Genomic DNA, 57,671 nt, shown 5'->3' on the forward strand with positions numbered 1-57,671 from the left:
CCAACGCCCGGGAGGGTCAGCCCACGTAGCCGGGCGGCATGAGTACGGACTTGGTCTCGCAGAAGGCTTCGAGGCCCTCAGGTCCGTTCTCGCGCCCGATACCGGAGTTCTTGTAACCACCGAACGGTGATCCGGGATCGAAGGCGTACCAGTTGATCGCGTAGGTACCCGTGCGGATCTGCGCGGCAACTTCGAGTCCGTGATCGATGTCGGTGGTCCACACCGATCCGGCGAGGCCGTAATCCGAATCGTTGGCGATCTTGATGGCCTCGTCCTCGGAGTCGTACGGGATCACCGAGAGAACGGGTCCGAAGATCTCCTCGCGTGCGATGGTCATCGAGTTGTCCACGTCGGCGAAGATCGTCGGCTCGACGTACCAGCCCTTGTCCAGGCCGGCGGGACGTCCACCACCGAGTACGACGCGCGCGCCTTCTTCCTTACCCTTGGCGATGTAACCCTCGACGCGCTCGCGCTGCTTCTCGGAGATCAGCGGGCCGAGTTGTGCTGCGGGATCGGACGGATCGCCGACGGTCATGAAGCCTGCGGCGGTCTTCATTCCCTCGATGACCTCGTCGTAACGCGAACGGGGAGCGAGGATTCGGGTCTGAGCGACACAGGCCTGACCGGTGTTCATCAGGCCGGACATGACGAGCATCGGCATTCCGGCGGCGATGTCGGCGTCCTCGAGGATGATCGCGGCGGACTTGCCACCCAGTTCGAGGGAGCAGCGCTTGAGGTTCTGTGCGGCGATGGCACCGATCTTGCGGCCGACGGCACTGGATCCGGTGAACGTGATCTTGTCGATGCCCGCGTGAGAGACCAGGTATTCGCCGGTCTCGGCTCCGCCGGGGAGCACGGAGATGACGCCTTCGGGAACGCCTGCCTCGGTGAAGATCTCGGCGATCACGTGGACGGAGAGAGGGGATTCGGGTGCGGGCTTGAGCAGTACGGTGCAGCCGGCGAGCAGCGCGGGGGCCAGCTTGTTGATCGCCAGGAACAGCGGGACGTTCCAGGCCAGCACGGCGGCGACGACGCCGACGGGCTCACGGGTCACCTTGGTCTGCCCGAATGCGCCGGTGCGCTTCTCTTCCCACGCGAACTTGTCGGCCAGCTCGGCGTAGTAGCCCAGCGTCGCCATCGACGGGGTCTGCTGCATCATGCCGACCATGGCGGGCGGCTGGCCCATCTCGTTGGAGATGAGCTGGTTGATTTCCGCGCTGCGCTCTTCGATCAGCTTGGCGGCCTTGGCGAGGATCGCGCCGCGCTCGGCGGGGGTGGTGCGTGACCACGGTCCCTCGAACGCCGCGCGGGCTGCGGACACGGCCGCGTCGATGTCTGCCGGTGCTGCGATGGGACAGCTGCCGACGCGCTCCTCCGTTGCGGGAGAGAACACTTCGAGTACCTGGTCGGTGGCCGGGGCCACCCATGCTCCACCGATGTAGAGCTTGTCGTAGTCAGTCATCAATTCATTCCTCGGTGTTGTCGGTCGCCGCGAGGGCATACGCGTCGTCTGCCTGTGCGGTGTCGGTGAAACTGGTGAATCCGTATTTCTCGTGCGGTCCGATGGCGGCTACCTCGAAAAGACCGGTGCCGGTGTTGGTGTTCGTGCCTTCGGTGAGCGTGAAGGACGCGAGGTTGTCGACGGGGGAGAACATGCGTTGGAACGGTTCGATCTCGTGGACCTTGTGGCGGAGCCCTTGTACGACGAGTTCGCCCTGCCACATTCCGTGACGCCAGTCCTGTTCGAGCCCGTAGCCGGTGCCGATTCCGATGTAGTTGGCCAGCAGCAGTTCGCAGGCGACGGTGAGGACTTCACCGCCTGGCCGGTGGAAGGTGATGGTCGCTCCGGTGACGTCGCGGGTGTCGGGGCAGAACGTCAGTTCGTGTTCGGGCCGGCCGAGCCATTCGTTGTCCCTGGCTTCGTCCGGCCACACTCGCATGGCTTCTTCGACGATGCGCCTGCCCTGCTCGTCTTCCTGCATGATCACCGAGATCGTGAACTCGTCGAACTGCATGACCGCGTAGATCCAGAAGAAGTTCTGGATTCCGTCGACGGCGCGTCTGCCTTGCGGTTCGGCTTCACCGACCGGACGCACACCCCACGAGCGGTCGCGGTTCCCCCGCCACGTGTTCGGGTCGATCGCGAAATCCTCCCCGTCGACGGTGAGCGATCCGGTCCAGGTTCCGGTCTGCAGGAAGCGTGAGGTGTCGAACGTGACTCGTTCGAGTTGACGGCGAAAGTGCTTGGGCTCGAGCGCCGCCGGGATGGTGGCGTCGAAGGCGATGTCGAAGGAGAGATCGTATTCGCTGCCTGGTTCTAGGACGACGCGGAGCTTCTGCAGTCCTTCCAGCACTTCGATGCGCAAAGGTCCGACGGTGGTGTCGGTACGGTCGGCGCCCAGTGCCTTCGACATACGGGCAACGATGTGGTCGTCACCGCGGCGCAGTACCGCGAAGGCGTCCATGACGCCGAGGTTGGGGTACTGGCCGAGTCCGACGATGAGGAACACGTCGGGGGATTCGGTGGGGTAGCAGTTGAAGTAGTAGCGGTCGTAGAAGTTTCGATCCGAGGTGGCTACGTGACGGATCGGTTCGGCGATCTGGTGAACGGGGTAGTCGTCCATCGGTGACAGCATGTCAGGCCAACCTCTCCCAGTAGGTACCGTCGAGCATCGCGGCGAGCGAAGCGCGGTGCATGATCATGTCGTCGGGGTCTTCGGGTCGCTGCGACTGGCCGAAGGCTATGGCGCGGGCCTGAATTCGCCACATGATCACCGCCTGACGCAGTGCGGCATAGGTAACGTAGAACTCCAGATCGTGTGGGGTGTGGCCGGTGATCTCGGCGTAGGTCTGCGCGAGATCCGGCAGTCTCAGGAAGTCGGGAAGACCGGGTAGGTTCGCCAGTCCGGCGATGTCCTCGAAGAACCTGTGCAGGAACGCCATCCAGCCCAGATCCATCTCCCGCGGGCCGAGAGTTGCCATTTCCCAGTCGAGTACGGCTACCGGCGCGAAGTCCTGGTACATGACGTTACCGATGCGCGAGTCGCCCCAACAGAGCACCGCCGGCGAATCGTCCGCGGGATTGTTCTCCTCGATCCAGTCGAGGGCACGTTCGATGAGTGGTGATCTGATGCCGTCGGAGACCACCCACTCGTAGTACGCGCGCTGCTCGGCGATGTGTGCCGTGAATGCTTCTCGTGCAGTCGTTCCCGAATTGGGGAGTCGGAGGAAGTCGAAACGCACACAAGGCTTGTCGATGGCATGCAATTGAGCCAGGACGTCGACCGAGCTGCGCTGGAGGGTCTTTCGTTGCTCGGGGGACGCTTCGGTGACCCACGATCCGAAGTTGTACGGCATGACGTCAGGTGGCACGTCGCCGGAGATGCGTTCCATCACGAAGAACGGCGCACCCAACGCGTCCGGGTCGGATTCGGACCAGTACACGGCAGGTACGGGCACCGCCGAGTGCTCGCGCACCTGAGCCATGGTGTGGAACTGGGATTCGAGGTCGTAGGTCGGAAACACCGGCATGGTCGATTCCGTCGGTGCCACCCGAGCGACCAAGGGATGATGTTCGCCGTCCCAGGTGGCGTCGAAGAGGATGGTTTCGCTGGACATGCCGTTGGCTGCGGGCAAGGTGACGTCGGCGACGGTCACAGTGGATCCGCTCGGCACCTTGCCGGCCATCCACCGTTCCAGGCGCTCACGGAGGTCTTCGGTGTCGCGGAGGGAATCGCTCGGTCGGGCGACCTGGGCGTGATGCTCGGTTTCATCGGTCGAAGAAGCAGTCGAGACAACGTCAGATGAGGAAGCGTCTGGGCTCACGGTCACCTCCTTCCCGTAGGCGTCACGTGCGATGCCCGTAACGGTGTGAGTCAGAACACTAAAACACGTTACAGAAATTGGGAACAGGTGGCACCCGTTTAGTGGGACTCCCTGCGGATTTATCGGGGAAGAACGCGTGTCAGATAACGGCGGTGAGCGCGAGCAAGCCCGCACCGGTCAGAGTTCCGGCGCCACCCAGCTCGGCGGGAACGATCCGGAGCCCGGCGACGAACGACAAACGGGCATGTCGGGCAGCCGCGTCGAGCATCGGTTCCCACAGCGGTGTACCCGACTGGGCGAAACCGCCGCCGATCACCGCGAGGTCCACGTCCAGGAGGGCAGCCGCCGAGGCGATGGCACCACCGAGCGCCGTGCCTGCACGGTGAAGCGCGTCCACGGCGATCGCGTCGCCGCTGCGTGCACCCTCGGCTAGTTCACGGCCGGTGTTCCCCGACCAGCCCTGGCTACGAGCCCATCGCACCGCGGACGGTCCACTTGCCACCGTCTCGAGGCAGCCGACGCCCCCGCAGCTGCACGGTTCGGCAGATCCTGGAACGACGAGGTGGCCGATGTGACCGGCGTTCCCCGTGCGACCCCGAGCAATCTCACCGCCGAGAACGATTCCTCCGCCGATTCCCGTCGAGACGACCAGGCTCAGGAGGTTCGGGGTGCCGCGTCCGGCGCCGTGGTGGAACTCCGCCAATGCCGCTGCGGCTCCGTCCATGGCGAGGGCGGTTCCGGCATCGGGAAAGAGGCTGCGGACGCCCGCTACGAGCTCGAATCCTTGTGCCCACTCGGTGATGTTGATGGGAGCGACGACGCCGGCGACGGTGTCCACCGGCCCGGCGCACGCGATGCCGACACCGTCGACCTCTCGGCCGTCTGAGACTCGTTCGAGCAGCGCCGCACACGCTCTCCACGGGTCGGTCTGCGGCGTCGGCACGCTGTCGAACACGGGAACGCGGCCGTCCTCGGACACGACCCCGGCAGCCATCTTGGTACCACCGATGTCGACTGCGAGGCGCATGTCGCTATCGCTTTTCGAGAACCACGACGAGGTTGCTCACCAGGAACTCCCGCAGACCGGGGACTCGGACCATCCACCACGCCCACGACGGGTGGTAGCGCGGGATCGCGGCGAGCAACGTGCCCTGGCTGGTTCCACGGGCCCAGCGTAAGCCGTCCGTGGCGCCGACTTTGAACAACGACACCCCGAATCTGTTCTTCGGTTCGCGTCCGGTCTTGCGTAGGTACCGCTTGGCTGCGTACTCGCCGCCCAGCGCGTGCCACGGTCCGGTTTCGTGGCCGCCGAACGGACCCCACCACAGGGTGTACGAGAGAACCATCAAGCCGCCGGGCTTGGTCACGCGCAGCATTTCCTCGGCCATCAGCCAGGGCTCGCTGACGTGTTCGGCCACGTTGGAGGAGAAGCAGATGTCCACGGACGAGTCCAGGAACGGCAGTGCCAAACCGGATCCGCGCACCGCGCCGCCCACCGTCAGACCTGCTGCGTGCATCTCCGACGGATCGGGTTCGACGGGAATGTAGCGGGCACCTGCGGCCTGGAAGACCTCCGCGAAATAGCCCGGACCGCCGCCCACGTCGAGGACGGTGAGACCGTCGAGGGATCGCCCGGTGTGACCTTCGTGCAGGTCCGAGATCAATTCGACGGAGTCGCGCGCGAGCGCGCCGTAGAAGATGTCGGGCGCGGACTGCTCGTGGCGGAAGTCGCTGAGCAGGCCGAACGAGCGTTTCAGAGTTGCCCGTCGGCCGAAAATGCGGGTCACTGCGGGCTTGGTCACGGGTAGCAACTTTAGCCACTGGGGCACCCGGTCCACGAACACCGTCAGGAGCGCGGCAATACGGACGCTCGAACAGTTAGGGTGTTCGGCAGGGTTACCGGCCGGTCAGGCGGGGCATCCCGCAGGATCGCCCGAACCGGGGTGGCCACCGACCAACTCAGGGAGTAACGCACGTGCGCGAGGTTCTGTTGCTCTGCTGGCGCGATACCGGGCATCCCCAGGGCGGTGGAAGCGAGCGTTACCTCGAGCAGGTCGGATCCCAGTTGGCCGAGCGCGGTATCAAGGTGACGCTGCGGACGGCGTCGTATCCCGGGGCGCCCGCGTCGGAGGTTCGCGACGGCATCACCATCAGCCGAGCAGGTGGACGCTTCAGCGTGTATCCCCGCGCTCTGGCTGCCATTGCCGCTGGGCGTCTGGGTTTCGGATCGCTGAAGGGCATTCGACCCGACGCGGTGATCGACACCCAGAACGGCATCCCCTTCTTCTCGAAGACCGTGGCGGGCGCACCGGTCACGCTTCTCGTCCATCACTGCCATCGTGAACAGTGGCCGGTGGCAGGCAAGCTCGTCGGTCGGATCGGCTGGTGGGTCGAATCGCGATTGTCGCCGCGCACCCATCGGCGTAGTCAGTACCTGACGGTGTCGCTTCCCTCGGCGGAAGAATTGGTGGATCTCGGTGTCGAGCGCGAACGAATTGCCGTGGTGCGCAACGGTGCCGATCGGCTTCCCGTCGGCGTCGACGCGGGCGGATCCATCACCAGGGCCGAGCGTCCCACCATTTCGGTTCTCTCACGGCTGGTGCCGCACAAGCAGATCGAGGACGCACTCGAAGCGGTTGCGGCGCTGCGGCCGACGCTTCCTGGCATCCATCTCGACGTCATCGGTGGTGGTTGGTGGGAGCAGAACCTGCGTGATCGTGCCGCCGAGTTGGGGATCGGTGACGCCGTCTCGTTCTACGGTCACGTCGACGAGGCTCGTAAACATGAACTACTGGCGCAGTCGTGGATTCATCTCATGCCTTCGCGAAAAGAAGGATGGGGTCTTGCAGTCATCGAGGCTGCGCAGCACGGTGTTCCGACGATCGGCTACCGCAGTTCGAAGGGTCTGACCGATTCGATCGTCGACGGAGTGACGGGCCTTCTGGTCGGGGGCGAGAACGCCGCCGACGGCGACATCGCCGATCTGACGCAGGCTGCCGGCACTCTGCTCCGCGACCACGAACTTCGCATGGTGCTCGGTGAGAAAGCTCGCGTGTGGTCCGGTGAGTTCTCCTGGGAACAGACCGGCACCGGAGTGCTCGAGGTGCTGACCGCGCACAAGGACGGTCGGTGGGTCTCAGGACTGGCCGCGCCTCGCGAGTCGAATTCGGTTCTGGTTCAGTCCGACTGAGATCAGCGCGATCGCACCCATCAGTATCCAGGCGAGATGCGCAGCGATGACGGCAGTTCGGGCACTGGTCGAGGCTTCCTGCGCGGCAACATCTCCCGGTACTCGGAATAGCGCGAGATCGTCGTCGGCGAAGACCTGTTCCAAGCCGTCGAGCGTGGTTGCCGAGTTGCCGAGTTGACCTGGTGTCCCGCGCTCGATCAGTACCCATCCGACTCCGAGATCGGCCAACTGCGTAGGACTTCCGCCGGCCAGCAGTAGGTCCTCGACCCGAGTTGCCCGAGTCCCCTCGCCGCCGACAGCACCACCGGCAACCACCAGTTGGCCGGTCTGCAGCACGTCGAGGGGTAGGAAGCGTGGTGCTGGATCGAGTACCGGCGCATCACCGCTGTAGGGGAAGGCGCGGAACATCCCGGCGGGAAGCACTGCAACGTCACCGGTTTCGTCTCGTAGTTGCTCGGCCACCACGGTCCAGGACCCGGGATAGTGCACGGGCTTCAACGCGCCGCCGACGCCCCACACCAGATCCGGTAGCGCCACGATTGTCACCACGACGGCGGCACCCGAGAATGCCGGGCGGGGGAGGGAGAACCGATTGCCCGCCCACATCACCGCGGCGGCCGCAGCAAGTGCGTAGAACGGGACGGCCAGCGCGACCCACTTCTGCGCGTCACGCAGTAGACCGGCGCCGGTGAACACCTCGACCGACCATCGGCCGGCGTCGAGACCCCACGGGGTAGCGCCCATGGTCGGAGCCAGCACCGCGAACAGGGCCAGTAGTCCGAGTCCACTGACAACAGGATTCCGGCGTCGGCGCCACAGAGCGGGCATACCGGCGAACACCACGACAAGCAGAAGAACTGTTCCGACCAATGCGAAGAGTGTTGTGCGCGTGGACGGTACCGCTGCCGAGTTCCAGATACCGCCGAGCCCGGCGAGGCTGCCGAGCGTCGCGAGTCCCGGTTCTGCTCGGGCGGCAAAGGCGGCGACTCCCGCTGGATCGGAACCGTCGCCTGCTGCTCCGGATACGAAGGTGGCGACCAACCACGGCGAGGCGGCGACGAGGAACAGCCCGATAGCGCCGCAGACACGCCGCATGGCCGAGGTTCGGCCTCCGGGGGTGGCTACCACCACCAGCGCGGCTGTCAGAGCGAGCAGAGCGCCGGTAGGTGTCAGACCCGCGAATGCCAGTGACGCGGCCAACGCCCACCAGGACCCGGGCGTGGCTCGGCGAACTCCGATTCCGGCACACACGATCCACGGCAGTGCGGCATAACCGGTCAGCAGGCTCCAATGTCCTTGTAACAGGCGCTCGGCCACGTAGGGGTTCCAGAGCATCACCGTCGACGCGACGAGTTGTGGACCGACACCGGCCGTCGGCAGCAGGACGGCGACCATGCGTGCCGCACCCCAACCGGCGAGCCAGAGCGCCACGAGCAGGATGAACTTGACCACCAGTCCGCCGTCGATCACGGTGCTCAACGCTGCGATCAGCGCGTCCTGGGGAACGGCGCGGGCCGCGGCATCGGTGAGTCCGAGAGCGGAGTCGGTCAGGTACGAGCGCGGCGTGCTGACGGCGTCGCGCAGCAGGAGGTAGCCGGGGCCGAGCAGCGGTCCGAGGATCAACAGTGCCAGCGCCAGGCTGTACGCCGCAGGCAGGTAACGGCGGTATCCGGCTTGCACTGTCATGACGCGCACGATACGTGGTGCATCATTACTGCCATGCCTCGCCAACCACTCGATCGCGCCGCCGCGGCCGGGGTCGGCATGGTTTTGGTGGGATCGATGACCGCTAACGTCGCGTCGTACCTGTTGGCATGGTTGGCCAGCCGATGGTTGGGTCCGGTCGGCTACGGAGAGTTCGCGAGTCTGCTTGCCGCCCAGTTGGTACTTGCGGTTCCGGCTTTGGCGTTGCAGACGGTGGTCGCCCGCGAGGCGGTGCGCGGCAAGAGCACAGATGCGTTGCGGTCGTTGGGGTATCGATGCACCGCGATCGTCGCCGTTCTCGCGGTGGCGCTCGCTCCGGCGATGGCATGGCTACTCGACACCGGAATCGTGGCGGCGTTCTCGGCCTTGGTGACTGCGCCCATGTTGGTTCTGCTGGCCACGGAGCAGGGTTTGTTGCAGGGGCACGGCCGATTCGGCACTCTCAGCGCCGTACTGGCCGGGGCCGGGGTGATGAAAGTCCTTCCGGCAGTAGTCGTTCTGGCATTCGGCGGCGGAGCAGGCGCGGCCTTGGTCGCGGGCGCTGCCGGAACTGCGTTGCTGGTGGTGATAGTTCGTGTGGTCGACCGAACCGTCTCGGTGAGCGAGGACCGTCCGGTGCGGATCGGGGTTGTCTCCGTGCTCGCGGCGTCGCAGGTTCAGCTCGCGCTGATCGCGTTGTCTTCGCTGGATCTGCTGATCGTCCGCGTCGTCCTCAGCGAATACGACGCCGGTGTCTACGCACTCGGCGCCGTCGCGACGAAGGTGGCGTTCTGGCTTCCACAGGCAGTGGGCGTCGTGCTGTACCCGAAGATGGCGAATCCGGCGCACTCGGCGCAGGCGGTTCGCTCGGCGTTGGCAGTGCTCGTCGGTATCGGCGCCGTGTTGGTTCTGGGAGCGGCGGTTGCCGGCCCGCTGGTGCCGATGCTCGTGGGCGAGGCATACGCCGCCGTGGCTCCGATGCTGTGGGCCTTCGCCCTGCACGGTGCAGCGCTGGCGGTACTCCAGGGTGCCTTGCTGTCCGCAATCGCGTCAGAGCGCACGCGAGTGGCCCTTCTGGCGTGGGCAGGACTGGCCGTGGAGGCGACGGTCATGCTCGTGTGGGCGAAGACGCCGGGAGAGTTGATCGGCGTCGCCGTCGTGGTTGCGTCGACGACGGCGTTGGCGGTGTCCGTCGCCGCGGTGCGAAGTGCCGACCGCGCCGGGCCGGCACCTCACAGCGGCGTCAGTTCTCCAGACGCGTGAACAAATCGTCGAAGTAGTCGAGCGTACGCATCGCGGTGTAGACGGATCCGTAGTTGATGTTTCCACCCGTGTAGACGACGTTGTCGCCTTGTACTGCGCGGATACGGTTCCACATCGCACGGTCGTCACTGACGGGATCCACACCGGGCGCGGTGGTGACGATCATTCCGTCGGCAGAGTCGAGGGCAGTCACGAGGTTTTCGGTGGAGATCTCCTTCTGTCCCTCGACCGGCCACTGGAGTCGCACGCCGAGGTCCTCGGCCACCTGCGTGGAGATGCCCTTACGGTTGACGCCGTTGACCTTCTGATTCACGTAGTTCAGCAGCACGATCTGCTTGCTCGCCAAGCTCTGGGCGTGGCGTTCCTTCAGTCCGGCTGCCTTGTCCTCGTACGCTCCGATGACCTGACGGACCTCAGGGTTCTCAGTGCGATTCAGCCAACTCGCCAACTGGTCGATGTTCTCGCGCCATGGACGCGTGAAGTCCATCGGAAGCACTGGAGCCGTCTGGCTCAACTGCTGCAGCGGCCACATGTCGGAGGCCTCACCGATGTCGGTGCAGATGATCAGGTCCGGTTCCAGCGCGAGAATTGCCTCGACGTTGACCGGTGCCTCGAACACCTGCGCCGTGGGATCGGCCGGAACCCACGGTTCGGCGGCGTCGAAGCTGTACGCGATGACCGGCAGGCCCATCGCGACGGCCGGTTCGAGGTCGAGTCGGGAGTCGATGGCGACGACGCGCTTCGGGGTCACCGGAATGTCGTAGGTTCCGAGCGAGGTCGTGACCGTGCGCATCCCGGCTGCATCGCCCTCGGTACCGGCAGATCGTGCGCAACCGGCGGCGAACAGCCCGGAGAATGCAGCACTGCCGACAACAAATCTCCGTCGCGTCAGATCGCTGACACAGATGTGCGAACCCAGAACTGTTGATGCGGGCATGTGGCTCCTCGTGTTCGGGGGTGGTCTGGACTTCCAGAAAACGCTAAGCCCGCGACCACGCGGAGGGAACGACCCGTTGCGCCAATCCGTACGCCGATCCGGCAACAAAGTCCCGAAACGCAGCAGAGCGCCCCTTCCGTGTGGAAGGGGCGCTCTGCTTACTGCCTGAATCAGTCCTTGCGCAGATCCGGACGCGGGATCACCTGGGTGTCGTCCGAGGTCCAGTCGTGCTCACCCGGAGCCGGCTCGGGCGAGCCCTGGCCGCTGGGATTCTGGTTCGTTCCGCCGTGTGCAGCGCGGGCCGGGGTTCCGCCCTTGCCGCTGCGAATCCCGAGGAAGATACCGGCGATCAGTGCGATGACACCGAGGACACCTGCCACGATCGGGACGGTGCGGCCGAACAGCGAGAGCTTGTCCATGCCGTCACGGGCCTGCTGGACCTGGTACTCGATGGTGGCTTCGTCGAAGGGCAGCGTGACCTTGAGAACCTCGACGTCGACGGCATCCTTGTTGCGTCCGTAGTACTGGTGCAACTGTTCCTGGCCCTTGACGACAACGCCGGTCTTGGGCTCGACCCACAGGTCACGGACGTTGGTGTACCAACGCGTCATCGTGATCGGAGTAGCGCCACCGGGAACGCCCCAGGTGTCGGCGGGCAGGCTCAGCTTGTTGGTGGGGGAGTTGACGACCTTCGACAGGTCGACGGGATCGATCGTCTGCTGGAAGTGGTACACCTTCAGACCGTTGATCTCGGTCTCTTCGACGAAGTCGATGTCCTTCGTGGCGCGAGCGTTCAGGTCGAAGTAGGGGTAGCTCTTCTGTTCCGTGTTGAACGGGAACTTGTACTGCAGACCGTCGCGGGAAACTTCTTCGGCGGGCTGGTCGCTGGAGGTCTGGACGGTTCCGACCGGATCGTTGGTCGGCATCGAGCTGACGCGATCGAGTGTGACGCGGTCCAGGGTTGCGGTCAGCAGTCCGGTATCGCCCTGCTTGTCGGTACGACGGACCGTCTGGCCGGCTTCGACGGTGATGATGTCGGCGTCCGACGGGTCCTGCGTGGTGACGTAGCGCTGAGCGACGATCGGCACGTTGTTGTCGACCTGTGCCTTACCGGCGAGGAGGGCCGCCGAGTTGAGGACGCTACCGGTGCCTGTGGCGACGGTGGTCACCTCGAGGTCGAGTGGCGTCTTCTCCAGCTTGCCTACCGTGTAGGTAGGAATGAGGATGGCGATGGCCAAAAGGAAGGCACCGAGGCCCACCAGAATGCAAGGAAGTATCCGGCTCGGCCCTGAGCGTTCCGCCATGCTGTGACTCCTAACCCGTTAAGTCTTTCGAGGTTCCCCAACCGGCACAATATGAGCTGCGCAGATCGCATGGGGCCCCCGATGGACACCATGTGTGGCAGAACACTAACAGTCCACCGGCCCGGTTTGTCGCATGAGGGCATGAATTGGCCAGGCATTTTGTTGTGAGTCCCTGGTGGTTTCCCTCAATCGGCCTGGGGTGCACACTTATCCGTGATGATCAGTTCCACGAATTCCTCTCAGACGGTCCCGCCACAGGCTCGGGGCTTCGTTCCGGCTTTGGACGGTATGCGTGGATTGGCGGCGCTCGGCGTCCTCGTCACCCATGTCGCGTTCCAGACCGGTGAAGCGCAGTCCGGCGCGATCGGGCGAGCTTTTGGCCGTCTCGACCTCGCCGTAGCGGTGTTCTTTGCTTTGTCCGGATTTCTGCTGTGGCGTCCGCACGCGGCAAAGGCCCGCGGAATCGGGCAGCCGCAGCCGACGGTCCGGTACTGGATCTCCCGCGCGACGCGCATCCTGCCGGCGTACTGGGTGGCGGTGGTCCTGATCCTGCTGTTCCTGCCCGGCGCCGGTGGGGGCTACCAGGTGTGGCTCGCGAATCTCGGGTTGGTACAGGTCTTCGTGCCGTTGACGCTCACCGAGGGGCTCACGCAGATGTGGAGCCTGTCGGTCGAGGTGGCGTTCTACGTTCTGTTGCCACTGTTCGCGTATCTGATGGTGCGGTTGCGCGGCGGCACTGCCCGGTACCGGCTACCGCTTCTGCTCGGAGTGTCGGTGCTGGCCCTGGCGTGGGCATTCATTCCGATTCCGACGCTGGACGCCATCCATCACGACAACTGGTTGCCGGGCTACCTGCCGTGGTTCGGCGCCGGCATGGTGCTGGCCGAGCTGGCAGTGGGCCCGTCGACATGGGTGCATCGCCTCGCGCACCGTCGGGTACTCCTGACCCTCATTGCCTTTGTCGCCTTCGTTCTCTCGTGCACCGATCTGGCCGGGCCCGAAGGTCTGGTGCGGCCGGAGCCGTGGCAGTACGCGATCAAGATTGCACTCGGTGCGATCATCAGCTTCTCGTTGATCGCGCCACTGGTTCTGCGCGATCAATCGCAGCATCGGTTCCTGGCCAGTCCTTTGGCGCTGGCAATCGGACGCTGGTCCTACGGCCTGTTCATCTGGCACCTGGCCGTATTGAACGCTGTGTTCCCCGTATTCGGCATAGTTCCGTTCTCGGGCAGCTTCTTCTACGTCCTGGCCCTCACAGTCGTCCTGAGCGTCGCTGTGGCCTCGGCCAGTTACGCCTTGGTGGAGGAACCGGCGCGCGTCGCGGTGACGCGGTGGGAGAAGCGTCGCCACATCGGTGAACCGGCAAAGGGCAACGCGGCCAACCCGGTCACGACCAAGGCCACCAACATCGAGAACTGAATCGCGAACGAATCGCCCACATAGCCGCCCGGTGCCCGCCACGGTCCGGTCGAGAGCAGCGTGATGCCGATCATCGCGGCCACGCCGGCGGTGCCGACGAGAATGCGTGCGGTCCGAGCCGGGCCGAAGATTCGCAGCGCGGCAAGTCCGAGGATCGAGCACACGACCGCGATCGCCGCTCCCACTCCGCCACCGATGACGGTGGCCGCCGCGAACACGCCCACCCATCCTGCCGCGACGCTGCGCCACGGGCGGGGCGGTATGTGCGGCTTGGGTTCTCGGCGGGTGGGGACAAGAGCTGCGAACAGCAGCGGGATCAGCAACACGAGCCCACCGAAGATGCCGAGACGGTACCAACGGTCGCTGGGGAAGTCGATGGTGACGGTTCCCGCGGTGCCTGCCGGCACGATCCAGCCCTGCTGCCAACCGTTCACGACCACCGGCGTCAGCTCGGAACCGTCCGGCGCCGTGGCGATCCAGCCGATGCTGGTGCTCTCGGGATTGACGATCAACTGATCGGTGGACGAGTTCGTGACGGTGAGTTCCCGGTGATTCGCCGTCCACGCGGTCGATTCGAGCGGTGTATTCCGTTGCGCGGCTGAAGGGCCGACAGCCGTCAGGTTCAGATTGTCGACCGAGAATGCGGGGCCCGGTTCGACGACTACTTCAGGCTGTCCCGCCGGCAAAGTTGCCGGCGCGTCCGGGTCGCACACACGCGCCTCGACCGGTGCGCCGGTGCGAAGTTGGGCCGCCGTCGTAGTGATCGAGGTGGGGAACTGCTGTCCGGCAACCGAAATGGTCGGGCCGTCGCCACAGGGGACGGTGACGGTGCGGTTGTCGAATGAGTCTGTGCCCTGCACGCCGGAACCGGCGATCGGTGTCCCGTCTGCGCCGACGACGCCGACCTCGGCGAGGCCGGTGGGCTGCGCCTGGGCGAAGCCGAGTGCCGTCTGATCGAGGACCGGTTCCCAATCGGTGACGCTGAGGACGATCTTGTCGGTGACGTAGGGGGAGAGGGTAACTCGACTGGTTCGAGGCGTTTCGTCTTCGAGGTCGGGCAGCTCTCGAACCTGCGGTCCGTTGCCGAGGTTCACCGCGACGCTGGTCGGCAGCGATGGCAGGGTGCCAAGTCCTCGTGTGATGTCCAGGCCGGTGACCAGGGTGGGCTCGGGAAGATTGAGAGTCAGAGTCGGTTTCGGGCCGCCCGGTTCGGTGGTGCTCTGCGGCGCCGACCACGTGGTGCGTGGGTCGCCGTCGGTGGCAGCGAAGGCAGATCCGCGTGTGTCGCCGATGTCGCTCGAACCCGAAGCCGTGATTCGGTCTGGGGCGGCAAGCAGGTCTTCGAGGGCGTTGCCCTGACGCGCTCGGACGGTCAGTGTCGGTGCAACGACTGTGTTTTCGGGCACCGTGAGCGTGCGCTGGAAACGGCTCGGCTCTTCGGGTATGGCCATGAATGCATTGCTGCACCGCACGCGGTCCGTCGAGTCGGCACACGCGTTGCGGCCGGGGAACTCCTGGCTCAGGTTCCAAGCGTTCACGGATGCGTCCGCCGGCGTACTCGGCAGGACTGTGTCGAAACGGATCGGGACGGACTTCGGTGCGTTGCGGTCGGAGAAGTCTTCGACGGAGAGTTCGCTGATGCCGAACTGTGTTCCAGGCGATCCGTTTTCGGTGTGAGTCGCCGTGATGCGTACCCACGGAGTATTGCCGCCCGGGATCGAGACCGTGATGGGCTCACCGGGACGTTCCACCTTCACCGCCGTGCTGCCGTTCGGTGTCGAGACCTCGAGCCATTTGACCGGAGCGCCGATCGCCGCGGCGCTGGTGGTCAGATGGAGCAGGCCACTGGAAATCGGTGTGTCGAAGTCGATCTGCAACCACTGGCCCAGTGCACGCTCGATTCCGTTGCTGAACCAGCCGGTGGCCGGATCGCCGTCGACCGTCGATGCCGGACTGCTCGACGGTGAGGTGCCGCCCAGCTGGGTGGCGTCGGAGGCTGCGCTGGAAACGGTGATCGAGGCGCCACTCCAGCGGCCTTCCACGAGAGGCGTGTTCGCAACCGGGTAGTCGGGCACCAGATTGTAGGTACGACGAGCGTCGTCAGGGGTGCGTAGGGCGGAACTGTGGTTGTCGACCTGACCGAAATCGGTTTCCCGATCGCGTGGGGTGTCGGTGACGGTGACCGAATCGACCGGCAGTCCGGCAGCTTCGGCGTCGGCGGCGAGAATCATCGGGCCGGTCCCCGGGATCAGCCCGCTTTCGTGAAGGCGCACAGCAGATTCCGGCCCGCCTTGAACGCGCGGAACCTGGTTCAGGTCGACGGAGTACGGTCCACTGACCGCCGGGGTGCCGTCAGGCGCGGTGACCTCGAAGATCTCGATGGCCGGGTAACCGGGACGCAGGTCGCTGTCCGCGACCAGCCCTTCGATCGGTTCGGGGCTGTCGTCTTCACCGAAATGCGCGACGCGCTCGATCCCCGGCGAGCCTTCGACCGCCTGGTGCACGAGTATCGGCCTGGCCGAGCGCGACGTTTCGCCGTCGAGGTCGTTGCGCATCACCAGATAGTGGATGCCCTGACCCAGCAAGGTCTGCGCGAGGCCGTCCGACGGACGTCCGTCGGCGATCAGACGTTGGACCGAATCGAGCGCTCGGATGGCGCCGGGCGGGGTCAGCGGGACCGAGTCACGCACCGCCCACGGCGTACTCGCCAACGCCTGAAGCGGTTCGTCACGCGTCAGGCCCCAGACCTGGCTGCCGAAGGGCGCTCCCGGGACGACCAGGGCACGTTCGGCTTCCGATCCGGGGGAGGTGTTGTCCTCGAGCCACTGTGCTGCTTCGTTCCAGTACGAGGGGACGTCCGGATACGCTCCGCGGGGAGCGAGCTTTCCCGTCCAGGCCAAGGCCGTCGAGAGGGTGAGGGCGACGAGGATCAGGCTGGTCAGTGCGACCATCGGTTCGCGCTCGGGATGGGCGAACGCACGCCGCCATCGGGCGAGTGGAACCGATCCCGGCAGCGGCACTTTGGCCAGCAGGTGTGCGAGTCCCAGCACCAGCGGTAGACGGACCAACGGCTCGAGCTTGTGGACGTTGCGCAGCGGCGCGCCCGCCGAGTCGAGGAACAGACGCACTGACTCCGATACCGGCGAGCTGAGTTCACCTACGTACCCCGCGGCCAGACCGGTGATACCGACGAACAGGATGAGCGTCAGCCGGCCGCGAGCGGGCATGGACCGCATGCAGAGTCCGGCGAGGCCGGCAGCGGCAACCAGACCGGTGGCGACAACTGCTGCGGGCTGGGTGACCAGAACGGCGCCGGCAATGCGTTCGGGGGAGACGAACGGGGTCCAACTGTCCGTGCCGCGCAGTATCTCGGCGAGCGACGCCCATTGAGTGGTGACACCGGCGGACTCGATGTAGTCCAGGAACGGTGGGCTGATCTTGCCGAGCAGCAGTAGCGGCACGATCCACCAGAGAGTGCCGAGTGCGACGAACAGCGCCCACCATGCGGTGAACGTCAGCCACGTTCGGTTGGGTTTGTGCGAGAGCCACCAGATGATCGCGACCAGGCAGGCTGCGGCGGTGGCGACGGCATTGATCGAACCCATGAGGGCGACGGCAAGCGCGGATTGTGCGGCCAACCGCCTCAACCCCCGTGAGCGGTTAGGGAGTTCAGGGACTCCTTTTCCACGCACAGGGCCGAAGGCCAGAACCACCGGCAACAACACCCACGGCGCCAACATCATCGGCAGGGTTTCCGAGGAAATCGAACCGAGAGTGGTCAGCACGCGGGGAGAAAGAACAAAGGCAACCGCTGCGATGACGCGCGAACTACGACTGCCGATACCGAGAGCCTCGGCAACTCGGATGATTCCCCAGAAACCTGCGATCAGAAGCAGCGCCCACCAGACGCGCTGAGTGATCCACGGCGGAACGTTCGCCAACTCGCCGAGCGCGAAGAACGGCCCGTGCGGAAAGAAATATCCGTAGGCCTGGTTCTGAACCTGGCCGAGCGGGGCCTGACTACTCCACTGATGCGACGCGCGTTCGAGAAAACCGAACGGATTCTGCGTCAGGTCGTACTTGGTGTCAGCGGTGATCAGACCCGGCGATTGCAGAAAAGTGAGAAGAAACGCTACGACGGAGGCGCCGAACAGCCACCGCTTCGACAGGGGCTCTGCCGACGGGGCGGTGTCTACCGAAGACACCGCTGCGTCGGCGGAAGAACGGGAACTCGCGAGGCCTGCGCTCTCAGCGGCTGCCGTACTCAACCTGGTTCAGCACGGAAGAATCTGCGTTTCCGCTGCGGTCGATCTCGGGACGAGTGTTGTCCGACGCGGCGGCCGTGACACCGAAGATGACGCCGGCACCCAGAACGGCACCGATGACAGCGCTGGCCACACCGGGGACAAGGAACTTCGTCATCGCGGATCTCCCAATTGGTCGTTAGTCGGTCGTTCACGGTCGGACGGACTTACCGGCCCGTACGAACTGCTCGGGTCAAGGTATCACCCGCACTCGAGAATCCGGACGATTACCCTCGTGACGTGCTGGTCAGTCGAGGGTTTCGGCACCGAGCGCGGTCAACAGGGTGCGCAGTTTCGTGGACGTCTCGTCGAGTTCGTCCTGCGGATCCGATTCGGCGACAATTCCGCCACCCGCGCTGGCCCAGGCACTGAGGCCGTCTGCACTGATCTCGGCGCAGCGGATGGCAACCACCCAATCACCGTCGCCGGCCTCGTCGCACCATCCCACGGCGCCGCCGTAGAAACGCCGCGGTTCCTCGGTCTCGCGGATCACCTTCAGTGCCACGTCGGTGGGTGTTCCGCACAGCGCGGGCGTCGGATGCAGAGCGATGGCGAGGTCGAGCGCAGTGGTGTCGTTTCGCAGGGTGCCGCGGATCGGGCTGGCCAAGTGCCAGACCTCGTGAGTGTTGGTCAGTTCGGGAGTTGCCGGTACCGACAGATCACTGCACATCGGTTGCAGGACCTCGCGGATCCACGCCGTCACGAAGGCGTGCTCGGCCAGATTCTTCGTCGAACGCAGAAGGCTCTCGCCGGCCTCGCGGTCTTGTTCGGAGTCGGCGGATCGCTTTGTGGTCCCGGCCAACGGGCGACACGTCACGACGCGCCCGCGTCGACTGACCAATACCTCGGGCGTTGCGCCGACCAGGCTGTGGCCCTCGAATTCGGCTCCCGCAGCAGATAGGTCGACGGCAAAGGTGTTGGCGACGGGATTGAGCGCCGTCATGCGAGCGGCGAGCGCGGTCGGGGAGATCGGAGTCTGCGTCCGAAGTTCCACGGTGCGAGCCGCGACAACCTTGTCGATCTCTCCGCTGCGGAGGCGTCCGATCAACTTTTCCACCCGGCGAAGATGCTCCGACGACGACGGGATCTCCCGGTCAACCCGGGTCGTGGGCAGGGCCTGGGGATCGCGCGGTTGCCATGGCCGCGACGCGATCGTCGCCTCGGCAGGTTCGTACAACGCCGTTGCGGCAGCCGGGTCGAAGGGCAGCGCTCCGACGATCAGCTTTGTCGTACCTGCCGACAAAGCGTGGGTGGCCGCGTCGGAGCTGCCGAAGCTGCGTCGTACGCCGCGGGTGACCACGCTGTGATCGGGGCGAGAGAGAACAAAACCGTCCATGGTGCTTTCGACACTAGTCGGCCCCGGATCAGGAATGCGCGAAGGTCACTTCCCCGGAGGGACGATCAACACCGGCCGATGACTGTGACGCAGAACATGATCCGCGACGCTGCTCTGCAGTAGCGACCGCAAACCCGTAGTGCCTCGGGTGCCGGTCACGATGATGTCGACGTCCAATTCGTCTGCGGTTTCGCAGATTGCAGACCAGATCGCGGAGCGGCACTCGGCGCTTCTACCTTCGACGGTCAGGCCCGCGGCCTCGGCCAGTGCGACACCCTCGGCGAGGGTGACTTTGGCGTCGGTGTACGCGATGTCCTCGACGTCGTCGTCGGGAACCCACTCCGGTTGCATCACCCCGGACAGGCCGGACATGCGAGCGGCCTGGCGAACCATCGGCTCCCAGGCCGTGACGAGAACAGCGCGATTGGCGGAGAGGAAACGCCCCGCGTAGTCGACTGCACGCTTGGCGTTGTCGGAACCGTCGTACGCGATGAGCATCAGACCTTGTGGCATCACGACCTCCTCGTCAGCGGGGGAATCGGTTCTCTTCCAGGCTACCGTCCCGATGTGCCCGTGAGGGAGTGTATGGGTACCGGGTCCGTTACGGTCGAGGTATGCGGATCAAGTTTCTGAAGGCTGCGACGACCATTGCATTGTGCGGAGGGTTGGTTGCGGGATGCTCGGGCGAAAACGGGACCGCCGATCCGGTTTCGAGCGCCCCGACCAGCACCACCTCCGAGATCACGTCGACGCCTGCGGCGTCCAGCTCCGCACCCGTCGCCGCGTCGTGCGGTAGTGACCTTCTAGCCTCGCTGTCCTTGCGTCAGAAACTTGCCCAGCTGCTCAACGTCGGCGTCACCGGGACCGACGACGCGTTGTCGATAGTGCAGAACGAGGAGATCGGCGGCATCTTCGTCGGAAGTTGGACCGATCAGTCGATGCTCACCAATCGCGAAGTGCCGCAGGTTGCTTCGGCGTCGAAGTTGCCGTTGATGGTGACGATCGACGAAGAAGGTGGACGGGTTTCGCGCGTCGCGGACATCCTCGGGCCCGATCCGTCGGCCAGGGAAACGGCGCAGACCATGACAGTGGAACAGACGTACCAGATGGCACTCGAGCGTGGACGCGGTTTGAAGGATCTCGGGATCACCGTCAACTACGCCCCCGACGTCGACGTCAGCAGCCAACCCGACGACTCCGTGATCGGGGACCGCTCGTACTCCGACGACCCCCAGACCGTGGTTGCCTACGCCGGTGCGTACGCGCAGGGCATGCGCGATGCCGGAATCTTCCCGGTGATCAAGCACTTTCCCGGGCATGGCAGCGCGTCGGGTGACTCGCACCGGGGTGAGGTGACAACGCCGCCGCTACAGGATCTGATCGCGTCGGACCTGATTCCCTTCCGCGAGCTGTCGGGAACCGGAGTCGGCGTCATGATGGGTCACCTCGAGGTTCCCGGTCTGACCGAGCCCGGTACCCCTGCCAGCATCAGCCCCGCCGCCGTCGCGTTGCTTCGCGACGGAGTGGGTTACGGCGCAGCGCCGTTCACTGGTCCGGTGTTCACCGACGACCTCAGCGGCATGCAGGCGATCACCGACCGATACGATATTGCCGACGCGGTTCAGGCTGCGCTGGTGGCTGGAGTCGATCAGGCATTGTGGCTGACCACCGACGACGTTCCGCGGGTTCTCGACCATCTCGAGCAGGCCGTCGCGTCGGGTGAGCTTCCGCAGACGCGGGTCGATCAGGCCGTGGTCACAGTTGCCGCTACCAAAGGTGCCGTGACCTGCTGAGTCGAAGTCAGGATTCGACGCGCAATCTTACCGTAGAGTAAGATCGTCATTTACCCTGTGGTTGGAGGAAGCATGGCCGGCGGTACCAAGCGACTGCCACGCGCAGTGCGTGAGCAGCAGATGCTCGACGCGGCTGTGGACGTGTTCTCCGACAGGGGATTTCACGAAACTTCGATGGACACCATCGCGGCCAAGGCCGAGATCTCGAAGCCGATGCTGTACCTGTACTACGGCTCGAAGGAAGAGCTGTTCGCGGCGTGCATTCATCGTGAAGGACTCCGCTTCCTTGAGGCCCTCGCCCCGGCCGGCGCGCCGAACCTGACTCCGCGTGAACAATTGCGCGCCGCTCTCGAGGGCTTCCTCGGGTTCGTGGGCGCAAACCGCAAGTCGTGGATGGTGCTCTACCGTCAGGCCGTCGGGCAGCAGGCTTTTGCGGGCACCGTGCAGTCCAGTCGCGATCGGTTGATCGAGTTGACCGCGCATCTGCTCGAGTCCAGCACCAAGGATCCTGATGCCGCGCACGATTACGGGATCATCGCCATCGCGCTCGTCGGCGCCGGTGAGGCAGTAGCCGACCGAGTCGCGGGTGGGGAAATCGAAGTGGATGCCGCAGCGGATCTACTCGAATCCCTCGCGTGGCGCGGTCTGTCGGGCAAGAAGAAGTCCGAATAGCCACCCAGTCACATCGCGTGAACGTATCGCTCCCCTTGTTGAACAGGGGGAGCGATACGTTCACACTGTCGGGGCGGGGTCGGAAACGCACCAGCCCAACCCAGTTCAGTCCTAGGTCAGCGCAGCGTCGCAGTGACGTGCGGGTAACCCTTCTTCGGGTGACGCAGCGACAGATCCCAGCCGTCGTCGGTGCGATCAGCGTAGGCATTCAGCGTCGCCGGTAGCAGAATCGGCTTCCCGAAACGCACGCTGTACGTGACCTTGTCCGCGACGGACCCCTCGACGGTCCGCAGAACTGCCGCGGCACTCCACATTCCGTGAGCAATGGTCTTCGGGAAACCGAAAGCCTTCGCGCCCAGAGACGAGACGTGAATCGGATTACGGTCGCCGGAGACAGCGGCGTACTTGCTGATCGTGGTCTGGTCGACGCGGATGGTGCTCATCGGCATCGGGGGGACCTCGTCGGCCTTGGGCTCCGGACCGGGCTGGCCGGACAGGGAGGTCTTCTGCTGGTTCAGGAAGCTCGAGGTCTGTCGCCAGACCAGTTCCCGTCCCACCCGAATTTCGGTGATCACGTCGATCAGCAGGCCCTTGCGGTGCTCACGCAGGTTCTCGGCATGCACCGAGAGGTCAAGCGGTTCGCTGACGGAGATGGGCCGCAGTGATTCGATGACGTTCTCGGCGTGAACGGAGCCGACGGCGGCGAAGGGGAAGTCCTTCGACACCATCAGCTTCATCACGGTCGGGAAGGCCAAGGTGAAGGGGTAGGTGATCGGCAGAGTGTCGCCGAACCGCAGTCCGGTCACGCGGCAGTACGCCGCCAGATTGTCGGTGTCGACCTTCAGTCCGGTGAGGGTGAAGGTCTGCTGTGGCACCGAGCGCGAGTTGGACTTGTTCCACGGCAACAATCCCAGTACCGCGCGGGAGTAGATGTCGAGGGTCTTCGGCTGCTCGGTGAGCGCGACGGTCTTTGTTGCCATCATGCGCCCAGGAGGCTCTGGCCGCAGACGCGAACGACCTGTCCCGTAACGGCATTGGAGGCCGGGCTGGCGAAGTATGCGACGGTCTCGGCGACGTCGACGGTCTCGCCGCCCTGCAGGAGCGAGCTCATGCGGCGGCCGGCTTCGCGGGTGGCGAAGGGGATGGCTGCGGTCATGGCGGTCTCGATGAAGCCCGGTGCGACGGCGTTGATGGTGATGTTCTTCTTCGCCAGGACGGGAGCTTCGGCGTGTACGAGGCCGATGACGCCGGCCTTGGAGGTGCCGTAGTTGGTCTGGCCGCGGTTGCCCGCGATGCCGGCGATGGAGGAGACGTCGACGACGCGGCCGCCTTCCTTGAGAGCGCCCTTCTCGACGAGGTGCTCGGTGATCTTCTGCGGTGCAAGAAGATTGACGTTCATGACCATGTTCCAGCGGCCCTCGTCCATGTTGGCGAGGGTCTTGTCGCGGGTGATGCCGGCGTTGTGGACGATGATGTCCGCTCCACCGTGACGCTCGAGGAGGTGAGCTGCGAGGACCTCGGCTGCGTCGGCTGCCGTGACGTCGAGGGCGAGGGACGTGCCGCCGACCTTGTTCGCGGTCTCGGACAGCGCTTCGCCGGCGGCCGGGATGTCAGCGCAGACGACGTGCGCGCCGTCGCGGGCCAGGACCTCGGCGATGGTGGCGCCGATACCGCGGGCTGCGCCGGTGACGACGGCAACCTTGCCTTCGAGCGGCTTGTCCCAGCTTGCGGGCGCGACGGAATCTTCAGCGCCGACGACGATGACCTGGCCGTCGACGAAGGCGGACTTTGCCGAAAGGAGAAAGCGCAGAGTCGATTCCACGCCGGAGAGTCCGGTGGATGCCTTGGGGGAGACGTAGACCAGCTGAGCGGTGGAGCCGCGCTTGATCTCCTTGCCGACGCTGCGGGTGAAGCCTTCCAGAGCGCGCTGCGCGACATGCTCGTCGACGCTCGACGTTTCTTCCGGCGTCGTGCCGAGAACGACGACGCGAGCCGACGGTGCGAGGTTGCGGATTACGGGCTGGAAGAACTCGAACAGCTGCTCGAGCTCGCTGACCTGAGTGATTCCGGTGGCGTCGAACACGAGTCCACCGAAGCTGCTGTCGTGTGCCTGAGCCGCCGGGTAGTCGGAGAGCAGTACGCGAAGTGGTTCTGCGAGTCGACCCTTGCCGCCGATGAGGACAGGTCCGGCGAGTGCGGGTTCCCCTGCTTTGTAGCGACGCAGGTTCTCGGGCCTGGGCAGGCCGGCCTTCGACGCGATGAATGCGCCGGGGGCGGACGAGAGGAACTGTGAATAGAGGTCGGGAGCTCCCTTGCTGGCTGCCACGGTCCTACCTTCTGTTGTGTTTCGGGTTGTCTCTCACCGGGCAATCGAAAGAATGCGGCGATAGACAAGTAACTTACTACTGAGTAAGAATAGTCTTCAACAGGTAATCGCACCATCCTTGGAGACGCAAGTGACAAGCAAAGCCCGTTCAAATGCAAAGCCCGCCGCACCGCGCACTGCACCGGCCGCAGCCGCTGCAAATTCTGCAGGTCAGCGCCGTCCGGTTGCGATCGTCGGCGGAAATCGCATTCCGTTCGCACGCTCGGACAAGGCGTACGCACAGGCGTCCAACCAGGACATGTTCACTGCGACGCTCGACGGTCTGGTGAGCCGATTCAATCTGCAGGGCGAGAAGCTCGGCATGGTCGTCGGCGGTGCGGTGCTCAAGCACAGCCGTGATTTCAATCTCATTCGCGAGTCCGTTCTCGGCAGCGCGCTGAGCCCGTACACGTCGGCGTACGACCTTCAGCAGGCGTGTGGCACGGGACTGCAGTCGATCATCGCCGTCGGCGACGCCATTTCGGCCGGCCGCATCGATTCGGGCATCGGCGGCGGCACGGACACCACGTCCGACGCCCCGATCGGCGTCAACGATCAGGCGCGCGAGTTCCTGCTCTCCCTCAATCGCGCGAAGTCCACGGGCGACCGCATCAAGCTGCTCGGCAACGTCCGTGCGGGCATGCTCGGCCTGGAGATTCCGCGCAACGGCGAGCCTCGCACCGGCAAGTCGATGGGTGACCACGCTGCGATCACTGCCAAGGAATTCGGCATCAAGCGCGAGGACCAGGACGAACTTGCCGCTGCCAGCCACAAGAACATGGCAGCTGCCTACGACCGCGGCTTCTTCGACGACCTCGTCACCCCGTTCCTCGGCCTGACCCGCGACGACAACCTCCGTCCCGGTTCGACCGTCGAGAAGCTGTCGACGCTCAAGCCCGTCTTCGGTACCAAGCTCGGCGACGCGACGATGACGGCAGGCAACTCGACGCCGCTCACCGACGGCGCTTCTGCAGTGCTCCTCTCCACCGACGAGTGGGCAGCCGAGCGCAATCTTCCGGTTCTGGCGCACCTCGTCGATTCCGAAACCGCTGCCGTCGATTACGTCCACGGCAAAGACGGGTTGCTCATGGCTCCCACGTACGCGATCCCGCGTTTGCTGGCCCGCAACGGTCTGACCTTGCAGGACTTCGATTACTACGAGATCCACGAAGCCTTCGCTTCGGTGGTTCTCGCAACCCTGCAGGCCTTCGAGTCGGACGAGTACTGCAAGGAACGCCTCGGCCTCGACGGCGCATTGGGATCGATCGACCGAAGCAAGCTCAATGTCAACGGATCGTCCTTGGCTGCAGGTCACCCATTCGCGGCAACCGGCGGACGTATTGTGGCTTCCCTCGCAAAGATGCTCGCGGAGAAGGGTTCGGGCCGCGGCCTCATCTCGATCTGTGCGGCCGGTGGCCAGGGTGTCACGGCGATCATCGAGCGGTAACCGCTCCACAATCTCCCCATGCGACTGAAAACTGCGCTCACCTGCAGTGATCGTCGCGAGGGGATGCGTAATCGGGGATCCGGCCACGAGGGGTGGCCGGATCCCCGAACTCTTTGCAAACTTTTTCGCGCAGGCGTGTAACGCTGCAGAATAGCTACCGATATTCATGACAGCCCCGTGTTGCTGCCTGACCCCCGACCTGGCAGCAGCGCGGGGCTCTCGTATGTCCGGATATCCTGTAGTGAGTTGTCGGTGAGCGCCGCAGCGACGGTTGATGCAGCGAGGAGCCAACAGGTGAGTGACGAAGAGGGTCCGTCCGTCGAGAAGACGAACAGCGAGGACTCGTCCCTCCCGGAACAGGAACTCGAGTCGGTCGAGGAACCTCAGGCGGTCGAAGAGACCGAGTCGGTCGAGGAAACCCAGTCGGTCGAGGAACCCCAGTCGGTCGAGGAACCCGAGGCCCCTGAGGACACCGAGGCCGTTGTCGAGGCTGAATCAGTAGAACCTGAACCAGCCGAAGCACCAAGGCCTGTCGACGAAGAAGCAAGCGATTCCACGGAAGCGACAGTCGACGAATCGGCAAACGAGGTCACCACCGTCATCCCTGTCGTCCCAGCGGAGGACGCACCGCCGACGGAAGTGGTCGACTCGGCTCCGGCGACAGAAGCCATCGACGAGCAGACAGAGCAGTTCGAGCCCCCGGCAGTGGTGGTTCCCCCGAAGCCGCCGCGTCCCGAGTTTGTGCAGCAGTACGACACCCAGCAACTCGAACCCATCCAGCAGCAGTACGAGCCTGTTGTCCGAGAACCAGAGGTAGTTGCACCCCCGGCACCGCAACAACCGGTGGCGCCCGCTTCGCAGTCTTCCCGCAAGTGGGTCAAACCGGCGATAGCAGTCGGCGCCATCTTTGCCGTCGCAGCGATTGCCTACGGAGTGGACATCTTCACCTCGTCCGGGAAGACACCACGCGGCACTCAGGTCGCCGGGGTGGACATCGGTGATCTCACGCCCGCCGACGCGGAAGCCACGCTGCGCGCCCAACTCGGCCCGAGGCTCGTCGAACCGGTAGCGGTACATGCAGGCGGCGTCGACTCCGAGATCGTTCCCGCGTCTGCGGGTGTGGACGTCGACTGGTCGGCGACGCTGTCGGGCGTGAACGCTCAGCCCATCAACCCGATCACCCGCATCACGTCGTTCTTCGGCTCCCGCGAGGTGCCCGTGGTGTCGGCGGTCGACCAGGGTGCGTTGGATGCGTCGATGGCGCAGCTCGCGGCGAACAGCGATCGTGCGCCCGTCGAAGGTGCAGTCGTGTTCGAGAACGGGAAGGCGACTGGTGTTTCGCCCGCTGCCGGTCAGGCGCTCGAAACGCAGCAGGCGGGTTCGACCTTCGCCGCCGAATGGTCCGATGGTGACGTCGTCGATCTTCCGGTCGACGAGGTTCCGGTGACGGTCACTCAGGCCGGTGTCGATCGCGCGCTGCAGGAGATCGCTATTCCAGCTGTCTCGGGTGACGTCGTGGTCAACGGCCGTGACGGCAAGGTCGCGACACTCGGCGTCGATCAGATCGGCGAGGTTCTGACCTTCACACCCGACGGCTCGGGTGGGCTGACTCCGCAGTACAACACGGATGCTGCGATCAAGATTCTGACTCCGCAGTTGGCGTCGACGGAAGTACAACCCAAGGACGCGTCGTTCACCTTCGCCGGTGGCAAACCGTCGGTTGTGCCCGGTGTCGTCGGTGATCTGATCAACTGGCCGGACACGGTCAAGGAACTTCCGGTTCTGTTGGGCAGCACGGCTTCTCGGGCAACGCCCGCCGTTTACGGACCGGTCCCGCCGGCGTTGACCACCGAAGCCGCGGAGGCCCTCGGCATCAACGAGGTGATCGGCGAATTCACTACCGGTGGTTTCGAATACGCGTCTGGTGTGAACATCGGCCTGGCCGCGTCGGAGATCGACGGGGCCGTGATCAAGCCCGGTGACACGTTCTCGCTCAACGAGTACACGGGCCCGCGCGGTGCGGCGCAGGGATACATCGAGTCGGGGATCATCAACAACGGTCGCCCGGACAAGGCTGTCGGCGGCGGTATCAGCCAGCTCGCGACGACGCTCTACAACGCGACGTATTTCGCAGGTATGGAGGACGTCGCGCACACCGAGCACAGTTACTACATCTCGCGGTACCCCGAGGCTCGTGAGGCGACCATCTTCGATGGTGCGATCGACCTGCAGTTCCGTAATCCGGCGAAGACCGGCGTGATGATCGAGACGATTGCGACGTCGTCGAACATCACCGTTCGGATCTGGGGAACCAAAACTGTCGATGTCACGTCGACGACCGGCCCGCGGACGTCGCCGACGTCGCCGAACACCGTGACCTTGCCGGAGGGGCCTGGCTGTGTGGCTTCGAGCGGTGCGCCCGGGTTCACGGTCAGCGACACTCGCGTGATCACCGACCACGCGAGTGGCGCCGAGATTTCCTCGAACACCCGGACCGTCAAGTACGACCCGGTGCCGATCGTGAAGTGCGAGTAGGGAACTACTTGCCGACGAGTGGGCCGAGGGTGCGGCCCGCGAGGTCGACGATGCCTGGCTCTTCGCCGTTGGTGATCAGGTTGATCACGACGCCGTCGATGCCGTGGTCGAGGATGCGCGTTTGAACCTGCTCGGCGACGTCGTCCGGGCTGCCGACGAAATGGCGTTCGGTGGCCTTGGCGACCACGTCTTCCGGCGCCGTGGTGATGTCGAGGCCACGCTCCGCGAGAAACGTTCGCTGATGGGCGCGAGCCTTGTCGCCGTCCTCGTCGATCATCATGAACGTGAGGAAGCTGGTCTCGAGGGTTGCGGGATCGCGACCGGCTTCGTCGCAGCGTGCCGCAAGTGCTTCCATCTTGCGCGGCAGTTCCGACGGGTCGCAGATGATGTTGAGGTGATCCGCGAAGCGAGCGGCGAGGCCGAACGTCTTTTTCTCACCGCCACCGCCGAGCAGGATCGGCAGGTCGTCGCGGACGCGAGGCTCGTTGATGGCGTCCTTGACGTGGTACCACTTGCCGTCGAAGGTGGGGCGATCACCGCGGAGCATCGGCGCGATGATCTGCAGTGCTTCGTCGAGTTTCTGGAAGCGCTCGGTGAACGTTCCGAACTCGTATCCGAACGAATTGTGTTCGAGTTCGAACCAACCGGCGCCGATGCCCAGGATGGCCCGACCGCCGCTCACCACGTCGAGGGTGGTGACGGTCTTGGCGAGCATGGGCGGATTGCGGTAGGTGTTTCCCGTGACCAGTGCAGACAACTGGATGGTCTCGGTGGCCGTCGCCAGCGCGGAGAGCGCCGAGTAGGCCTCGAGCATCGGGGCGTCCGGCGCTCCGATTCCGGGGAGTTGGTAGAAGTGATCCATCACGAATGCAGTGTCGAAGCCTGCGGCTTCGGCTTCGCGGGCCTGCGCTATGACGGTGGGGAAGAGGTCCTTGACCGGACCGCCGTAGCTGAAGTTGGGCATCTGGTATCCGAGGCGAGTGCTCACCGTTTCGACGTTACTCGCGATCGGTTGACCTGGCACGATTTTACCAACTCTATGGATTCCGTTGTGCTGGGCAGACTTCCGGAATTCAGAGAAGTTCTTCGGCCGCGTCGCGTCGCTTGGCGCGCTGCTGGTGAAGTTTGACGACTGCGATTGCGATGCCACCGCCGATGATGGCGCCTACCAGCGCGCCGACCCAGGTTGACGATTCTTCGTACGAATCGAATTCGAGACGGGCCATGATTCCGACAGCGGCCACGAGGTAGAGCGCGATGCTGATCACCACGCGAGGGCGGCCGTAGGTGGACAGCAGGTACACGTCCACATCGCGGCGCTTCGCATAGATGATCGTGATCAACGAGCCGAACAACGCAACGATCAGCAGGGCGAGCGAGATCCACGCACCTGTTCGGCCGGTGACCCAGGGCAGAATCGCCGAGCTGACGAATATTGCCCAGAAGACACTCTGGAGTCCCACCGCCGAGGCTTCGTTCCAGACGTCGCGCTGACGCTCGTCCTTGTAGAAGTCGTCGTCCAGATCTCCGACGAACCGCAGTGCCTTCATCATGGTGCTCATGCCGTCTCCTCTGGAATTTCTGTGGTGAGTTCCGATTCGGGCAAGGGGAAGAGCGCTTCGACGGTGGTCCCCAGCGCCAGGGCCAGGCGAAGTGCCAGGTAGACACTCGGTGCATAGTCACCGCGTTCGACGGAGACGATGCTCTGTCTGCTCACCTGACCTGCCGTGGCCAGTTGCGCCTGGGTGAGGCCGGCGAGGCGTCGGTGCTCCCGCACGTTGTTGTCGCCGGCCTTTCCAGTCATGCAAAAAGTAAAGAATACTTGTCACTAGATGTCAAGTTTGCTTGTCATATGAGAGGCTGAAGAGCATGCGTGAACGATTTCTCCAGATCGCCCTGGCCAATCCGGTGGTCGCAACGATCGTGGATCGTGCGCCGAAGCTGGGATTGCCGGAGTGGTACCTGACGGCGGGTGGGCTCTTCCAAACCGTCTGGAATCACATCGACGGCCGTGATCTCGGCGCCGGAATCAAGGACTACGACCTGTTCTACTTCGACGCCGGCGATCTGAGCTACGACGCGGAGGACCGTGTGATTCGTTCGGCGGCAGAACTGTTCGCCGATGTGGATGCCGATGTCGAAGTACGCAACGAAGCCCGCGTGCACCTGTGGTACGAGCAGCATTTCGGGATTCCCGGCGTTCCGTTCACCAGTTGCCGCGACGCTGTCGACCACTTCGCTTCCACAACTTGCTGTTTCGGGATCACCAAGGGATCGGATGGGACCTTGGACGTGTATGCCCCGCATGGATACGACGATCTTTTCGACATGATCGTCCGCCCCAACCCGGTGCTGGCGCCGAGAGAGGTTTACGAGGCCAAGGCAGCACGGTGGCGCAGGGAATGGCCCGCGTTGACCGTGGAGCCTTGGCCGGAGAACCTGACCTAGACTTCGATCGGCGGATGCAGCCTGTCCATGGTCCATTGCCGATTTCGGCGTGAGAGGCGTGTCTTCCCTGGTCGCAGTGCGTCCGCCACGGCCACGAACTGTGGCCGATTCGTGTCGACCCTGCTGTCTCGTCCGTCCGTGCATGGAGACAACCGGCCGGATTCAACGCATCCAGCTGTAGTTCTGGTAGTTGAACCCCCGCAAGACCTTGCGCCTTTCGGAATCGTCTGCGCTAATTTCACGAACTTTCAGTGTGCTGCGACGTTCATCCATGATTGTCTGGGTCCCCTCATGGTGAAAATCTCTTCCGATATTTGGTGGATTGTTTCTAATACTTTACGTCTAATTCTTTAGTGCTAATAAGGTTTCTCCAATGTGAATAGCAATCATCACTAACAAATGAACATTCTACGGTGAAAGTGTGGTTTGTCTATGTGACTTTTCGTGCAACGTGCGATATATCGGAATATTTTCTGCTCGACGACTGTCGTGGCTTTTCAAACTTCTCGACTATTTGGATTGTCGGTTTAAACGCTTTGCATTCGATGCTCGAAATTTCATTGAGAAAAATATCGAGGTTGGAAGAAAAATTTCTAGAACCTGTTCCCGGATGGACAAAATGTGAGTACAGTGACTCACGTCACCAGAGCTTCGGGTCCTGTTCAATGCGAGCTCTCACCAGGGCATTCCCTTTGGGGAAAGCTGTAGCCCTGCGAGCAGGGCCATAAATGCGAAGTTGGCGATAGCCCCGAAGATAGCAGGTCGGTTGGTGATAAGAGATGGTCAGAACAGATCGGGTTGGAGCGTTAAGGACTCCGCGCTCTCGCCTATGAATTGAACGCCTGGGGTCTATCAATTCAACCGAAGGAAGAACTCGTGAAGTTGACTGCCAAGAATTCCGTCAGAGGTGTCCTGCTCGGTACCGCAGCCGGTGCGATGGTGCTCGCCGGAACCGGTATTGCATCCGCTGCCACCGTCGGCGCTGCTGGCTCCGCCGTAACTCTTTCCGCATCCTCTGCGTATCAGGTATGTGGCAATTTCTACGTCGGCCCGGACGCCCACGTGGCGGGCGTGCCTTCTGGTGCCAAAGCGGTAGTGGGCGCCCAGGTCACTGGCAAGCTATACAGCTCATCCTCCAGCACGACTCCGATCACGACCTTCACCGCCACAACGAATGCCGCGGGTGGATGGTGCATGCAGGGTGACTCGGCGATGGCTAGCACCGTGACGAGCGGTGGTGAGGTCAGGATGTCCACCGACACTCCGACCGTGTTGGACGGCACAACAACTCGCACAGGGCAGTGGTCGGGCGGCGGGGCGGACGCCGTCATCGATGCAGGGGAGTTCCTCCTCCATGGCAATGCGTTCATCTTTTCGGATAGGGCCTCGAAGGTGAACTTCTACTACCAGTAAGTCGATCGGCTGCAAGGTTGATCGTAAGAACCTGGACGGGTTGGAGTGCGGGTCTCCGTGCTCCAACCCGTTCGCCGTATGACGCCGTGTTGCGAGTTCGGGTGTGTGTTTCGGCAATTGTGACAATGGGCGCGGGTGTCGCCAGGGAGATGGCGAATGCTGCTTCGGCTGTGACGAATGCAGGCCTGTCTCTGCGGCTTTGTCTCGCAGCCTGCTCGATGTAATTCGGTCGTCCGGCACGGATTGGACGGCATCGGTATCGTCTCGAAGTCATGGCTTATGGGCAATCGCCGTAAGGTTGGCTCGCAATCAATTCTTGTGCCACCGAATAGTGTTCGTGAAGCCGTGATCGGGAAGTTGGCTGCGCGACCTGAATCCGTGATTCGGGTGGCTTTCTGATCCTGCAAGCGGTTCCATCTCGCTTTCGGTGCAAAATTTCTAGTCCTAAAGATTTAATGAACCGAACTATAGTACTAGGACTTTAGTGCTAACTAAATGAATTCCATCTATGGCAAGAAAAATTCCTAGAACGAGTTCCTAATTTGCAAATTTTGGGTACAGTTGTCGGCACCACGAGGAGTTGCGGGCTTCCCCAAAACCTCGCTTGGCAACCACTGTTGTGCCGGATAAACCGACCTGGCCCCGCGCCACAGTCAGAGCAATTACCTACTGGAAACGGAGTAACAAATGTTAGGTCAGTTCATGGCCCTCCTGCGGGCATTTATCCCGTCCTTTGCAACATCGTTAGGCGACGGGCTTGATGGATTGAACGCCATCTCGCTCGACATGTCCGCGAGTGGAGGAGAGGGCTGATGGGATCCGTGCAGCAAGGTACCGCGTCGCTGGGGCAGACCGTAGAACAGATGCTTCCGATGTTATTTACATATCTGATGGATATCCCGCTCCAACTGTCATTCGGTTACCCCCGGTGACCCTGTTCAATCTGAGGAGAAACTAGATGTCGCTCAACGCAATGAGCACGGACCTGGCTGAACTTGCAACCATGACGTTCTACGCCCTTAGGTTTCCGCTTCAACAATTCCTTGTCGGACTCTCGTAAAGAAGGGTGAACTCATGTCGTCTGATTTCTGGACCGGAAGTGTCAAGAACACGCTAGCGTTTTACGGGCTGACGTTGGTCGGGTTGTGGACCGCATCAATGGAAGGCGGCGGGTGGGCAAGCCTCGATCGATGAGCGCGAAATAGAATATTCGACGTGAGCTGATCGGCAGCTCCGACGATATCTGAGATAGCCGAATGCAGACCCTGTCGTAAAGGTTCCTGGCAGGGTCTGCATCACGTGCGAGGCAGCTTCAAAACATGATCGTCCGCCCCTCCCGGTGCTGGCGCCGCGAGAGGTTTACGAGGCCAAGGCAGCACGGTGGCGCAGGGAATGGCCTGCGCTGACCGTGGAGCCTTGGCCGGAGACCCTGACCTAGACTTCGATCGGCGGATGCAGCCTGTCCATGGTCCATTGCCGATTTCGGCGTGCAGCAAGTGAACTGGCCCCGAGTGAGGCGACGAGAAGGCCGCCGAGGACGGCGATCGAGACCCACAGCCTCGAGTCGATGCCGCCGACGGTGAGTTGTCGAAGCCCGTTCACCGCGTAGGTCATGGGGTCGAACGGGTGGATGATCTGGAACGGTTTCGCGGTGGTTTCCACGGGATAGATGCCGCCGGCCGAAACCAGTTGCAGCATCAGGAACGCCAGGGTGATCACGCGTCCGACGGAGACTCCGAAGATGGCGTTGAACGCCTGGATCAACGCCATATACGTGGCAGTGATGAGCATCAGGAATCCGACGGTGCCGAGGGCGTGCGTGGGGTGCAGGCCAACGGCGAAGTGCACGACCAGGTACATCACGATCACCTGGCAGATGCCGATGAGCAAGGCCGGCCAGTACGAGGCGAGGACCACTCGCAGCGCGCCGAGTCCGTTTGCGATAGGCCGGTTCTGGAGCGGCTTGAGCAGCATCCAGGTGATGATGCCGCCCACGAACAGTGCGAGGGGCAGGAAGAACGGAGCAAAACCGGTACCGAAGGTGCTTGCCCGGTTCTCGTAGGTCTCCTGCAGCTCGACCGGACTGGAGAGGGTTTGAGCGGTTGCTGTTCGCTGCTGATCGGTCCAACTGGGAACCTGGCCGGCGCCCTCGGTGAGTTTGGTTGCGAGTTCGGCAGACCCGGCACGGAGTTGCTCGGTTCCGTCGGCGAGTTTGGCTGCACCGTCGGAGAGTTGGACGCTGCCGTCGGTGAGTTGAACCAGTCCACTGCTGAGGGTTTGAGCGCCGTCGTTGACTTGCTGACCGCCGTCACGCAGCTGTACCAGGCCGTTGCGGAGTTCACCGCCGCCGTTGGCCGCGGCGCTGAGCCCGGCGCGGAAGGTGCTCGAGGGATCGTCGAGTTGGTAAGCGAGTTGTTGTGCGCCGCTCTTGAGTTCGCCCAGTTGACCCATGGTCGCTTCGCCGAAGCCCTGAGTGCGCAGCATGTCCTGGGCAGGCGCGAGGGCGTTGGCGATCTGTTGGCTGACGGGATCCGGGTTCAGTCGAAGGCTGGCCACTGCCTGACCGACCAGCTGTGCGACGTCTGCTTGTGTGTTCCCGAGTACGCTCAGCTGGTCGACGACCTGGGTGACGCCACCACTGAGTTGGCTTGCGCCGTCGCCCAGTTGGACGGCCCCGAGATCGAGCTGCCCCAAACCGTCGGTCAGTGCGAGGACACCGTCCGTGGCGGTATTGATACCGGTCGAGAGTTGCGCTGTACCGCCGGCAAGAGTGGCTGCGCCGTCACGTGCGGTAACCATGTTGTCGGCCAGCGTTTTCGAGCCCGACGCCAATTCGCCGGCTCCGGCGTTGGCAGTGTTCACTCCGGCCGAGAGCTGGAGTGCTCCGTCGGCGGCCTGCTTCAAACCTGCACCCGCGTCGGTCAATCCGACCAGGACCGTCTCGACGGACTGCGCGCCGATCTTGTCGCTGACTTGACTGAGGACCTGCTGGGCGGCGTTTTGGCCGATGATGGTGCCGAGGTAGTTGTTGACGTCGTTGAAGGTGAACTGCAACTGAGCTTTGTGGGGGTCCTTGGTCGTCGGGGAGGCCACGGCCTCGCTGAAATTCTCAGGCAAGGTGAGAGAGAAGTAGTACGTGCCGTCCGAGACTCCCTGAGCGGCTTCCTGCTGTGAGACCAGGTGGAGATCGAGCTCACCGGAATCGAGCAGCGCTTGGCTTACCTCGTCGCCCGCGTTGAGTTCCTGACCCTGCACCATCGCACCGCGGTCTGTGTTGACCAGCGCGACGGGGACCTTGTTGACCTCACCGAACGGATTCCAGAAGGCCCACAGGTACATCGCGCCGTACAGCAGTGGCATCAAGATGATGGTGACGAGTGCGATCCTGGGCATCGCGCCGCGGGAGAACCGCTTGAGTTCGGTTCCGAGAGACATTCCAGCGAGCATCGCGGTTACCTCGCCCCTTCTTGGTCGGGATTGGTGACTTCTTGGAGCAGGGTGACGGCATCGATGGGTGATCCGTCGGGCAGCGGGTTGACGGTCGACGCGATGATGGTCTGGTAGCTCCCCATCTCGACCAGTCGCTCGACGAGATATGCGCGCTCGGAGTCACGCCGCACCTGTTCGAGATCGTCGACGACCAGCAAGGCCGGCTTCTTCGTGTTCGCGACGGCGATACGCAGCAGGGTCGCCTCGAGTTCCCCGAGATCGCTGACGTATCGGCCGAGCGCAGGCAACGGATGATCGCCGAAGACGGGAGCGCACACCGCTTCGAGTTCGCGGTCTCCGGCGCGTCCGACGAGTTTGTACCAGGGAGCATCCCAGCGAATTTGTTCGGTGATCAGATCGCGGACGGTGACGGACTCGGCAAGCTCGTCGATGTCCTCGAACCCGGCGATCCCGGCGATCTCGAAGATCTCTCGGGGACGCGTTCGACCGAAGACGGACAGTGATCCGGAACTGGCTTTCATTCGCCCGCTGAGTGTCAGAAGTAAGGACGTACGTCCTGAACCGGCCGAGCCTTCGAGGATGGTCACACCGCCCGCACGAATCTTGAGATTGACGGGTCCGAACACCGGCCCCCATGGGCCGTCGAGCGCCAAGTCCGTGGCGGTCAATGCCAGGTCAGGGGCGTAATCGGGTTGTGCGTGCTCTGGTGCGACCACGATGATCACCTGTCTGTTGATCTACTCGGCCTTCGAAAGAACCGAGTGCTGGTTCAGTGGACGTTCGTGCTCACCCAATCACATCGGTAGCGGGCGAGCTGTCCCATGAATGGGATGTGTCGGACACGTCCGGCAACTTGGAGACCGAACGGTATGTATTCTGTTGGAAACGGAACGGGGGAGTCGAGGTGCCGGTTCGTAGACGCGGGATGTGCGCGGTGCTGGTCATGGCCACCCTGTCGGTTGTCTCCTGTGCCGGTGAGCGCGAGTCGCCCCCGTTCGTGTCGAGCGAAAGGCTTTTCGAGTTCACCGGTCGCAATGTCGGACCCTTGACGGTGCCGCCCTTGCCCTCCGATCGGCACGAGTCCGAAGCAGCGCCATACGGAGCCATCACCCTGTCCGGTGGGTGGAGCGGCGCAGCCAATGTCTCGCTGCCTGGATCCGTCACGTGTTTCGAGCACAACTGGGCGGATTCGCTGCCCGCCGGTCACCGTCAGTGGGCCTACGAGGTGCACACGAGTTCCTTCTACGAGTACGACGGCGGCGGCGAATATCCGGGACGTGATTTCCAGTTGCAGGTCTACGTGAACGAGAAACCCGAACCAGGTCAGCACGGGTCCGCGATCATGAAGTTCTCGGATCAGAGCGGACAGTTCGTGTCCTTCGGCGGTGGCGACGACAAGTCCGTCGAAATAGTCAGTTCTCCGGACCGCAGGCGCGTGGCGCTTTCCCTGGCGGGTACGGCGGCACGACCGGGCGAGCAACCGACGACGTCGGTACTGTCCGCGCAGATCAGTTGCCCGACCATCGAGCGCAGATGACACCAGTCACCACCGAGTGCCGACAACCGAAAATGCCGGCCCCGAAACGTTCTCGGGACCGGCACTTTTCATGAATCAGGAACGAATCAGAATGCTGCTTCGTCGATCTCCATGATGTCGTTCTCGGTGTTCGCGATGATCTCGCGTGAAGCGGTGAGCTCGGGCAGGACGTTCTTGGCGAAGAAGGACGCGATGGCGACCTTGCCCTCGTAGAAGCCCTTGTCCTTGTCGGAAGCGCCGTTGTCGAGTGCTGCGAGAGCAATCTCGGACTGGCGGAGCAGCTGCCAGCCGATGAGCAGGTCGCCGACGGACATCAGGAAGCGGACGGAGCCGAGGCCGACCTTGTACAGCTCGGTGGGCTGCTCCTGAGCTCCCATGAGGAAGCCGGTGAGCGTGGCAGCCATGGCCTGGACGTCTTCGAGTGCGGTGGCGAGCAGTGCGCGCTCCGCCTTCAGACGACCGTTGCCGGCTTCGCTGTCGATGAAGGTCTTGATCTGTCCCGCAACGTGAGCGAGCGCGACGCCGCGGTCACGAGCGATCTTGCGGAAGAAGAAGTCCTGAGCCTGGATGGCCGTCGTGCCTTCGTACAGCGAGTCGATCTTGGAGTCGCGGATGTACTGCTCGATCGGGTAGTCCTGCAGGAAGCCGGAGCCACCGAGGGTCTGCAGGCTGTCCGTCAGGTACTGGTACGCACGCTCGGAGCCGACGCCCTTGACGATCGGGAGCAGCAGGTCGTTGACGCGGAACGCGGTGTCCTTGTCTGCGCCCGAGACGAGCTGGGCGACAACCTCGTCCTGGTGTGCTGCGGTGTAGAGGTACACCGCGCGCAGGCCCTCGGCGTATGCCTTCTGCATTGCCAGGCTGCGACGCACGTCGGGGTGGTGCGTGATGGTCACGCGCGGTGCTGCCTTGTTGGTCATCTGGGTCAGGTCTGCGCCCTGAACACGCTGCTTGGCGTAGTCGAGAGCGTTGAGGTAACCGGTCGAGAGGGTGGCGATTGCCTTGGTGCCGACCATCATTCGAGCGTGCTCGATGACGTCGAACATCTGGGCGATGCCGTTGTGGACCTCGCCGACCAGCCAGCCCTGTGCGGGGATGCCGTGGCCGCCGAAGGTGACCTCACATGTGGCGGAGACCTTCAGGCCCATCTTGTGTTCGACGTTGGTGACGAAGACGCCGTTGCGCTCGCCGAACTCTTCGGTCTCGAAGTTGAAGTGCGTCTTCGGGACGAAGAACAGGCTCAGGCCCTTGGTGCCGGGTCCGGCGCCTTCGGGGCGAGCGAGAACGAGGTGGAAGATGTTCTCGAACAGGTCGTCCGAGTCTGCCGAGGTGATGAAGCGCTTGACGCCCTCGATGTGCCAGGAGCCGTCGTCCTGCTTGATTGCCTTGGTGCGTCCGGCACCGACGTCGGAGCCGGCGTCGGGCTCGGTGAGGACCATGGTGGCGCCCCATCCGCGTTCGACGATGGTGGCTGCCCACTTCTTCTGCTCTTCGGTGCCGTTGTTGAACAGCACGTCCGCGAAGGCGGGTCCGGCCTGGTACATGTGCGCTGCAGGCTGTGCGCCCAGGATCAGCTCACCGATGGCCCACACGACGGAGCGGGGAACCGGCACGCCGCCGACCTCTTCGCTCAATCCCATGCGGTACCACTCGGCATCCCACAGAGCCTTGAACGACTTCTTGAAGGATTCCGGAAGTGCAACGGTGTGCGTCTCGGGATCGAAGACAGGGGGGTTGCGGTCCGCATCGGCGAAAGATTCGCCAAGCGGTCCCTCGGCCAGGCGTGCGACCTCTGCCAGCATGTTGCGGACAGTGTCGGCATCCAGGTCGCCCCAAGCGCCTTCGCTCAGTGGCTTCTCCAGTCCGAGAACCTCGAAGAGGTTGAACTCCAGGTCCCGAACGTTGCTCTTGTAATGGCCCATGTCTTCTGCTTCTCCCAGTGAGGTGGTGCGGTCCAGCACTCCTAGTACCGCCCGAAGTTTATTACTCGTCGGTAACTTAATACATGTTACTAGCCGTTCTTTGCATTGCCAACACCGGATTTGCGTCCGATGACAAGCGCGTCGACCGCGATTCCCGTTTCGGTGTGTCTGTGCGGATTTCCGGCGATCTCGAACTCGAGCCTTCCTTGGAACTCCTGCATCAATTCCTCTGGTGTGTAAAGGATTTCGGGATCTTTCGGGCCGCCGACGCCGTAGTCGATGTTGCTTCGGTCGTGACCCAAAATCATGAGGATTCCGTCAGGTTTCAGAGAATTTATGGCACGGTTCACAACCAGGGTGCGTTGTGGTGCGGGCAGATGAAGGTAAAGAAGCAGGGCCAAGTCGTATCCCTGCCCGTTCCGGGAGGCGTACTCCGCGCCGGTGACGTCGCCGCACCGGTAGTCGAGCCGGTCGAGAACCGATCGGGGCGAGCGGGCCGCGATCGTGCGGGCTTTCTCGATCGCGACGGCCGAGTAGTCGATCCCGGTGACCTCCCAACCGCGGGTCGCGAGCCACAACGCGTTACGGCCCTCCCCGCACGCCAGGTCCAGTGCCTGGCCGTGGGGGAGGGCCGTCGCGTATTCCACCAGCAGCTCGTTGGGTGGAGCGCCCCAGACGAGCTCGGTTTCTTCGTACTTCTTGTCCCAGGCGGCCGCATCCATAGATGACGACGGTAGTGCCACTCAGTTGTTACGGACGCCGTCCATCGGGTTCTTGCGCAGGGCGGCGCGCGTCGGGATCGCGATGGAGATGAATCCCAGAACAGCGGTCACGGCGACGATGGCACCGTAGATCGCCGGTGAAATCGCCGGGATCGGCTGCCCGGACACCGCTACGGCGATACCCATCAGAGGCGGCAGGGCGATCAGTGATCCGACCACGACGGCGATTCCCACCACCATCAACGACTCGATACGCATCATCGCTCGGACCTGCCTCGTCCGCGAGCCCACCAGTTGAAGGAGCGCGAACTCGCGGGAACGCTCCGCAGTGGCGGCGACCAAGGTATTCACGACGGCGACTGCCAGATAACCGAGCAGGACCAGGACGGCGAGGATGCTGACCCACGACTGCATGCGACGCTGATCTTCGCCTGCGGCCCCGAACTGGTCCTGGTTCAGCGCGGCGATCGAGGGGAACGAGAGCAACGACTGCTGGACTTCGGCCGACCGTCCGGGTTCGGCAGCAACCAGAACGGTGTCGATCAGAGCGTCGGTGGAGTGCTGACGCAAAGTCTCGATCGGCATGGTCACGTCCCCGAATCCGAGGCCGCGACCATATTTCGCGACGACCATCGGATGTACCAGTGTTCCGTCTCCCAGATAGAGGTCGACGCGCTGGCCGACCTCGGCTCCGAGTGTGAAGGCCCCGTCTTCGCTGACGGCAACGGTATCGCCGGTCAGAGCGCTGAGGTCGCCCTCGGTCACCGCGAGATCGAGGGTTGCGTCGGCGCCGGCGGCGTCGATGCCCTGGGCCGCGATCGCGCTGTCGGCTGAGCCGCCTTTCTCGCCGCTGGGTACCGGCAGGACTTGACTGCGGACTACCGGGTTTGCCGCACTCACTCCGGGCACCGATGCGATCGACTCGAGGAGCGAGGGAGCGATACCGGCTGGTGCGCCGACGATCAGGTCGGCGGTGACGCCCTTGATCGACTGGTTGGTCGCCTCGGCGGCGACGGTGCTCTGGCTGAAGAACTGCACCGAGCCCAGGGCGATGGCGAGAGCCAACGGAACAACCGCCGACGAGAGCCGCCTCGAATTGGATTCGGCGTTGGCGGCAGCGAGAACTTTGGACGCCGACCCACTACGGCGCAGTGGACCGCCGATCACCTTGATGATGCCGCGCACCAACAACGGGCCGAGCAGCGCGACAGAGAAGATCAACAACAGTGCGCTCGAACCGGCTCCAGCGGCTGCCACGCTGCCGGGCAGGAAAGCGGGGAGGATGCACGCGCCGAGACCGGCGGCACCGAAAATCAGCCCGGTGACGATGCGTCCGCGGCTCAGTTTCGCCGGGCCGCTTTCGGATTCGCGAAGCGCTTCGACGGGGTCGAGCTTCGCCGGTCGTCGTGCCGCGATCGCCGCTGCCGCGCGGGCAGTGAGTACGCAGATCAGAAAAGCTGCAATCGCCGGAAGCGGGCTGTAGGCCAGCGCGAAATCGGTGGGCATGACCCCGGCGTCGACGAACTGTGCGCCAAGCACTCGGGCGAGCAGGTATCCGGGCACCGCGCCGAGAGCTGCCGCCGCAGCAGCAACGAGCAGCACTTCACGTCCGATCATGACGTGCACTTGCCGCGTGGTGGCTCCGATTGCCCGCAGCAGAGCGAACTCTCGGCGTCTGGCGTTGATCGAGAGCGACAGCGTGCTGGAAACGACGAACATACTGACCATCAACGCGAGACCGGCAAACGACGCGCAGAGCACGATCAACTGGGTCCGCGCAGCACCAGCGTCGAGGAATTCGATGCCTCCGCGTGCAGTGCCGGTCGAGACCTCCGCACCGGTTCCGGCGAGTGCATCGCGGGCGAGAGCGGCAGCATCCACGCCTTCGGGAGCGATCAATCCGACTGCGGTGACAGCGTTCTGGTGCGGCCACAACCGTTCGGCCTCTGCGTCGTCGAGGAAGACGAGTGCCGGACGGTCGGGTGACGGCACCGAAGCCGAATCAGCTGTGCCGACGACGGTGTACTCGTCGGCTATCGCGCCGTGAGCCAGCGTGATTCGCTCGCCGAGCGCGGCGCCCGTGGTCGAGACCACCTCGTCGCGGCTCTGCGGAGCGCGCCCCTCGGTGAGCGAGTACGGTGCCAATTGTGCTGTGTTCCAAGGATGTGCATCGAGTACGACGCCCTCGGCCGTGCTGACCGGGACGGAGATGTCGGGAACCACCGTGACATCGAGTGTGTCGAGCTTGCGGACCGTATCGCTGTCGAGGAGAACTCGCTCGGCAAAAGGCTGATCGGCGTCTTCCTTGACCTCGAGCGCCTGTGGCGCACTCACGACGGCGTCGGCACCGGCGTAGAGATGGGGTGAGACACCGCCTCGCACTCCCGATTCCAGCAGCACACCCAGACCGCAGGTGAGGAGCGCTGCGCAGAATACGGAGACGAACACGGCGACGAAACCGGAGCGATGCGCTTTCAGATGGGCAAAGGTGTGCGCTTTCATCATCACCAGTCCCCGAGGTGCGTCATGCGCTCGGCGATCTGCTGCGGGGTCGGGCGGTCGATGTGCCCGACAAGTTTCCCGTCGGCGAGGAACAGCACACGATCGGCGTACGACGCGGCCACCGGGTCGTGCGTGACCATGACGATGGTCTGGTCGAACTCGGCAGCCGTCCGGCGCAACAACTCCAGAACCTGCTTGGCGCTGCGGGAGTCGAGGGCGCCGGTCGGTTCGTCGGCAAAGAGTGCGTCGGGGTGAGTGACGAGGGCGCGCGCGATGGCGACGCGTTGCTGCTGACCGCCGGACAGTTCGGAGGGTTTGCGCTTTCGGTGTGATCCGAGTCCGACGGATTCGAGGACGAAGGTCAGGTACTGCTTGTCGGCTCGTCGCCCGGCGAGGAGTAGGGGGAGCGTGACGTTCTGCTCGACGTCGAGAGCGCCGAGCAGGTTGTAGGCCTGGAAGACGAAACCGATGTGATCGCGACGGAAGATGCTGCGGGCCTTCGGCTTCAGCTGTGAAATTTCGGTATCGCCCAGCCACACCGATCCGCTGCTCGGTCGGTCGAGGCCCGCGGCGCAGTGCAGGAAAGTGCTCTTACCTGATCCGGACGGGCCCATCACGGCGGTGAAGGTGCTGCGCGGCAGAGTGAGGCTGACGTTGTCGAGGGCGGTCACGGCGCCGCGGCCGTTGCCGTAGACCTTGCTGACCCCTTCTAGTCGCACGGCAGATGTTCGAGCTCCCGTGGCACCAGGGGCCGGCGAGGCGAGGACCGAGTGTCGATTCTTCATGGGAAGAACGCTATGGAGATTCGGCATTCGTCGACATCCAGCAGAGTCCCGAATCAATGGTGTAGCCAGCTGTAGTGGATCGTGCGGTGTGGTGCGGCATGCTGGGGCAGTGAAGAAGAGAACCAGGGCTGCGGTGTACGTGCTCGTCGAGGGCGCGGCAGCTGTGGTTTCCCTGTTCTTGCTGATGGTCGGTCTCATTCTGTTGTCGCTCTCGATTCTGATCGTCGGCTGGTTGCTGTTGCCGTCGTACGTGCGAGTGCTCCGGTGGTGGGCCGGCCTGGCTCGCAAACGCACCGCTGCGTACACCGGACGCCCTGTTCTGCAGCGATACCCGCCGATGCCCAGCAATCCGACATTCGGGGACTGGAGCCGGTTCCTCACCGATCAGTCGACGAGGCGCGACGCGGCCTGGTTGTCGATTCATGGTCTGGGTGCTTTCGTCGCGGCGATGCTGACCATTGCTCTGCCACTCGGTGCGCTCAATGCGATTGCCGTCCCGCTGTACTGGCAGCAGATGCCCGCGGGCGAACCCGTCAACAACCCGTACCCCGTGACGTCGTGGCTGGGCGCTGCCGGAATGCCGTTGATCGGCATCCTGTACTTCCTGATCGCGTGGTGGTTGATCCCCGCGATGGCGAAATGGATCAGCTGGTCGACCACGACTTTGCTTGCGCCGGATACGCGTTCGGACCTCTCGAAGCGCGTCACCGCCCTGACGGCCAGCCGCGCTGCGGCGCTCGACGCGCATTCGGCCGAACTCAAGCGCATCGAGCGGGATCTGCACGACGGCGCGCAGAACCGTCTGGTCGCGGTGGTGATGATGCTGGGAATGGCGGAGCGGTCGTTGCAGAACAATCCGGACCAGGCTCTGCCGCAACTGCATCGGGCCCAAGATGCGGCCACCGAGGCGTTGAGCGAACTCCGGACGTTGGTGCACGACATCTACCCGCCGATCCTCGACGAGTTGGGTCTGGAGGGCGCGATCTCGGCGCTCGCCGGGCGCTCCGCCGTGCCCTGCGTACTCGAGATCGACGAGCTCCGCCGTGCCCCGGCTGCCGTCGAGGCTGCTGCGTACTTCGTCGTCGCCGAGGCCTTGACCAACGTCGCAAAACACAGCGGAGCCCGCAGGGTCACCGTCACGGCACGGACGGAGACGTCGGACGACTCGTCGGGTGAGACGATGCTCATCGACGTGATCGACGACGGTCACGGCGGCGCGAACGAACGCCCGGGCGGCGGCGTGGCGGGTATTCGACGCCGGGTCGAGGCTTTCGAAGGAACCGCAGTATTGGAGAGCCCGGAGGGTGGACCGACAACGATGAGGGTGGAACTACCGTGCGGATTCTGATTGCCGAGGACGACGCTCTCCTGCGAGAGGGGCTGGCACTGCTGCTCCGCGGAGAGGGCTTCGAGGTGTCTGCTGTCTCCGACGCCGCGCAGTTCCTCACGGTGTTCGAGGAGACCGCCCCCGATGCCGCGGTGCTCGACGTCCGGATGCCTCCTACTTTCACCAACGAGGGACTTCGAGCGGCGATCGAGGTGCGCAAGCTTCGCCCGGGCTTTCCCGTCCTGGTCCTTTCCGCGTACGTCGAGGATCGCTACGCCGGTGAATTGTTGGCAGGAGGCGCCGGCGGGGTCGGGTACCTGCTCAAGGAACGAGTCGGGAAGGTAGCCGAGTTCGTCGACGCATTGAACCGGGTCGTCGACGGTGGAACCGTGATGGATCCCGAGGTCGTATCCCAACTGATGAGCCGTCGACGCGCCGACGATCCGATCAGATCGCTGACGCCACGCGAGTCCGAGGTTCTCGGACTGATGGCGGAGGGGTTGGGAAATCAGGAAATCGCCAGGAAACTGGTCGTCAGCGACACCGCTGTGAGCAAGCACATAGGAAATATCTTCGCAAAACTCGGCCTGTCGGCTTCCGAAAGCGGGCATCGTCGTGTTTTGGCAGTTCTAGCTCATTTGCGCGCCTGATCGTGGATCTGGACTACATACCTGACCGAAGCGTAATGTGAGCCAGCCTCATGTTGTTGCCGTGATCGAACGGTGACCTGAGAGGCAGGGGCTTATGTCCTGTACGTAACGTGTGATGTCGAATGCGCGTCATCACCAGAAACCAACGAGGAGATCGATCAATGGGTAAGCCGATTGCCAGTGTGGCCGGAGGTCGGCAGTCCGTCCTTCTCGGGCTCGGCGTTCACCGCCCGGAGCGAGTCGTGACCAACGACGAGATCTGCGAGCTGATCGATTCCACCGACGAGTGGATCCAGACGCGATCGGGTATCAAGTCGCGCCGGTTCTCCGGCGAGGGTGAAGGCATCCTCGCGATGTCGATCAGCGCTGCCCGTAAAGCACTGGACGTCAGCGGCATTGCACCCGAGCAGATCGGCGCCGTGATCATCGCGACGTCGACGTGGGACCTGCAGACTCCCCAGGCTGCGTCCATCGTCGCCCACGAGCTCGGCATCAAGGGTCCGGCTGCATTCGACGTCGCGGCAGGCTGCGCCGGTTTCTGTACCGCTCTTGCAGTGGCCAGCGACCTCGTTCGCGGTGGCACGGTTGATCACGTACTCGTCGTCGGCGTCGAGTTGATGAGCGAGGCCACCGAGCCCACCGATCGCAGCGTGCGCTTCATCTTCGGTGACGGCGCAGGCGCAGTTGTCGTCGGCCCGAGTGACACCGTCGGAATCGGCCCGGTCGAGTGGGGTTCGGACGGCAGCCAGTCCGACGCCATCGTTCAGGAGCCCAGCTGGCTCGACTACACCAAGAACCCGACCGGACCTCGGCCGTGGATCAAGATGGCCGGCACCGCGGTGTTCCGCTGGGCTGCCTTCGAGATGGGCAAGGTCGCCACTCGCACCCTGGAGAAGTCGGGGCTGGGTATCGAAGACATCGACGCTTTTGTGCCGCACCAGGCAAACCAGCGCATCAACGAGGTCATCGCTCGCAGCATGAAGCTGCCCGAGGGCTTCCCCGTCTCCAACGACATCGCCGAGACGGGCAACACGTCCGCGGCCTCGATCCCGCTCGCCATGGAGCAGATGCTGCGCGACGGCCAGTGCAAGCCGGGCGACAAGGCATTGCTTCTCGCCTTCGGTGCGGGCCTGTCCTTCGCCGGTCAGGTTGTCGTCATGCCGCCGTTGGCTGGAGCGGAATCCGCCTGATTGTTCCTTACGGAAGGGCGCCTCGAACCCACGGTTCGGGGCGCCCTTCCGTTTCCGTCCGGATCGTCGAACGTCTGCGATGTGGCACTCTGGCGAGATGGTCGAGAGCGTGGGGGAGTCCGAACGCAAGTCCGAACGTTCAGCTGAGACGGGCGGCAGCTTGGCGAAGATGGGTGGGCAAGTGGCGCTCGCCAGCACGGTCAGTCGGATCACCGGCTTCGTCCGCACCCTTGCCCTTGCCGCGGTCCTGGGCATTGCCCTCGTCAGTGATGCGTACAACGCGGCCAACAGCTTCCCGAACATGGTCTATCAGCTCCTCCTCGGCGGGATTCTCGCCAGCGTCCTGCTTCCGTATCTGACGCGGCAACGGAGCCGTGGGCGGACGCTCGAACGAGAGCAGACGCAGCGCGTTCTCACCGTCGGAGCGCTGGCTCTTGCGCTCGTGACGGTAGTGGCCGTGGTGTGCGCGCCGCCTCTGGTCTCGGCCGTGATCGATGATCCGGCTCAACGAGAGCTCACGACGCTCTTCGCGTACTTGCTTCTTCCGGAGATCTTCTTCTACGGCGTCACGGCGATGATGACGGCTGTGCTCAGCGTTCGATCGGTATTCGGCGCGCCGGCCTGGGCACCGGTGATCAACAACGTCGTCCTTCTGGTGACGGTCGCGGTCTTCCTGTGTATCCCGGGGCCGGTGGCTCTGACTCCCGAGTCGATGACCACCGCGCAGGTTCTGGTGATCGGTGTCGGCACTCTGCTCGGGATCGTGGCGCAAACCGCCGTCGTTGCTCGAGCGCTGCACCGCAACGGGTTTCGGTGGCGCCTTCGCGTGCGGGTCGTACCGCACACCTGGCGCCCGGTGCGCGTCGGGGCGCCGTTGCTCGGCTGGGTACTTGTGTACGTCGTTGCCGGCCAGATCGGTGTGTGGGTGACGATGAAGGTCACTCTCTCCCGTCACGTCTACTCGATGTACACGCACGCGGATCTGCTGTTTCAAGTGGCGTACGGCATTCTCGGTGTGTCGTTGTTGACGGTGCTGATGTCGCGGATCGCCAGGTCGGTTGCTGCGGGTGACGACGTCGGCGTCGTATCCGATCTCGGCCGGGGAGCCCGGTATTCGGTGGTGGCGCTGATTCCGGTCACTGTGGCGCTCATGGTGTTCGGCCCCTCGTTGACCACCTTGATCTTCTTCGGCCGGGTCGACGGCAGCAGTGCCCGGTTGATCGGGACGGCCGTTGCGGTCAGTGCATTCGGGCTGGTGCCCTTTGCGATGGTCATGCTTCAGCTGCGAGTGTTCTACGCCGACAACAACACCCGAACTCCCGCGGTGATCGCCCTGGTGATGGTGGTCGCCAAGACTGCGCTCGTCCTTCTTGCGTCACTGTCGGCGAGTGACGAAAGGCTGGTCCTGGCCGTCTGTGCCGCCGGCTCGTTCTCCTACGTGTGCGGAGCGGTACTCGGCCACATCCTTCTTCGAAAGCGATACGGGCTGTTGGGATTCCGTCGCGTGCAGGCCACCGTCGGAAGGATTTCGGCGGCGGCAATTCTGGCAGGTGGTTGTGCGCTCGCTTTGGTGGTGGCGGTTCAGAACCGAGTTCCCGAGCCCAGGCTTGCTGCTGTTATTTCATTGTCGGCGGGTGCGGCCGTCGGTGCCGTCGTCCTGTTGGGCGCATGCAAGGTCGTCGGTGTTCCCGAGATTCGCCGGGCGCGAACCCTACTGCTGTCCTGAGGACAAGAGCGGTACCAGCAGTTCGTCCGGAGTGAGGGCGCCGTGCTGTCCACGGAGGCCGGACAGTCCCGATTCGACAGATCGACGTACGACGGCCACGTCCCCGGACGCAATGGCGATGACATCCCCGATCCGGCCGTGATACTCGGAATGCACTGCAGGCCCGAACAATCCTGCGACTATGCCCTCGGACCTCGTCCCGATCCACATGCGGTCACCCAGTTCGGCGCGCCAGCGGTCCGCAACATCTTGTGCAGCGCCTTCTCGGGTGTGGATGTGACGACATCTAGGTTCACCGGCAAGAGCGAGTACATCTTTGGACAGAATTGGAGTGTTGTCGAAGTCGATCTTGTTCTCGTCCGACACGTCGACCATTCCGTGGTCTGCCGTCACCAGCAATCTCACGTCCGGGCCGAGTGCAGCGGCGAGTTGCTCGACCAGTCGATCGACCAGCATCAGTTGGAAGATCCACGGCTCGGACTCGGGTCCGTAGACGTGGCCGAGTGCATCGATCTCGCTGATGTAGCAGTACGTGAACGTGCGGTCGGCAGATTTCGACGCCGCCACGGTGCGAGCGAGGAGGTCTCCGTATGCCTGGATTCCGGCGAACTGGGCACCGCGCATCCCGGCACGGGTGAGGCCGCTGCCGTCGAACTTCGACGGTACGACGGTTGTAACGGTGATGCCGGCCGCGGCGGCGCGATCGAACGTCGTGGCCTGCGGCTGCAGGGTTTCCGGGACGATGGAGTCGGTCTGAGATTCCTTCTTGCCCGCGCTGTGCCAACCCAGCCAGTTGAACACCGAATCGGCTTCTTCGACGTAGGACTGGTAGCCGGTGATGCCGTGCGCTCCCGAAGGCAGACCGGTCCCCAGTGAGACGATGCTGGTGGCCGTCGTCGTGGGGAAGCCTGCCCGGATGGGCGTTCCGATCAGTGAATTCAGGAATGGTGCATGTTCGACGTTGCGGGCGAGCAAATTCGCGCCCATCCCGTCTACCAGCAGAATTACGGTCTTCTTGCTGGGCTGTAGATCGAGACGGTTCGCTTCGCCGCTCACTCCGAGAGAAGCGAGTACCGACGGCGCAAGCGTCGACAGAGTCGGCTGCGAGTACACATCGAGGAGAGGGGCGGGGGCGGGCATCCCATGAGATTAGGCGTTGGACGCAGAAAACTGCATACCTTCTGGGCGAGTGTTCAAATCTGTGCGGTCAAATCCGGACTTTCCAGATGATCAGCGCGCAGAGACCGCGGACCGGTGCGGCCTCCGCGCGGAGATTCATTCCATGATCGTGGAGATCTGGAACTTGGCACCTAGTGGATCGGCCACCGACGCGAGACGACCGAAGGGCGTGTCCTCGGGATCGCGCAAGACGCTGCCGCCGAATTCGACGACCTTGGCGACGGCCGCATCGGTGTCGTCCGCCCCGAAGTACACCTGCCAGAACGACGGCGCCTCTGCCGGGAGGAACGAGCTGGCATCCATCAAACCGGCGACGACCGTGTCGCCCTGCTTGGCCTGTGAGTACCGGAACTCGTCGCTGTCACCGATCGACTCGTAAGTCCAGCCGAACACGTCGGTGTAGAACGGCAGGACCGCGGCGTAGTTCTTGGACAAGGTCTCGTGCCAGACCGGCGCTCCGGCCTCGCCGACCAAACCGAAGCCGTGGTGCTGATCTGCCTGCCAGATGCCGACGACGGCACCGGCCGGATCGCCCACGATCGCCATGCTGCCCTGAGGACCGACCTGCATCGACGGCATCATGACCATTCCGCCCGAGGCTTGGGCCTTGGACGCCGACGCTGCCGCATCAGTCGAGGAGATGTAGGTGGTCCACACGTTGCCGTAGGGGTTTCCCTCCTGCTGGGGTCCGAGCCCGGCGATGGGCTGCCCGTCTTTGCTGAAGATCGCGTAGCCGCCGTACTGCGGGTCGTCGTTTGTGTCCGCCTGCCAGCCGAACACGTTGGTGTAGAAGGATTTGGCAACCTCGGTGTCGGAGCTGGTGAGGTCGATCCAACAGGGTGTTCCGTCGAGCGCTGTGCGTGCGGGCATCTGAAAACTCTCCTTAACCGAAACGGATACACAAGCAGGGGACGCGGAAATGCTTGGCCGAGGAAGGCCTGAATCTCACGCTACGCGCGTACCCCGACACATTCCCAGGGTTCGAGAGCTTTGGGGTATGTGTCCGTTTCGCGTTCCCCGGTGGGCCGGACCTGCCAACGTAGACGACCGCCGAATCGTTCTTGATACTCCGAAGTTGATGGGGCACTTGCTCGATCGGCAAGGGCGTTCCACCGGGGAGTGTTGGTACGTGTCAGCTCCTGATCAGCCCCGTGCGATCGAGCCACGCGAGCGCATGACGGGTGAACTCGTCCGGAATCTCCAATTGTGGGGTGTGGCCGGTGTCGCCGAGAATGATGGTGGTCCAGTGTGGATGTGCAGCAGCGGCTGCCCGTGCGGCCTCGACCGGGACAAGCCGATCGCGATCGCCGTGCATCAGGAGCGTCGGAGTCGTGATCTCTCGCAATGTCTTTCGATAGGAGGCAGGACGGGCGAGGGTCATCAGCAGTGACCGTGCTGCCTGAAGGAATTCGGCATCCTGGGTAGGTTCGTTGCGGCGAATCGCCGTCAAGGCAGCACCCGCGTCGAGGACCGCGGGGTCGGCTCGCGTCGGATCGGCAAAACACAATCTGGTCATCTGAGCGGCCAACTGCCGGTCTGACATCTTTCGGCGTCCGAAGCCGAGAACCTGCTCACCGACGTACGGCATCGAGTAGAGCGCGAATTGGGCGGCGACGGTCAGATCGGGAAGTTGGACGGGCAGGGGGAGCGCCGGATCCACCAGGACCAGGCCGGCGACTGATTCGGGACTGGCATGGGTCGACATTGCCGAGACCATTCCGCCCATGGAATTGCCGAACAGGACGGCGGGCTCACCCACCACTGTGTCGAGAAAGCGATTCAGAAGTACTGTGTTGGCATCGACGCCGGTGTGTCGCCCACGGGCAGAGGTGAGTCCGAATCCGGCGAGGTCAAGTGCGTACACGCGCGTGCGCGCCGCCAGCGCCGGTGCCACCCGCACCCAGTTCAGGTGCGAGCCGCCCAGACCGTGAACGAGCACGATGGGCGGCGCTCCGCTGGGACCGCCGAAGTCGATCCAGTGAACGTCACCGCCGAGATCGGTGATGTTGCTTGTCCCGCCCCACGGGTGTGTGAGGGTGCTTCCGTCGACGAGTTGGGCCGAAACAGCGGATTCCATACCTGCCAGGATGCACCGAGGTGTCGTCGTAGTCACGCACTCGTTCCGGTTCGGGATCCGAATATGTGTCATCGATCACGGCTTCTCAAGAAGCTCAGGAAACGGGCAAAACGGAATTTGACTGGTGTTCAGCACTTTTCGAGGCTGTCGCCGCTTTCCGACGGCCGTGGCGCGCGTCCGGCGGAGGTCGGTTCGGGCATACTGAAAACCATGTGGTGGATGGTCGGGCTCATTGTTCTGGCCGCGCTGGTTTTGGCATCCGTTCTGGTCGGTTTCGTTTTCCGCCGCCCGATCGCCGAAGCCAAGTCGGCGGTGCTTGCCTTCGACGACGCCAGCTCTCAGCCCCAGCGCGACTGACCGCCGTCGAGCGGAATTGTTGCTCCAGTCAGATACGCGGCATCCGGGCCGACCAGGAAAGCCACCGCGGTTCCGATGTCCGTTTCGCAGTCGCCGATCCTCCGTAGCGGAATCCCGGCAACAAAGGCGGCAGCCTCTTCCGGGCGTGCATCTGCCCACCGCTGCAGCCCCGGCGACGACGCGTGGGGAGCAACCGCGTTGACCCGGATCCCGTCGACGCCCCATTCGCATGCCGCCGCGCGACTGAGGGCTCGGACGGATTCCTTCACGGCCGCGTAGCCGCCGTAGCCGGCAGCGTCCCAGCGGACGGCCACTGAGCTGACCATGTTGATGATTGCCCCGCCGCCGCGTTCCTTCATGAACGGGTAACAGGCTTGCATGGTTCGCAGAGTCGCGACGGGGCCGGACGTCAATCCGTCGGCAAGGCGCTCCGGAGTGAGGTCGAGGACGTTGCCGAGCGGGTTGAGGCTGGCGTTGTTGATCAGAATGTCGACGCCGCCGAACAGTTCCACCGTTCGCGCCACGGCTCCGGTGATGGAATCCGCGTCGGCGATATCCATAAGCACCGGTTCGGCACGGCCTCCGCGTTCGGCGATCTCGTTACATGTGACGACGAGTTTCGACTCAGTGCGGCCCGCGACCGCGACGGAAGCGCCCTCCTTGGCGAGCGCAAACGCAACTCCCTGGCCGACGCCTTGCCCTGCGCCAGTGATCAGGGCCACTTTTCCATCCAACTTGCCCACTGCTGTTCTCCTGCTCGTCATTCAACGGTTCCCGAAGCGTTGTCCGAATCGCGCATTGTTACTCGTGGGTTCCCGCTGGATGAGATGTGAGTTACGTCCCACTTGGTGGCACCACTTTAAAACTCGGCTGTCTTACGTATATTGTGAGCGCCGTTACATACCGGGCGCGCGGACCGCGTACACATTCCATGATGAGGAGATAGACATGGGTTCCACAGAAGCAGATCTCAAGCTCTACGGCGAGATTGCAAAGGGCATCGGCGGACTGGCCGGCCTCTTCACCGGTGTTGCTGCAATCATCGGCCTGGGCACCGCCCTCGCGCCGCTTTCCTGATCCGTTTTTCGGATAGGTAGCACTCCGGCCCGCGACCTGAAGGCATTGCCTTCGGGGCGCGGGCCGGAGGTTTATCGGTAACTGAATACCTGTGTCTTGCAGGCACATTCATCTTTGTGATACGTCGATCTTTGCCGGTACATCCACACCTTCTTCGTAGACCTGGGGTCCGAAGTTCGGCAACGGAGTGTAGTCGAGCATCGCTTCCGAACCGCGGTAGTGGCGGAAGTAGTAGAGCGATCTGTCCGGCCGTATGAGGGTGTCGGGTCCTGTTGTCTTCCAGGCCCAGTGGACGTCTGCTCGCAAAATCTCCGACAGCCTGACGATGTTCTTGCAGCCGTGGCTTTGCAGTCCAAGGCATCTCAATTCCTCGACGTCTCGCAATTGCCCGTCGCGCGTCCACCTGGATTCGTAGACCAGAGCATCGAGAACGACGCGGTGCGAACCCGCTTGAGTAACGCCGGCAAGTAGAACCTCCCAGTCCAATCCTGGTGCGTGTTGGAGGTATTCGTCGGCGTCGATGAATGCTGCCCATGCGACGGTGTCGCGGTACCGGCTCACGTAATCGACGTACGCCTCTACCTGTCCGTGCACGATCCGACCGTCCGCGTCGCGCGGTTGCCAGTCGACGATCGTCACCGAAAGGTCTTGCAGTTCTTTGCGGAATGCGACCTGAACTTCACTGTCCGACATCGATCGGGTGAAGGCGCCGTAAGAGTTGCCTCTCTTGTCCTCGCTGCGGCCGTGCCAACGGTTGAGACTGAATGCGCTTGTCTTGCGGGTGGACCCGACGGAACCGGTGTTGTCGTAGAGAACAACCTCCCAGCCTTGCTCGATGTGGTGCAGGCACCAGTCCCTGATGAAGGGGAGATGTTCGCGGGGGAGCAGGACCGCAACCACGGCGCGGCGCCCGGCGTCAGCGCTGTTCGGATGATTCTTCGGATCCGTGATCACCCGACACACGATAGTGCTCTGCGTGGATGCGAGTTACTCAATGCTGCTCGTGGGAACGGTTGATCGTAGAACGTTGACACATCCGTCTATTTGTCTCATAGTCGAGTCATGACAACTTCTGTGTCACATTCGCCACGGTTTGTACCTTCCACCGGGGAGTCCTGGCGTTCGCCCTGGGCCATGTACGACGCATTGCGCGAGAACGACCCGGTGCACAACGTTGTGCCGGAAGCTGCGCCGCGGGATGACTACTGGGTGCTCACCCGTCACGAAGACGTCTACAACGCCGCTCGCGACTACGAGACGTATTCGTCGGCAAAGGGATTGACCACTGTCTACGGTGAACTCGAACAGATCGGGATGCAGGACAATCCGCCGTTCGTGATGCAGGATCCGCCAGTACAGTCGGAGTTCCGGCGCATGGTGTCGAAGGGTTTCACTCCGCGTCAGGTATCGGCGGTCGAGCCGATGGTTCGCGAATTTGTCGTCGAACGTATCGAGGCGCTGAAAGCGCGTGGCAGCGGCGATATCGTCGTCGAGCTCTTCAAACCGTTGCCGTCGATGGTTGTCGCACACTATCTGGGTGTGCCGGAATCGGACCGTGACCAGTTCGACGGCTGGACCGAAGCCATTGTCGCTGCCAATTCGGCAGGTGGTGTGGCCGCGGCAGCGACGACGGCGCAGGCCGCCACCGGTGAGCTGATGATGTACTTCGCTTCGCTGATCGAACGCCGCAAGGTCGAACCGGGTGACGACACGATTTCGCACCTACTCGCCGCTGGACTCGGTGAAGACGGCGACATGTCCGGCCTGCTGTCGATTCTGGGCTTCGCCTTCACCATGGTGGCCGGTGGAAACGACACCACGACAGGAATGCTGGGTGGTTCGGTGGCGATGCTGACCGAACGCCTCGACCAGCGTCAGATCCTGCTGGACGATCCCGCATTGATCACCGACGCGGTCGACGAGTTGCTTCGACTCACCTCGCCGGTCCAAGGACTGGCACGCACCACGACGCGAGATGTGGCCTTGGGTGGCAAAGTGATTCCGGCAGGACGTAAGGTTCTGCTGATGTACGGTGCGGCCAATCGTGATCCCGAGAAGTACGGACCCGACGCGGCGGAGTTGGACGTCTTGCGTCGACCGCAGAAGATCCTCACCTTCAGCCATGGCGCCCACCATTGTCTGGGCGCATCGGCAGCTCGAATGCAGGCGCGAGTTGCTTTGGAAGAGTTGCTTTCCCGGATTCCCGACTTCCATGTCGACATCGACGCGATGCAATACGCGCCGGGCAACTACGTGCGCCGTCCGCTCTCGGCTCCGATGGCGGTGACTCGGCCATGAGCAACGACTGGCTCGGCGAGGGGCGCGCCTTGGCGGCAGCCGAGAAGATCCTCGACAGTGCGGCGCAATTGTTCGTCGAGAAAGGCGTCAACGCGGTCGGTATGGCGGAGATAGCCTCTGCTGCAGGATGTTCCCGAGCCACCTTGTATCGGTACTTCGAGAATCGGCAGGCTCTTCACATTGCGTTCGTTCACCGCGAAGCTCGCAGGCTGGGAACTGCGATCGCGGAATCGGTAGCGACCATCGACGATCCGAGTGAGCGTCTGGAGACGGCCATACTCACCGCAGTCTCCGCGGTGCGTAGCACTCCGACGTTGGCTGCATGGTTCACCCCGGGTGATGCGAGTCTTGCCGGTGAACTTGCCAATTCATCCGACGTCATCAACGGACTTGGTGTCGCGATGCTCGGTGAACTCGGAGCAGGCACAGCGTCGCGGGCGCGCTGGATCGTGCGAGTGATTCTCTCGCTGCTCATGGTGCCGGGGGCGGACGAGAACGACGAGCGGACGTTGGTGCGTGAGTTCGTCGTTGCGCTGTTGATTGCTGGACGGGCCACCTGATCATCCCTTCCGGGTGATGCGCGAGGGCTGCGTGGGGATCGAGGATGAACCGATATCCCGACACAGGTCACCGCGAGTTCCCGAGGAGCGTAAGAGAAGATGACTACACCGTCCGAACTCGACCCCAAGCCCGCCACCGAAGCGACTCGCCTGGCAAATGCCCAGGTTCTCCGTGACCTTCCTTTCGACGACACCTTCGACTTCGAACTGATTTCTCGAGGTCTCGTGGCACCGCTCATCGATGGCGGACTGGTCAAAGGTGACAAAGGGCAGTTCATCTTCTCGTACGACGCCTACGGGTTCGCCGACGGCGATGCACCGGATACCGTCAACCCGAGTCTGTGGCGCCAAGCCACTCTGATGGGAAAGGGCGGTGGACTGTTCAAGCTGGCTGATCGTCTGTACCAGGTGATCGGCCAGGACTTGTCGAACACGACGATCATCGAGGGCGACACCGGGTTGATCATCGGTGACACTCTTATGTCCGCGGAAACAGCCGCTCTCGCGCTGGAGTTGTACTACCAGCACCGCCCGAAGGTTCCGGTCAAGGCAATCATCTTCACGCACTCCCACGGCGATCACTTCGGCGGTGTCAAAGGATTTGTCACCGACGAAGAGATCGAGTCCGGTGCCGTAAAGGTCTACGCACCAGACAGTTTCACGGAGGAAGCGATTTCCGAGAACGTACTTGCCGGCACGGCGATGACACGTCGCGGAATGTACATGTACGGATCGTTCCTGCGTCCGGGGCCACAAGGGCAGGTATCCGGTGGTCTCGGCCTGTCCACTTCTCACGGCACTTCGACGTTCGCCGTGCCGACCGACGTCATCACCGAACCGGTGCACGAAGAGGTCATCGACGGTGTGCGCGTGACGTTCATGCTCGCGCCGGGAACCGAAGCGCCGTCCGAAATGCTCTTCTATTTACCAGATTTCAAGGCGCTCGGGTCAGCTGAGGACGTCACGCACACGATGCACAATCTATACACGTTGCGCGGCGCCAAGACTCGCGACGCCAAAGCGTGGTCGCACTACGTGCGTCTGGCAATGGAACTGTTCCCCGACGTCGAAATCATCTTTGCGCAGCATCATTGGCCCACGTGGGGCAACGACAAGATCTTGAAGCTGATGTCGGATCAGGCAGATCTGTACAAGTATCTGCACGATCAGACGTTGCGCCTTGCCAACAAGGGACTGACACCGGTAGAGATTGCCGACCAGATCGAGGTACCCGACGCCATCGGAAAGCAGTGGTACAACCGTGGGTACTACGGTTCGCTCAGTCACAACGTCAAAGCGATCTACACCTTCTATCTCGGTTGGTTCGACGGCGTTCCCGCTCATCTCAATCCCCATCCGCCGGTGGAGAACGGCAAGCGCTACGTCGAAGCCGTCGGCGGGCCGGACGCACTTCTGACCAAGGGCAAGCAGGCGTTCGACGACGGAGACTACCGCTGGGCCGCGGAGTTGGTGAACCATCTGGTGTTCGCCGATCCGAGTAATCAGAAAGCGCGAGAGTTGTTGGCGGACACGTACGAACAACTCGGCTACCAAGCCGAGAACGGTACGTGGCGCAACTTCTACCTGGTCGGAGCGATGGAATTGCGGCATCCGCTGGCGCCGATGCCGTCCAACAACCCCACTGGCCCGGCCGTGGTCGCAGTGATGCCGCTCGAACAGATGCTGGATTTCTGGGCAGTTCGCCTCGATGGCCCGAAGGCCGCCGACGTCGACCTGTCGTTGCGATTCGTGTTGTCGGACACCGCGGACAACGTCCTGGTCACAGTGCGCAACGGCGTGCTGAACTACGACATGGACAAGGCAGATGCTTCGGCCGCTCTGACTCTGACCTTGACCCGTGCCGTGTTCAACGAGGTGTATCTGGGAACGACCTCGCTCACCGAATCCATCAAGGCCGGAACGGCAAAAGCTGTGGGAGATCAGTCCGAACTGGAGACGTTCATCTCGCTGCTGGAGGACTTCGATCTGTGGTTCGATATCGTCACGCCGTGACTGGTCGACTCCATGATGTGGCCCGGGCGGGGGATCATTCGAAACGAGAAGGATCTCCCGCGCCGACCCGCACGATTTCGGGAACACCGGACGAATAGTCGACGACTGTGGTGGGTTCGGTTCCGCAGTCACCCGAGTCGATGACGGCGTCGAGTTGGTGGTCGAGTTCTTCCTTGATCTGCCAGCCGTCCGTCATCGGTTCCTCGGCGCCGGGCAGGAGAAGGGTGCTGGAGAGGATGGGTTCACCCAACTCTTGCAAGAGTGCCCGCACTACCGGGTGGCTGGGGATACGCACTCCGACGGTCTTCTTCTTGGCGTGTGCCAGCCGACGCGGAACTTCCTTCGTGGCGGGAAGGATGAACGTG

General features: G+C 63.5%; 47 protein-coding genes and 1 pseudogene (1 of these 48 running past the window's edge). 19 read left to right on the forward strand and 29 right to left on the reverse strand.

Going from position 1 to position 57,671, the window contains the following annotated elements:
- Positions 1-16: 16 nt before the first annotated feature.
- From RWT78_RS05470 to RWT78_RS05490, 5 genes are all read right to left on the reverse strand, one after another.
- Positions 17-1,462 (reverse strand): aldehyde dehydrogenase, encoded by a 1,446-nt coding sequence (locus RWT78_RS05470; RefSeq protein WP_003945530.1) that lies wholly within the window; start codon positions 1,460-1,462, stop codon positions 17-19.
- A 4-nt stretch (positions 1,463-1,466) separates the two neighbouring features.
- Entirely contained in the window at positions 1,467-2,636 is a 1,170-nt protein-coding gene (locus RWT78_RS05475) for a hypothetical protein (protein ID WP_314674490.1), read from the reverse strand.
- 1 nt (position 2,637) lies between these two features.
- Positions 2,638-3,825: a phosphotransferase family protein gene (locus tag RWT78_RS05480; protein ID WP_314674492.1), complete on the reverse strand. Its 1,188-nt coding sequence runs from the start codon at positions 3,823-3,825 to the stop codon at positions 2,638-2,640.
- A gap of 139 nt (positions 3,826-3,964) precedes the next feature.
- Positions 3,965-4,852, reverse strand: a complete 888-nt coding sequence (locus RWT78_RS05485) for an ROK family protein (protein ID WP_314674495.1) — start codon at positions 4,850-4,852, stop codon at positions 3,965-3,967.
- Between the two features lie 4 nt (positions 4,853-4,856).
- Positions 4,857-5,627: a bifunctional 2-polyprenyl-6-hydroxyphenol methylase/3-demethylubiquinol 3-O-methyltransferase UbiG gene (locus tag RWT78_RS05490; protein ID WP_003945692.1), complete on the reverse strand. Its 771-nt coding sequence runs from the start codon at positions 5,625-5,627 to the stop codon at positions 4,857-4,859.
- A gap of 173 nt (positions 5,628-5,800) precedes the next feature.
- Here RWT78_RS05490 and RWT78_RS05495 point away from each other — a divergent pair, with 173 nt between their 5' ends.
- Positions 5,801-7,015 (forward strand): glycosyltransferase family 4 protein, encoded by a 1,215-nt coding sequence (locus RWT78_RS05495; RefSeq protein WP_314674497.1) that lies wholly within the window; start codon positions 5,801-5,803, stop codon positions 7,013-7,015.
- Here the strand turns inward: RWT78_RS05495 and RWT78_RS05500 are convergent.
- Complete coding sequence (locus RWT78_RS05500) at positions 6,962-8,701, reverse strand: hypothetical protein (RefSeq protein WP_314674499.1); 1,740 nt, start codon at positions 8,699-8,701, stop codon at positions 6,962-6,964. The genes RWT78_RS05495 and RWT78_RS05500 overlap by 54 nt on opposite strands.
- 33 nt (positions 8,702-8,734) lie before the next feature.
- Between RWT78_RS05500 and RWT78_RS05505 the strand changes: the two genes are divergently transcribed.
- The gene (locus tag RWT78_RS05505; RefSeq protein ID WP_314674501.1) at positions 8,735-9,961 is read left to right on the forward strand and encodes a polysaccharide biosynthesis protein; all 1,227 of its coding nucleotides are present in this window, start codon (positions 8,735-8,737) and stop codon (positions 9,959-9,961) included.
- Here RWT78_RS05505 and RWT78_RS05510 read toward each other — a convergent pair.
- Both RWT78_RS05510 and RWT78_RS05515 read right to left on the reverse strand, forming a co-directional pair.
- A complete protein-coding gene (locus tag RWT78_RS05510) occupies positions 9,942-10,898 on the reverse strand; it encodes an ABC transporter substrate-binding protein (protein WP_054827952.1) in 957 nt (318 codons plus the stop codon). The genes RWT78_RS05505 and RWT78_RS05510 overlap by 20 nt on opposite strands.
- Before the next feature lie 170 nt (positions 10,899-11,068).
- Positions 11,069-12,202, reverse strand: a complete 1,134-nt coding sequence (locus RWT78_RS05515; RefSeq protein ID WP_095971372.1) for a DUF3068 domain-containing protein — start codon at positions 12,200-12,202, stop codon at positions 11,069-11,071.
- Positions 12,203-12,418: 216 nt separating this feature from the next.
- On the opposite strand from RWT78_RS05515, the pseudogene RWT78_RS05520 reads away from it, so the two are divergent.
- Positions 12,419-13,468 (forward strand): annotated as a pseudogene (locus tag RWT78_RS05520) (acyltransferase family protein); the annotation flags it as partial.
- Between the two features lie 23 nt (positions 13,469-13,491).
- Here RWT78_RS05520 and RWT78_RS05525 read toward each other — a convergent pair.
- The 4 genes from RWT78_RS05525 to RWT78_RS05540 all read right to left on the reverse strand — a co-directional run bounded on the left by RWT78_RS05525 (position 13,492) and on the right by RWT78_RS05540 (position 19,774).
- Entirely contained in the window at positions 13,492-17,826 is a 4,335-nt protein-coding gene (locus tag RWT78_RS05525; RefSeq protein ID WP_314674561.1) for an alpha-(1->3)-arabinofuranosyltransferase family protein, read from the reverse strand.
- Between the two features lie 43 nt (positions 17,827-17,869).
- The gene (locus RWT78_RS05530; RefSeq protein ID WP_003945488.1) at positions 17,870-18,043 is read right to left on the reverse strand and encodes a DUF2613 domain-containing protein; all 174 of its coding nucleotides are present in this window, start codon (positions 18,041-18,043) and stop codon (positions 17,870-17,872) included.
- Positions 18,044-18,172: 129 nt separating this feature from the next.
- Positions 18,173-19,261, reverse strand: a complete 1,089-nt coding sequence (locus RWT78_RS05535) for an isochorismate synthase (protein ID WP_314674508.1) — start codon at positions 19,259-19,261, stop codon at positions 18,173-18,175.
- Between the two features lie 45 nt (positions 19,262-19,306).
- Positions 19,307-19,774: a universal stress protein gene (locus tag RWT78_RS05540; protein ID WP_003945900.1), complete on the reverse strand. Its 468-nt coding sequence runs from the start codon at positions 19,772-19,774 to the stop codon at positions 19,307-19,309.
- Between the two features lie 101 nt (positions 19,775-19,875).
- On the opposite strand from RWT78_RS05540, the gene RWT78_RS05545 reads away from it, so the two are divergent.
- Both RWT78_RS05545 and RWT78_RS05550 read left to right on the forward strand, forming a co-directional pair.
- Positions 19,876-21,054 (forward strand): glycoside hydrolase family 3 N-terminal domain-containing protein, encoded by a 1,179-nt coding sequence (locus tag RWT78_RS05545; protein WP_314674512.1) that lies wholly within the window; start codon positions 19,876-19,878, stop codon positions 21,052-21,054.
- 72 nt (positions 21,055-21,126) lie between these two features.
- Positions 21,127-21,726 carry a TetR/AcrR family transcriptional regulator gene (locus tag RWT78_RS05550; protein WP_003945885.1) on the forward strand — a complete coding sequence of 200 codons (600 nt, stop codon included), beginning with the start codon at positions 21,127-21,129 and terminating at the stop codon, positions 21,724-21,726.
- A 116-nt stretch (positions 21,727-21,842) separates the two neighbouring features.
- Here the strand turns inward: RWT78_RS05550 and RWT78_RS05555 are convergent, their stop codons facing one another.
- Positions 21,843-22,706 carry a MaoC/PaaZ C-terminal domain-containing protein gene (locus tag RWT78_RS05555; RefSeq protein WP_007734551.1) on the reverse strand — a complete coding sequence of 288 codons (864 nt, stop codon included), beginning with the start codon at positions 22,704-22,706 and terminating at the stop codon, positions 21,843-21,845.
- Positions 22,706-24,052, reverse strand: coding sequence for a 3-oxoacyl-ACP reductase (locus RWT78_RS05560; RefSeq protein WP_003945596.1), 1,347 nt, complete (start codon positions 24,050-24,052; stop codon positions 22,706-22,708). The genes RWT78_RS05555 and RWT78_RS05560 overlap by 1 nt, the downstream gene beginning before the upstream one ends.
- A gap of 130 nt (positions 24,053-24,182) precedes the next feature.
- Between RWT78_RS05560 and RWT78_RS05565 the strand changes: the two genes are divergently transcribed.
- Together RWT78_RS05565 and RWT78_RS05570 are read left to right on the forward strand one after the other, a co-directional pair.
- The gene (locus RWT78_RS05565; RefSeq protein WP_003945465.1) at positions 24,183-25,538 is read left to right on the forward strand and encodes an acetyl-CoA C-acetyltransferase; all 1,356 of its coding nucleotides are present in this window, start codon (positions 24,183-24,185) and stop codon (positions 25,536-25,538) included.
- Positions 25,539-25,832: 294 nt separating this feature from the next.
- Positions 25,833-28,073: a VanW family protein gene (locus RWT78_RS05570; protein ID WP_314674516.1), complete on the forward strand. Its 2,241-nt coding sequence runs from the start codon at positions 25,833-25,835 to the stop codon at positions 28,071-28,073.
- Between the two features lie 4 nt (positions 28,074-28,077).
- Here the strand turns inward: RWT78_RS05570 and RWT78_RS05575 are convergent, their stop codons facing one another.
- The 3 genes from RWT78_RS05575 to RWT78_RS05585 all read right to left on the reverse strand — a co-directional run bounded on the left by RWT78_RS05575 (position 28,078) and on the right by RWT78_RS05585 (position 29,877).
- Complete coding sequence (locus RWT78_RS05575) at positions 28,078-29,061, reverse strand: LLM class F420-dependent oxidoreductase (RefSeq protein ID WP_007734562.1); 984 nt, start codon at positions 29,059-29,061, stop codon at positions 28,078-28,080.
- 85 nt (positions 29,062-29,146) lie between these two features.
- Positions 29,147-29,635, reverse strand: a complete 489-nt coding sequence (locus RWT78_RS05580; RefSeq protein ID WP_314674521.1) for a hypothetical protein — start codon at positions 29,633-29,635, stop codon at positions 29,147-29,149.
- Positions 29,632-29,877, reverse strand: coding sequence for a helix-turn-helix transcriptional regulator (locus RWT78_RS05585; protein ID WP_007734566.1), 246 nt, complete (start codon positions 29,875-29,877; stop codon positions 29,632-29,634). The genes RWT78_RS05580 and RWT78_RS05585 overlap by 4 nt, the downstream gene beginning before the upstream one ends.
- A gap of 65 nt (positions 29,878-29,942) precedes the next feature.
- Here RWT78_RS05585 and RWT78_RS05590 point away from each other — a divergent pair, with 65 nt between their 5' ends.
- Both RWT78_RS05590 and RWT78_RS05595 read left to right on the forward strand, forming a co-directional pair.
- Positions 29,943-30,521 (forward strand): nucleotidyltransferase family protein, encoded by a 579-nt coding sequence (locus RWT78_RS05590; protein ID WP_314674524.1) that lies wholly within the window; start codon positions 29,943-29,945, stop codon positions 30,519-30,521.
- Between the two features lie 876 nt (positions 30,522-31,397).
- Positions 31,398-31,934 carry a hypothetical protein gene (locus RWT78_RS05595; RefSeq protein WP_054781872.1) on the forward strand — a complete coding sequence of 179 codons (537 nt, stop codon included), beginning with the start codon at positions 31,398-31,400 and terminating at the stop codon, positions 31,932-31,934.
- Between the two features lie 1,434 nt (positions 31,935-33,368).
- Here the strand turns inward: RWT78_RS05595 and RWT78_RS05600 are convergent.
- Together RWT78_RS05600 and RWT78_RS05605 are read right to left on the reverse strand one after the other, a co-directional pair.
- Positions 33,369-35,381 carry a YhgE/Pip domain-containing protein gene (locus RWT78_RS05600; RefSeq protein WP_058039138.1) on the reverse strand — a complete coding sequence of 671 codons (2,013 nt, stop codon included), beginning with the start codon at positions 35,379-35,381 and terminating at the stop codon, positions 33,369-33,371.
- 5 nt (positions 35,382-35,386) lie between these two features.
- Positions 35,387-36,109 (reverse strand): ATP-binding cassette domain-containing protein, encoded by a 723-nt coding sequence (locus RWT78_RS05605; RefSeq protein ID WP_217018442.1) that lies wholly within the window; start codon positions 36,107-36,109, stop codon positions 35,387-35,389.
- 179 nt (positions 36,110-36,288) lie between these two features.
- Here RWT78_RS05605 and RWT78_RS05610 point away from each other — a divergent pair, with 179 nt between their 5' ends.
- The gene (locus RWT78_RS05610) at positions 36,289-36,921 is read left to right on the forward strand and encodes a hypothetical protein (protein ID WP_223304492.1); all 633 of its coding nucleotides are present in this window, start codon (positions 36,289-36,291) and stop codon (positions 36,919-36,921) included.
- An 86-nt stretch (positions 36,922-37,007) separates the two neighbouring features.
- Here the strand turns inward: RWT78_RS05610 and RWT78_RS05615 are convergent, their stop codons facing one another.
- The 4 genes from RWT78_RS05615 to RWT78_RS05630 form a co-directional block, all read right to left on the reverse strand.
- Positions 37,008-38,843: an acyl-CoA dehydrogenase gene (locus RWT78_RS05615; RefSeq protein WP_007734578.1), complete on the reverse strand. Its 1,836-nt coding sequence runs from the start codon at positions 38,841-38,843 to the stop codon at positions 37,008-37,010.
- 89 nt (positions 38,844-38,932) lie between these two features.
- Positions 38,933-39,565 carry a bifunctional 2-polyprenyl-6-hydroxyphenol methylase/3-demethylubiquinol 3-O-methyltransferase UbiG gene (locus tag RWT78_RS05620; protein WP_054826522.1) on the reverse strand — a complete coding sequence of 211 codons (633 nt, stop codon included), beginning with the start codon at positions 39,563-39,565 and terminating at the stop codon, positions 38,933-38,935.
- Positions 39,566-39,586: 21 nt separating this feature from the next.
- Positions 39,587-42,070, reverse strand: coding sequence for an ABC transporter permease (locus tag RWT78_RS05625; RefSeq protein WP_314674530.1), 2,484 nt, complete (start codon positions 42,068-42,070; stop codon positions 39,587-39,589).
- Entirely contained in the window at positions 42,070-42,852 is a 783-nt protein-coding gene (locus RWT78_RS05630; RefSeq protein WP_042452563.1) for an ABC transporter ATP-binding protein, read from the reverse strand. The genes RWT78_RS05625 and RWT78_RS05630 overlap by 1 nt, the downstream gene beginning before the upstream one ends.
- Before the next feature lie 109 nt (positions 42,853-42,961).
- On the opposite strand from RWT78_RS05630, the gene RWT78_RS05635 reads away from it, so the two are divergent.
- The 4 genes from RWT78_RS05635 to murJ all read left to right on the forward strand — a co-directional run bounded on the left by RWT78_RS05635 (position 42,962) and on the right by murJ (position 47,745).
- Complete coding sequence (locus tag RWT78_RS05635; RefSeq protein WP_179090776.1) at positions 42,962-44,200, forward strand: sensor histidine kinase; 1,239 nt, start codon at positions 42,962-42,964, stop codon at positions 44,198-44,200.
- Positions 44,188-44,829 carry a response regulator transcription factor gene (locus tag RWT78_RS05640; RefSeq protein ID WP_003945784.1) on the forward strand — a complete coding sequence of 214 codons (642 nt, stop codon included), beginning with the start codon at positions 44,188-44,190 and terminating at the stop codon, positions 44,827-44,829. Before RWT78_RS05635 ends, RWT78_RS05640 begins: the two co-directional genes overlap by 13 nt.
- A 161-nt stretch (positions 44,830-44,990) precedes the next feature.
- The gene (locus RWT78_RS05645) at positions 44,991-46,019 is read left to right on the forward strand and encodes a beta-ketoacyl-ACP synthase III (RefSeq protein ID WP_003945837.1); all 1,029 of its coding nucleotides are present in this window, start codon (positions 44,991-44,993) and stop codon (positions 46,017-46,019) included.
- A 97-nt stretch (positions 46,020-46,116) separates the two neighbouring features.
- On the forward strand, positions 46,117-47,745 hold the full coding sequence (gene murJ / locus RWT78_RS05650) for a lipid II flippase MurJ (protein WP_314674538.1): 1,629 nt from the start codon (positions 46,117-46,119) through the stop codon (positions 47,743-47,745).
- Here the strand turns inward: murJ and RWT78_RS05655 are convergent.
- From RWT78_RS05655 to RWT78_RS05665, 3 genes are all read right to left on the reverse strand, one after another.
- A complete protein-coding gene (locus tag RWT78_RS05655) occupies positions 47,731-48,885 on the reverse strand; it encodes an alkaline phosphatase family protein (RefSeq protein ID WP_054826163.1) in 1,155 nt (384 codons plus the stop codon). The two genes, murJ and RWT78_RS05655, sit on opposite strands and share 15 nt — an antisense overlap.
- A gap of 135 nt (positions 48,886-49,020) precedes the next feature.
- A complete protein-coding gene (locus tag RWT78_RS05660; protein ID WP_003945605.1) occupies positions 49,021-49,794 on the reverse strand; it encodes a VOC family protein in 774 nt (257 codons plus the stop codon).
- Positions 49,795-50,056: 262 nt separating this feature from the next.
- Positions 50,057-51,001, reverse strand: coding sequence for an alpha/beta fold hydrolase (locus RWT78_RS05665; RefSeq protein ID WP_037132348.1), 945 nt, complete (start codon positions 50,999-51,001; stop codon positions 50,057-50,059).
- A 219-nt stretch (positions 51,002-51,220) separates the two neighbouring features.
- Between RWT78_RS05665 and RWT78_RS05670 the strand changes: the two genes are divergently transcribed.
- Complete coding sequence (locus tag RWT78_RS05670; protein ID WP_003945592.1) at positions 51,221-51,358, forward strand: hypothetical protein; 138 nt, start codon at positions 51,221-51,223, stop codon at positions 51,356-51,358.
- Here RWT78_RS05670 and RWT78_RS05675 read toward each other — a convergent pair.
- The gene (locus tag RWT78_RS05675; RefSeq protein ID WP_042452547.1) at positions 51,340-52,101 is read right to left on the reverse strand and encodes an SDR family NAD(P)-dependent oxidoreductase; all 762 of its coding nucleotides are present in this window, start codon (positions 52,099-52,101) and stop codon (positions 51,340-51,342) included. The two genes, RWT78_RS05670 and RWT78_RS05675, sit on opposite strands and share 19 nt — an antisense overlap.
- Positions 52,102-52,306: 205 nt before the next feature.
- On the opposite strand from RWT78_RS05675, the gene RWT78_RS05680 reads away from it, so the two are divergent.
- Positions 52,307-52,435, forward strand: coding sequence for a hypothetical protein (locus tag RWT78_RS05680; RefSeq protein ID WP_046378037.1), 129 nt, complete (start codon positions 52,307-52,309; stop codon positions 52,433-52,435).
- A 108-nt stretch (positions 52,436-52,543) separates the two neighbouring features.
- Here RWT78_RS05680 and RWT78_RS05685 read toward each other — a convergent pair whose 3' ends face one another.
- The gene (locus tag RWT78_RS05685) at positions 52,544-53,389 is read right to left on the reverse strand and encodes a glycosyltransferase family 92 protein (protein ID WP_314674546.1); all 846 of its coding nucleotides are present in this window, start codon (positions 53,387-53,389) and stop codon (positions 52,544-52,546) included.
- Positions 53,390-53,497: 108 nt separating this feature from the next.
- On the opposite strand from RWT78_RS05685, the gene RWT78_RS05690 reads away from it, so the two are divergent.
- From RWT78_RS05690 to RWT78_RS05700, 3 genes are all read left to right on the forward strand, one after another.
- Positions 53,498-54,733, forward strand: coding sequence for a cytochrome P450 (locus RWT78_RS05690; RefSeq protein ID WP_314674548.1), 1,236 nt, complete (start codon positions 53,498-53,500; stop codon positions 54,731-54,733).
- Positions 54,730-55,293, forward strand: a complete 564-nt coding sequence (locus RWT78_RS05695) for a TetR/AcrR family transcriptional regulator (RefSeq protein WP_007734604.1) — start codon at positions 54,730-54,732, stop codon at positions 55,291-55,293. Before RWT78_RS05690 ends, RWT78_RS05695 begins: the two co-directional genes overlap by 4 nt.
- Positions 55,294-55,392: 99 nt before the next feature.
- On the forward strand, positions 55,393-57,306 hold the full coding sequence (locus RWT78_RS05700) for an alkyl/aryl-sulfatase (RefSeq protein WP_003945738.1): 1,914 nt from the start codon (positions 55,393-55,395) through the stop codon (positions 57,304-57,306).
- Between the two features lie 34 nt (positions 57,307-57,340).
- Here the strand turns inward: RWT78_RS05700 and RWT78_RS05705 are convergent, their stop codons facing one another.
- A protein-coding gene (locus RWT78_RS05705; protein WP_003945756.1) for an L-threonylcarbamoyladenylate synthase crosses the window boundary here: on the reverse strand, positions 57,341-57,671 show its 3' portion. It continues 290 nt past the right edge of the window; 331 of the gene's 621 nt are visible here — the last part of the coding sequence; the start codon falls outside the window, past its right edge; the stop codon is at positions 57,341-57,343.

The sequence above is a fragment of the uncultured Rhodococcus sp. genome (assembly GCF_963525155.1).
Lineage (GTDB): Bacteria > Actinomycetota > Actinomycetes > Mycobacteriales > Mycobacteriaceae > Rhodococcus_F > Rhodococcus_F qingshengii.

Excerpts from the sequence above, each read along its gene's own strand:
- RWT78_RS05470 (WP_003945530.1), bottom strand. The coding sequence starts at position 1,462 with ATGACTGACTACGACAAGCTCTACATCGGTGGAGCATGGGTGGCCCCG.
- RWT78_RS05475 (WP_314674490.1), bottom strand. The coding sequence starts at position 2,636 with ATGCTGTCACCGATGGACGACTACCCCGTTCACCAGATCGCCGAACCG.
- RWT78_RS05485 (WP_314674495.1), bottom strand. The coding sequence starts at position 4,852 with ATGCGCCTCGCAGTCGACATCGGTGGTACCAAGATGGCTGCCGGGGTC.
- RWT78_RS05500 (WP_314674499.1), bottom strand. The coding sequence starts at position 8,701 with ATGACAGTGCAAGCCGGATACCGCCGTTACCTGCCTGCGGCGTACAGC.
- RWT78_RS05505 (WP_314674501.1), top strand. The coding sequence starts at position 8,735 with ATGCCTCGCCAACCACTCGATCGCGCCGCCGCGGCCGGGGTCGGCATG.
- RWT78_RS05510 (WP_054827952.1), bottom strand. The coding sequence starts at position 10,898 with ATGCCCGCATCAACAGTTCTGGGTTCGCACATCTGTGTCAGCGATCTG.
- RWT78_RS05515 (WP_095971372.1), bottom strand. The coding sequence starts at position 12,202 with ATGGCGGAACGCTCAGGGCCGAGCCGGATACTTCCTTGCATTCTGGTG.
- RWT78_RS05530 (WP_003945488.1), bottom strand. The coding sequence starts at position 18,043 with ATGACGAAGTTCCTTGTCCCCGGTGTGGCCAGCGCTGTCATCGGTGCC.
- RWT78_RS05535 (WP_314674508.1), bottom strand. The coding sequence starts at position 19,261 with ATGGACGGTTTTGTTCTCTCTCGCCCCGATCACAGCGTGGTCACCCGC.
- RWT78_RS05540 (WP_003945900.1), bottom strand. The coding sequence starts at position 19,774 with ATGCCACAAGGTCTGATGCTCATCGCGTACGACGGTTCCGACAACGCC.
- RWT78_RS05545 (WP_314674512.1), top strand. The coding sequence starts at position 19,876 with ATGCGGATCAAGTTTCTGAAGGCTGCGACGACCATTGCATTGTGCGGA.
- RWT78_RS05550 (WP_003945885.1), top strand. The coding sequence starts at position 21,127 with ATGGCCGGCGGTACCAAGCGACTGCCACGCGCAGTGCGTGAGCAGCAG.
- RWT78_RS05555 (WP_007734551.1), bottom strand. The coding sequence starts at position 22,706 with ATGGCAACAAAGACCGTCGCGCTCACCGAGCAGCCGAAGACCCTCGAC.
- RWT78_RS05580 (WP_314674521.1), bottom strand. The coding sequence starts at position 29,635 with ATGAGCACCATGATGAAGGCACTGCGGTTCGTCGGAGATCTGGACGAC.
- RWT78_RS05585 (WP_007734566.1), bottom strand. The coding sequence starts at position 29,877 with ATGACTGGAAAGGCCGGCGACAACAACGTGCGGGAGCACCGACGCCTC.
- RWT78_RS05590 (WP_314674524.1), top strand. The coding sequence starts at position 29,943 with ATGCGTGAACGATTTCTCCAGATCGCCCTGGCCAATCCGGTGGTCGCA.
- RWT78_RS05600 (WP_058039138.1), bottom strand. The coding sequence starts at position 35,381 with ATGCTCGCTGGAATGTCTCTCGGAACCGAACTCAAGCGGTTCTCCCGC.
- RWT78_RS05615 (WP_007734578.1), bottom strand. The coding sequence starts at position 38,843 with ATGGGCCATTACAAGAGCAACGTTCGGGACCTGGAGTTCAACCTCTTC.
- RWT78_RS05620 (WP_054826522.1), bottom strand. The coding sequence starts at position 39,565 with ATGGATGCGGCCGCCTGGGACAAGAAGTACGAAGAAACCGAGCTCGTC.
- RWT78_RS05625 (WP_314674530.1), bottom strand. The coding sequence starts at position 42,070 with ATGATGAAAGCGCACACCTTTGCCCATCTGAAAGCGCATCGCTCCGGT.
- RWT78_RS05630 (WP_042452563.1), bottom strand. The coding sequence starts at position 42,852 with ATGAAGAATCGACACTCGGTCCTCGCCTCGCCGGCCCCTGGTGCCACG.
- RWT78_RS05645 (WP_003945837.1), top strand. The coding sequence starts at position 44,991 with ATGGGTAAGCCGATTGCCAGTGTGGCCGGAGGTCGGCAGTCCGTCCTT.
- murJ (WP_314674538.1), top strand. The coding sequence starts at position 46,117 with ATGGTCGAGAGCGTGGGGGAGTCCGAACGCAAGTCCGAACGTTCAGCT.
- RWT78_RS05655 (WP_054826163.1), bottom strand. The coding sequence starts at position 48,885 with ATGCCCGCCCCCGCCCCTCTCCTCGATGTGTACTCGCAGCCGACTCTG.
- RWT78_RS05660 (WP_003945605.1), bottom strand. The coding sequence starts at position 49,794 with ATGCCCGCACGCACAGCGCTCGACGGAACACCCTGTTGGATCGACCTC.
- RWT78_RS05665 (WP_037132348.1), bottom strand. The coding sequence starts at position 51,001 with ATGGAATCCGCTGTTTCGGCCCAACTCGTCGACGGAAGCACCCTCACA.
- RWT78_RS05670 (WP_003945592.1), top strand. The coding sequence starts at position 51,221 with ATGGTCGGGCTCATTGTTCTGGCCGCGCTGGTTTTGGCATCCGTTCTG.
- RWT78_RS05680 (WP_046378037.1), top strand. The coding sequence starts at position 52,307 with ATGGGTTCCACAGAAGCAGATCTCAAGCTCTACGGCGAGATTGCAAAG.
- RWT78_RS05690 (WP_314674548.1), top strand. The coding sequence starts at position 53,498 with ATGACAACTTCTGTGTCACATTCGCCACGGTTTGTACCTTCCACCGGG.
- RWT78_RS05695 (WP_007734604.1), top strand. The coding sequence starts at position 54,730 with ATGAGCAACGACTGGCTCGGCGAGGGGCGCGCCTTGGCGGCAGCCGAG.
- RWT78_RS05700 (WP_003945738.1), top strand. The coding sequence starts at position 55,393 with ATGACTACACCGTCCGAACTCGACCCCAAGCCCGCCACCGAAGCGACT.